The following is a 55,779-nucleotide window of genomic DNA, read 5'->3' on the forward strand; positions in this document are numbered from 1 at the left end:
CTCAGTGGGACGAAGACAACGTGCAACAAGTGCTGCGACAGCGGTGCGCGTATCTAAACAATTACTTCTCAAAATGAGTCTCGCAAGACTGGGATGCACCCTGAAGCAACTATCTGTGATGCTCTTTGCATTAATCCATCAAAATCTTCTTCACCTGTTGCTTGAAGACGTTCGAGATAGGCTTTATAGAACACCTTGGCTAGTTCTAAAAAACGCTCTTCAACTTCATTAACACAAGTGTGATAAGCTATTCTTTCAGCTAGGTCTTCAACTGAAAGAATTAACTTTCGACATCGTTGAATGAAATTTTCCATCGCTGTGGTAAATCGGTCAATAGCTCGGTCTTTGATGCGGAGCCATATTTCCTCTTCACTCAAACGACAGCCAGGAATCTGGCACTTCTCAAGAGACTGCTTTAGCAGAGCATAGAAGCCTTCGATTCCATTTTCTGTTAAGTCATTAGGATAAAACTCAAATAGCTGCCAGCTATCTTGATTATCCCAATATTGTCGTTTCTTATCTGACATTTCATCATAGTTAGGGTCACCCCTCAGCCCAAAGTATTCAATAATTACGCCTTGATTATCCCCAGTAAAAATTGTGAAGTCAGGACGATAGTTGATTCCACTCCACCAGAAACTACGTTCATACTTGTAATTAATACCGTGTTCAAATAAGAAATCTGCAATTATTTTTTCACCAAATGACTTAACATATTCTCCTCTAAGGCTCTCTTTTGGTAGAGAACGACGATATTTCAGTATTTCTTGAGGACTTTTATTGTAACCACCAGTAATGATACGCTCCCAATCCTCACGAAAATGGGCTGTCATCAAATCACGGATCTCTTCCCAATAATCTGGATCGTGCAGATAATCATCAATAACTGTCTGCAAGGCACGACTTTTACTTTGCTCTCCATCCGGTTCATTAAAAAGAATATCTTCTTCAGGATGAACAAGTGCATAAGCTAAAGCATGAAACGTCATAACATGAGGAGTAGGATCTTGCAGTTGTTTAGTTAGACGATCACGTATTTCATGTGCAGCTTTTTTATTAAAAGCTAACAACAACATTTCATTTGGAGAAACGCCACAATGTTTTTGTAAAAACAGGGCTCGACTAACTAAAGTGCGGGTTTTACCACTGCCAGCCCTCGCAACCACTTGAACGTGGTCTTCAACTGCACCAATCGCTCTTGACTGTTCATCATCTAATTCGAACGCTAAGTTTTTAGATGTCCACAATTTTACAAAATTTCTCTTTCTCTGTTCGAAATCACTAAGAGAAATATATTTAGCGCAATTAGACTCATAGAAAGATCTGGCGTTTAGAAAATCTTTCTCAAATATTTCTTCTAATCTTTTTAATAACGACTGAATTTTTTCTATTGTGCAAGGATCAAGAAGGTCATAAGCAGATATTCCTGGTCTTACCTCTTGAAATTCTTCAATAAATCTATTTTTGGGATAACTTGCAGGTCCACCAAAATTCTTCAAGAAAATGTGGTGCGTATTTATAAGTGATACTTCACCCTTTCCTCATGTGCAATGGCTCACTTCTCGCCCAGCCAGACACTGCCAAAGATGATCGTTTCCACCAACAGCTTTGGCAAATTCTTGAACATTATCAATCTGTAAGTTGTCCCTTGTGCTGATATTTTCTATTGAGGATTTACTGTGGTTTTCGTGCAATTAATTGTAAGAACCTCGGCACCCAACCCTAGCTTTCCCCTAGATCCGGAGCGGGGACACATATGCACCCACAAATCTTTACTCATTATCACGTTATAGCAGTCTTCTCACACCGTTGTCAGCGTAGCCTAGTTCAACAGTCGCAGATTCTTAGCGCAATGCATCTCACAAATTGCCTCTCGGTTCCGTCCCCACCGACAACTTGAGGCGGCATAACAACTTATTATGCTGACAGTTTCTATATAACTACCCTTGAGAAGACAGTTATACCGACGGTTTCCGTATAATTCACCCTCTATAGGCAGTTATGTGGATATTTGCCGTATGTATCTTTGCTAGGAGTAGTTACCCAGAAATTTTCCGTACAACTTCACAAAAATAGAGGGGCATGAGCATCTACTATTGACGCAATGCTGCTCTCCATACAGGCGGTTCAGCCAGTCTTGCAGAACCGTCAAAACCTTCTGGGCTGCAACGCACTCCTCATCCACAGCGAGTTACTCCACTGTCGTAGATGGTGGGTCGGTAATTTGTACAGTACAAAAACTGGGTAGGGTGGCGGTGACCCACCCTACAGGTAATGGGGGCTAGCCCAGCGGTGCCGCTTGCAACGACGGCTCTACCGCGCTGGCTAACTGCCGCAGCATAGCCGCTGTAGTGTCAAAATCCACACAGGCATCGGTAACGCTTTGGCCATAGGTGAGCTGCCGCAAATTGTCAGGGATCGACTGATTGCCCGCCTTCAAGTGGCTCTCAATCATCACACCCAAAATGTGGCGTGAGCCACCGCGCACCTGGGCGGCGATGTCATCTAGCACATTGGTCTGGCGGTTGTGGTCTTTGTTAGCGTTGGCGTGGCTGCAATCGACCATCATGCGGTGATTGAGCTTGAGCTTGACCATCTCTTCGGCGGCTTTGACCACGTGCGCGGCGCTAAAGTTAGGGCCGTCTTTGCCGCCCCGCAGCACTAGGTGCCCATCGGGGTTGCCGGTGGTGGTGACAATGCTGGCCAGACCGCTTTGATTGATGCCCAAAAAGTGGTGGGGGCGGCTGGCGGCAACCATAGCATTCATCGCCGCTTGCAGGCTGCCGTCAGTGCTGTTTTTAAAGCCAATCGGCATCGAAAGGCCCGAGGCCATTTCGCGGTGGGTCTGGCTTTCGGTGGTGCGAGCGCCGATCGCAGTCCAGGCAATTAGGTCGGCAATGTACTGCGGCGTCACCGGGTCGAGCAGCTCGGTGGCGGCGGGCAGCCCCAGGTGGGCCAGGTCGAGCAGCAGCTTGCGGGCCAGGCGCAGGCCGGTGTTGATGTCGTAGCTGCCGTCGAGGTGGGGGTCATTGATCAGACCCTTCCAGCCCACGTTGGTACGGGGTTTTTCAAAGTAGACCCGCATGATGATTTCGAGCTGGCCCGAGAGTTCATGGCGCAGGTTGACTAGCTTTTGGCCATACTCGTAGGCGGCGTCGATGTCGTGCACCGAGCAGGGGCCGACGATGACGAGCAGGCGGCGGTCTTCGTTGTAGAGAATGTGGCGAATGCGATCGCGCGCCTCGGCCACTAGCGTCGCCGCCTCCGCCGACATCGGCAACTCGTGGTGCAACAGCGCCGGGCTGACTAAAGGGCGAGTCTCAACAACGTGAAGATCCTGGGTTTGGTGCATTGAATTTTTGGCCTAATAAATATCGGCTCCACCCCGGAGCCGCCAATAAAATGGTAGCTTACCTTACCTCCAGGAGGAGTTAAGGCGTAGGGGCGAGTTTTTAACCAACCGTGATTTCGGCGGGCGCTTCAGCGGGAGAGCCCAGGGGAGGCAGCATCTCGATTTCGGCACTGTTGTAGAGCACCATCGTGGTGGAGGCGTTTTCTTCAAAGCCGATGCGCTTATAAAATCCCTGCTGGTGGGTGGTCATTAAATAGACCCGCTCGACGCAGCTCATGTGGGGGTGGGCTACCAGGGTTTCCACTAGCCTGCGGCCCAGGCCGCCGCCCTGGTAGTCAGGCGAGATCACCACGTCCCAAATGGTGGCGCGAAACACACCGTCGGAGGTGGCACGGGCAAACCCAATTAGCGTAGCGTCATCCCAGGCGGTGACAACGGGGTAGCTGTGGGCGATCGCCGTCTCCATATCCTGCCGCGTGCGATCTTTGGCCCAAAACGCCGCCATCTGAAACAGCTTCACTAACTGGTCTAAATCAGCGGTAGAAAACTGATTAGCGTACTGAAATTGAATAGCGCTGCAATCTATCAACAACCTGCTCACATCCCAATCAGGGCTAAGGTTCAGTGGGGTTAGCTTAATCGCAAAAACTACGCTGGTTCTGTCGCTTAGTTAGCGAAGCACCATTCTGCCAGAGTAGACAATTCACAGCCGAATCAAGATCTACCGGCTTGTATATTTGCGAGAGCAAAGTCGAGGGTGCGCCCAGCGCTATGCTCTTCAGACAGAATAAACAGAATTTTTGAATAACGGTATACCAAAACTCGAATTCTGTTGACATTGCTAGGAAGCCCTGACAACTGTATGCAGAAGGCGGAGAGAGTGCAGAGTTCGAGGTGTGAGGTTCAAGGTCTGGGAGTGCGCCTTAGACCCCATGCCCGAGACCCAAAACCCCAAATCATACCGTCGTGCTCTGCTGACGCAGCTTCCACACGACGCTAGAGACTAAATTTGTCACTGTGTGGGCCACGATTGGCACTAGCAGGTTGCCGGTTAGCACCGCCCCGATCGCCAACACCAAACCAATCGCCGTAGCCCACACCACGTAGGTCCACTGCTGCAAACTACTCAGGTGCAGCACTCCAAAGCTGGCCGCCGACACGACAATGCCCAGGGTATTCATGCCAATGGCGGGCAGCATGACGCCGCGAAACAGCAGTTCTTCGCTCAGCCCCGGCAGTAGCCCCAGCCAGATTAGGTCAGGCCACTGCAATGGCTGAAGCACCAGGGTCAGGTAGGTATCTGCGCTGTGGCGGTAGGCGGGCCACAGGCGATAGACCACACCGCTGGCCAGGGTGATCGCCACCCCTAGCCCTACCCCCAGCAGACCATCAGCCCAAGATAGCCGCATCGGCATCAGTTCTACTGGGTCAAAATACAGCCAGGCTTTAGAAATTAGCAGCAGCACCACCGCCGTGACGCCCATCGCCACCAGTACCTGCACTCGGGTCAGGGGCTCAAGCTGGGGATCGGGCTGCGGGTCTGGGCTGGGGGGCGGCTGGGTCACAGAGATCTCAACGCTGAGGGCATTGTTATCTTAACGAAGCGATCGGCGAAATCCGTTTTAATTCATCAGTCGCTGCCAGCCAGGCGCAATCGGGCTATGGGTTGTCGTCCATGGGGTCTGCGTTCTGCTGGGCGGGCGGAGTTTTGATAAAGGGCCAGGTGAAGTAAAACGTCGTGCCTTCGCCCACGGCAGAGGTCAGCCACACGCGGCCATTTTCGGCTTCGACGATTTTTTTGACCACCGCCAGGCCAACGCCGGTGCTTTCAAAGTCGTCGCGGGCCTTAAGGGTTTGAAAGATGGTAAAAATTTTCTCGTGGTACTGGGGGGCAATACCGGGGCCATCGTCGGCGACGGCAAATTCGAGCCACTGGCCCTGGTCTTGCCAGGTAACGCGCACGGTGCCGCGAATGTTCGAGCGGGCTTCGCCAACGCTCTCTGGGCCGCCGTCGCCAGCGCTGTGGTGGTGCTTGATGGCGTTGTTGATCAAGTTGGCAAACACTTGCCCCAGGGCCGTTTTGTGGCTGTAGAGGGTGGGCAGATCGGTGGGCACCTCTACCTTAAACTGTTCTGGCGGGTCAAGGGAATCGATCACGTTGTCGAGTAGCTGGTTGAGGTCTACGGCCACCAGGCTGCGCTGGCGACGGCCCACCCGCGAATATTCCAGCAGACCGTTGATTAGGGCTTCCATGCGCTGCACGCGGCTGCGCAACAGGTCGAGCTGGCGGCGGTTTTCAGTCGGTATTTGCCCCTCCAAGTCTTCACCAATCCAGTCGGCCAGGTTAGAGATCGCCCGCAGCGGAGCTTTCAAGTCGTGGGACGCCACGTAGGCAAACTGATCTAGCTCAGCGTTGCGCTGCTCTAGCATGGCGGTGGTGTGGGCCAGCATCAGGTTGGTGTTGGCCATTTCGTCGGCCCGGCGCAGCAGCTCTTCTCGAGCCGCCTTGCGGTCTTCGATGTCTTCAATGATGGCGATGAAGGCCAGGGGGCAGTCGGCCTCGTCGCTTTCGACCGATGCCGTAACCAGCGTCCAGACAGGGGTACCGTCCTTGCGGAGGTAGCGTTTCTCAAACTGGCAGGGGGTTTGCTCGGTGAGTAGCTGGTGGTAGTAGTGCTCATCTTGCAGGCGATCGCCCTCATGGGTAATCGACTGAAAGGAGCGATTGATCAGCTCCTCAGGTCGGTAGCCCAAAATATCGCAGAACTTCTGGTTGACCTGAATCCAATGCCCTTGCCAGTCGAGGCGAGCCATGCCCACCGCCGCCTGCTCGAACACCGCTCGAAACCGCCGTTCGCTGGCCTGCAAATCTAGCTCGGCCTGCTTGGCGACGGTGATATCTTGCACGACGCCGACCAGGCGTTGGGTGCGCCCCTCTTTAACTGCAACCACGCGACCGTAGGCGCTGATCCAGTGCCAGGTGCCGTCGGGCCACTGGAGGCGGTACTGGCCGACAAACTCACTTTGGTTGGCGATCGCCTCATCGACCAGCGCCTGAATCCCTGGCAAATCCTGCGGGTGTACCCGCTCGGCCCAGACCTCAGCCGTGGAAGCAACGGTGCCGGGTTCAAAACCCATAATCTGCTCAGTCTGCGGCGACCAAACCTGCGTATTGGTGTCGAGCTGCCAGTCCCAGGAGCCCATTTGGGCAGCGCTCAGGGCGAGGTTGAGGCGCTCCGCCGTCTCTTGCAGGTCGGTAGTGGTGCTCTGTAGGGTCATGCGGGCCTGGCGCTCTTGCTCCAGCAGCGTTTCGATCTGCTGCTTCGCCGCTTCGAGCTGGGCGGTGCGGCGCTGCACCCGGTCTTCTAGGGTCTGGTTGAGCTGGCGCACCTCTTGCTCGGCGGTGCGCAGGCTGGCTTCGGCTTGCTTGCGATCGCCAATTTCATCCTGGAGCGCCCGATTCATATCCATCAACTGGGTGGCATTGGGCAGGGCCAGGGCCAGGGGCAGCCGGGGCACCAGCTCCAGCGCCGTGGCCAGCGATACCAGCGCGGTCAGCGCCTTCATCGTCCCTGACACCCAGTAGGTAGGGAACCACAGCGTCCACACCCCAAGCAGGTGAGTAGCACCACAGGCCGCAATAAAGGCCGCAAATAGCCAAAATAAAGGCCTAAAGGGCACATCGGGCCGCTTTTGCACAAAGTAAATCAAGGCTCCCGCAATCATCCAGTACGACAGCGCAATCAGCGCGTCGGACAGCAGGTGCAGCCACACCAGGCCCGGCTGCCACAGATAGCAGTGTCCGTGGGGAATATATGGCCCCAATCGCAAAGACTGCCAGTATTCAACCATGGCCGATCCCTATCGTGAGAGGTATTGATTTCGCAGATAGATTTTGACGGCGTAACCCTTGGGTAGAGCAAAGTCTATCCGGAGATATAGACCCCACCTGGCCTAGGTCTGCCCAGCGGTACGTGCTGATGCTCTATAGTTAGTCCATAATCAGGGCACTCTGGGCGATGACGAGCCGCCCACAACCTTTTTAATGCCTCGTTAGGAGGCCATCTAATGACAGACATTCGCATTGTACTCATTGAAGACCACGACCTGACTCGACTCGGCCTCAAGGCCGCCCTACAGCGCGTACCCGGCATGACGGTTGTGGGTGAAGCCGCCAACGGGGCTCGGGGGCTGAGCCTGCTTGAAACCGAGCGACCCGACATTGCTATCGTCGATATTGGTCTGCCCGACATTGACGGCATTGAGCTAGTCGAGCGCCTGCGCCAGAGCCAGAGCGGCCTGGAGGGCAACCCGACCCGCGTGCTGATGCTCACCATGCACGACAGCGAAGCCGCCGTTATGGCCGCTTTTGCCGCCGGTGCCGACTCCTACTGCATGAAGCAAACCGAGTTAGACGACCTAATTGTGGCGGTGCGGGAGACCAACGAAGGCAACTCCTGGATTGACCCAGCTGTGGCCAGCGTGGTGCTGCGCCAAGTGCGCAAAACCCCCGCCGGGGCTATGGCTATCGGCAATCGCACGGTCTCCATTGAAGCGATCGAGCCTGAATTTGAGCAAATTCTAGAATCCTACCCGCTGACCGAGCGAGAGCTAGAAATTCTAGAACTGATTGTGGGTGGGTGCAGCAATGCTGAGATTGCTGAGCGCTCCTACATCACCGTTGGCACGGTTAAGACCCACGTGCGCAGTATTCTCAACAAGTTAGGGGTAGACGATCGCACCAAGGCTGCTGTCCGCGCCCTGCGATCGGGGCTGGTGACCTAGGGGCCTAAGGGCACGCCCGTGCCCTTAACCTGAGACCTGATCAATAGTTTTACAGCTGGCTATACCCTTGAAACAAGGCCCCTAGTCGACTGTCATTCACAGCACCCTATGGATACTACCCCCTCTACTTTGCTGCCCACAGCCGGTCAGATTCAGCGGCACTTAACTCAGCAGTTTCAGCGGCTATATCGCGAACAGCTCAACCACGCCACCGGCAAGATTACCTGCCAACTCATTGACGACAAGCTGCTGCTAGTGATCGAAGATTCGGTCACTAAGCCTGAGCAGTTGCTCGTTCAAAACGGGGATGCAGCCCTCGCCGAACAGGTGCGAGCCGATCTGGCAACGGCGCTGCGTCCCCAAATTATTCAAATTGCTGAGGAGGCTCTCGATCGCGACGTGGTCGATATTTTGACCGACGCGACCTTAGCGACAGGCCGCACCGGCATTGTGATTATTCTGTCTGCGCCGCCCGATCTAAGACCCGCCGCCAAGGCCGCTCAAGCCTAGCCGACGGGCTGCCCTAGACCAATAAAGCGACCGATTAGCTGTTCGACCGACTGCACCAAAAAAGGCTTGCTGATGTAGTCGTCGAACCCAGCCGCTAAAATTCTGTGGCGGTTGTCGCTCCCTGCCAGGGCGGTCACAGCCACCACCGGAATATTTTGGGTATTGCCGTCGGCGCGCAGCTGCCTGAGCAGGCTGTAGCCATCGACCTCAGGCAGATGAATGTCAGACAAAATTAAGCTGGGCCGCTGCTGCTGAGCGGCCACCAGAGCGGCAAAACCATCGGCGACAAAGCAGGCCTGGCAAGATAGCTGTTCTAAAATGTAGGCCATTAGCGTTAGGCTATCGTCGTCGTCATCGACAACCAGCACCAGCGGCACTTGAGACTGCACGGGGTTCGACAGGGGGGCTGTTGTTTGCGCAACCACAGGACTATCTCCTTGTTGGGGCCTAGGGGGCAGACTAGTTGGCACTAGACGCTGCGAGAGAGGCATTCCGCCCGTGGTCAAAAGAGCACGTAAAGGGATTGGCTTGGTGAAGATTTTGAGGTCTGCCGTAGCCTTTAGCCGATCAGGGCCGAAGGTAGAGCATGGCAGAGCTGCGAAGAACAAAAAGCTTTTGTTTTTCTTAATCTTTAAGCTATGTTAGCACAGCCATTTTATTGATATAGCTTTCAACAATAATTAACCGCCTAGCAATAGAGGTTAACAGTTGGCTGGTCTGGTGCTGGTTAGCCTGTCCCGGCCCGGCCTGTTCAAGGGCGGATTCTACCCGGCCTCAATGCGGCAGGTTTGTTAGACTGTGAAGGTTCCAACGGGACGATCCCTCACCCCACCAAGGATTCACTGGCATGACGGTTGCACCCTTCCCAACCCCGCTGCTTAAGACCAACGACCTGCTCCAACGGGACTACGCTGCCCCTCGCGATCGCTTCGACAGTGCCTGGGAGGCCACCCTATCGACTCTGCTGGGTTTAGGTCGTGCCGCCGGGGCCGACTTCGTTGAATTTTTTCTAGAGCGCAACAACTACATTAGCTGCCAGGCCGAAGACGACGCCATTACCAGCCTGTCACCCCGGCTAGTAACGGGGGCCGGGGTGCGCGTGTTTCGCGATAAGGCCGACTGCTACGTCAGCACCAACGACCTCACCTTTAATGGTCTCAAGGCAGCCCTCGACAAAGCCCTCGCCATTATGGGGCTGACCTTGCCCGGCCCCCACACCAACCTGGCCGAAATCAACCTGGAGCTGCTGCGCGACTACGCTACCGCCAAGGGCAAAGACGCCTGGCTGAGCCAGTGCAGCTCAATGCAGGAAATGGGCGACGTGCTGCTGGCCGCCAATGGTGCCCTGGGCCAGCAGGCCAGTCACGTGCAGTCGCGCCGCGCCGTCTATTTTCGCGATTGGCAAGAGGTGCTGGTGGCCGCCAGCGACGGCACCTTTGCCCGCGACATTCGCCTTACCCAGTCGGTGGGCTACAACCTGCTGTGCGCCGACGGCGAGCATCGTTCCTCCATTGGCCAGCGGGCTGGCGACACCAGCGACCCCGGCTTTTTGAGAACCTGGGATTATCAAACCGCCGCCGCCGATGTGGCCGAGTCGGCGGGCAAAATGCTCTACGCCGACTACGTCGAGTCGGGTAGCTACCCGGTGATTATGGCCAACAAGTTTGGCGGTGTGATCTTCCACGAAGCCTGCGGACACCTGTTGGAAACCACTCAGATCGAGCGAGGCACCACCCCCTTCATCGACAAAAAGGGCCAAAAGATTGCCCACGAAAATCTCACCGCCTGGGATGAAGGGCTGACGACGGACGCTTTTGGCACCATTGATATGGATGACGAGGGTATGCCCGCCCAGCGCACTCTGCTGATCGAGAACGGCATTCTAAAGAACTTTTTGAGCGATCGCGCTGGCTCTATGCGCACCGGCCACCCCCGTACCGGCAGCGGTCGCCGCCAGGGCTTTACCTACGCTGCCGCCAGCCGCATGCGCAACACCTACATCGCCCCCGGCGACTATTCGGTAGAGGAGCTGTTTGCCTCGGTGGAAAAAGGCATCTACTGCAAGCAGATGGGCGGCGGCAGCGTTGGCCCCACCGGCCAGTTCAACTTTGCCGTATCCGAAGCCTACCTGATCGAAAACGGCCAAATCACCAAACCCCTCAAGGGCGCGACCCTGATCGGCGAAGCCACCGAAATTATGGACAAAATTTCTATGTGCTCCAACGATTTAGACCTGGCGGCGGGCTTCTGCGGCTCGATCAGCGGCAGCATCTACGTCACCGTGGGGCAGCCGCACCTGAAGGTTGACTCAATTACCGTCGGTGGACGATAGAGGGGTAGGGAGTGAGGGGTAGGGAGTAAGACGGAGCAATTGTAGGTTGGGTGCAACGCAGTGAAACCCAACAGCCTTAACCTCTGGGTGGGTTTCGCTAGCCCTCCAACCACCTACTCTCCCTGCCCTAGATAGAAAACCTACGGCGATCGCAGTCGTTCCCAATCTTCCCCATCCCCCTTATCTTCCCTACCTCCCCTACCCCCTTACTTCCCCACTCCCTATGCCCACCATCCAAGACATCGCCGCCTACGCAGAAGCTAGCGCCAAAAAACTCGGCATCTCTAAATACGACGTGTACGGGTCTTCTGTAGACGAGACCAGCGTGCAGGTCGATAAGGGCGACCCTAAGCAGGTCAAGGCCTCGAACCGCTCCAGCGTGATTGTGCGGGTGTGGAACCCGGACGGCAAGGTGGGGGTGACCTCCACCAGCGACGTTGACCCGCTGGGGATGGATCTGGCGCTGCAAACTGCCCAAGAGGCCAGCGCCTTTGGGGTCGATGACCACATTCCCGACTTTAGCCCCGAAGCCGTGGCTCCCACTGCCGATGTGCAGGTGGAAACGGTGCCGCCCGCTCCGGTGGGAGATTTAATTTCGACCCTAGTCGATGCCGAGAAGCAGTTGTTGGCAGCGCATCCGGCGATCGCCAGCGTGCCCTACAACGGTCTGGCCCAGCGGGCGATCGATCGCTTCTACCTCAACAGCGCTGGGGCTTTGCGCCAGGAGGCTCGCTCCTACGCCTCGCTGTATCTCTACAGTAAAACCGAGCAGGAGGGGCGCAAACCCCGCTCGGCTGGGGCGATGCGGGTCAACCGGGGCCTGCCGCTGCTGGATATTGAAGGCTGTTTGAAGGAAGCTACGGAAAAAACCATCAGCCACCTCGACTACGACAAAGTGGCCTCAGGCAAGTACCGGGTGGTGTTTTCTGGGGAGGCGTTTTTGAGCCTGCTGGGGGCATTCTCGAATATGTATAACGCCCAGAGCATTTTGGATAACCGCAGTTTATCCACAGTCGATTCGCTGGGGACAGTGGTGGCCTCGCCGCTGCTGTCGGTGTACGACGATGCTTTGCACCCCGAGAATGTCAGTGCCGAAACCTTTGACGGTGAAGGCACCCCCACTCGTCGAGTGCCAATCATCGAACAGGGTGTGTTGACCCAGTTTTTGCACAGCGCCGGTACCGCCAAGCGCATGGGGGCCAGCCCTACGGGCCATGCCAGCATTGGTGCAAAGGTTTCCGTTGGCCCCAGCTATTACCAGGTGCTGCCGGGGGCCGAGGCCTCAACCGAGTTCAACTTGGAAACTGCCCAGAACGTGATTTTCATTGATGATTTGCAGGCGCTCCACGCTGGGGTGAATGCGCTTCAGGGGTCATTCTCGCTGCCCTTTGATGGGTGGCTGGTGAATGGCGGCGATCGCACCAGCATTGAGTCGGCCACCGTCGCGGGGGACTTCTGCGAGCTGCTCAAGGCGATCGTCCACATTGAGCCCGAGGCCGAAATCACCCCCGGCGGTCTGTGCCCACGCATCTGGGTCGATGCGCTATCCATCACGGGAGAAGGCTAGGAGGCCACCCAGTTCTGCACGCCTGCCTGCACCAGGCCAATGCCCACCTGCACCAGGGTAAAGCCCACCCCGGCCAGCAGGGCCGCTTTGAGCAGGCCAATGTTGAGCCCGGCGCGGACGGCGGCGATCGCCCCCAGCAGCGTCCATCCCGCCAGAGCCAGGGTAATCGGCCTCCCCAGCAGTGGAATCACTGTCAGCAGGTTCAGTATCTGCGGGCTGTAGGCAAACCCTACCGGGATCAGCAGCTCCCGGTAGGGGGGTGCCGATGGAGCTAGCCAGGTGTTGAGCTTCCAGAGGGCGTAGGTCCAAAGGTAGTACCCAGCTAGCACGGCTAGGGTGTTGATTAACACCCCAGCCGCTAGCTGCGGCAAGGAAGGCCGGTAAAGCAGTAAAATGAGCCCGCTGCCCAACCCGTGGGAGAGGGCGGCAAGCCCAACAATGCCTCGGGCAAACCGGGCCGCTTTGGGGTAGCGGTGGCTGTGCTCATAAAAATCTTGGTTGAGCGTCAGGGCATCGGCTAGCACCTGCCTCAGCCCCTTGCTCGAATGCCTCTGACCCATAAATGTGTCCGTTATCGCCTGGCCCAGTCTACCCCTGGGGCCGCTGCCAATGAAATCTCTGCTGCAAACTCTGATCGCGCGATCGCTGGGTGACACCAGCAAGCTGTTGACCGCCCTGGGGATATTCTTTTTGATCTGGGGGACAATTTCTCCGATTAGCACCCTGTCGTGGTGGCTGCGGGATGGCAATGGCTTGACTGACCAGCGCCCCGACCTGCCTGACGGGGCCACGACGACAGAGGCGGGGCCACAGTGCTATTTAGTATTTTTGGCTGGGGTGGGCAATGTCGCCGACGTTGACCTCGACCCAGGGGAAGAAGCCTTTTTGAACCAGATGGCGGCAGCGGTGCCCGACTGCACTGTAGTGCGGGGGGTGTTTCCCTACTCGGCGGTGAGCGATAACGTTGGCAGTCAGCCCCTCTTTCGCTGGCTGTGGCAGCTCAGCGATCGCCCCGGCCAAGAAGACAGCCTGGCCCGTCTGGTGCTCAAGATTCGCAACCTATGGCGGCTGGCCCTTTCCGCCGATGACCGCTACGGCCAGGCCTATAACCGAGGTGCGGCGGCCAACATCCTTGAGCGCATGGCCGAGGCCGAGGCAATTGCTCTCGAGGCCGACGAGCCGATTCAATTGGTGCTGGCGGGTACCAGCGGCGGTACGCAGGTCGCTCTAGGGGCAGCTCCCTACCTGCACCAGTGGCTACCGATGGAGATTACGGTGCTTTCGTTTGGGGGCGTCTTCGACGGTCAAGAAGGGTTCGAGGCGGTGGAGCAGGTCTACCATTTCCACGGTGACCACGACTGGATTGACAACCTGGGAACCGTGCTGTTTCCCTCGCGCTGGGGCTGGACGGTGGGCTCGCCCTACAACCGGGCGCTGCGGGCGGGTAAGTATGAGGCGATCGCCAGCGGCCCCCACGACCACGACGGCGATCGCGGTTACTTTGGCCAAGACCCCGTGGAGGGTAGCGGCCCCGAGGCCACCACCTACCTCGACCTCACCCTAGAGCAGGTTCAGGCTTTACCCCTCTGGCCCGGCCCAACAACCGATGGTGCTCCATGAATTCTGCGACCTCCTCCCCCCGATCTGGCCATACGCTGCCGGTGTTTGCCTGCGCCGGGGCGATCGCGGCTCTGAGGCACTTGATCGACGCAGGCGATCGTCCCTCGATTATCACCCTCGATCTGCTCAATCCGCCCCACCCTGCTGACATTCCCATTGCTCAGCTCGCCCCCCTGCCCGACGGCTCGGTGCTGGCCGTTACCCACAGCGACCCCGGCGACAATTTAGATCTCACCCGCCATACCCCGCTCTGGTCTGTGGTGGCTTGGGGGAATGATGCTCAGACTGACCCCATTCAGCTAGAGGGAGGCGAAGGCATCGGCAAGCAGCGCGATCAAGACGGGGCACCAGCCATCTATCGCTACGCCAAAACGTTGATTACCCACCACCTAGCTCCCCTACTGCCACCAGGAAAGACCCTTCGCGTCACAATTATCTTGCCCGAGGGTCGTGTCCTGGCAGAGCGCACCTCTAACGCCGCCTTTGGTGTCGTAGAAGGGCTTTCGCTGCTGGGCACCAGCGGTATTTCTGAACCCTTGAGCGCACCGGGGCAGCTTGAGCAGTCGAGGGAGATTCTGCGGAGCAAAGCTGCCCAGCATTCTCACCTGGTGTTTTGCCTAGGCGAAAACGGACTGGATCTAGCGGTGACGTTGGGGATCAACCCTGACTGTCGGGTGAAAACCGCCAACTGGGTGGGGCCAATGCTGGTGGAAGCGGGCCAACTAGAGGTGGCCGGAGTGCTGCTGCTTGGGTATCACGGCAAGCTGATCAAGCTAGCTGGGGGAATCTTTCACACTCACCACCACGTCGCCGACGGTCGTCAGGAGATTCTTGCCGCCTGCTGCGCTGGGCAGGATGTGCCGCTACCCGTCATTCAGGCCATTCTTAACGCCACAACGGTGGAGGCTGGACTGGAAATTTTGAGAGGGCAGGATAGCGGGCTGGCCCAGCGCGTCTATCAGCACATGGTGGAGCGCATTGATGAGCGGGCTGCTGCCTACGTCCATGCCCATAGGGGCAGCCCTTTAACAGTGGGATCGATGGTGTTTGACCGCCAGCGGCAGATCGTGGCCAGAAGCGATCGCGGCCAGACTCTGTTCAATCAAGTTTTGATAGACTAGGAGAAATATTTTTTTACAAAAATCCCATAGCAGTCTTTTATTATTTATTCCTCATGCCGTGCTAGGGCAAAGCGCGGCTGCTGTTTCTTACCCAAAAAGCATTCAGGGTTGTTTATTTTAGTTGTCTAAGAGCCAGGCCAGCCTTGGCTTAGCAATCCGTCTCACCCAGCCGCATTTATAGAATGCGTATCCTATGGCATCCTTAGGTACCCTCAACTTTTTAGGCCAGTAGACCCCCTACATCCTGATCGCACCGCACTCGAATTCACTATCACCCGCAGGATTAACCCATCGTGACCCTTCAAACCGAATCCACTGCCAACCTTGGGGAAGCCTCGCTCCCAGACCTCAACCGCCAAATGCTGGTCATTCTAGACTTTGGCTCCCAATATTCTGAGTTAATTGCTCGCCGCATTCGCGAAACCGAGGTGTACTCAGAGGTGCTCTCCTACCGCACCACCGCTGAGCAGCTCAAGCAGCTCAATCCCAAAGGGATTATTTTTTCGGGCGGGCCTAACTCGGTCTACGACAACGGTGCTCCCCACTGCGACCCCGCCATTTGGGAACTGGGCATTCCCGTGTTGGGTGTGTGCTACGGCATGCAGCTGATGGTGCAGCAGCTTGGCGGTCAGGTCGAGCGCGCCGAGCGGGGCGAGTACGGCAAGGCCGATCTCTTCATTGACGACCCCACTGACCTGCTTACCAACGTCGAAGACGCCACCACCATGTGGATGAGTCATGGCGACTCAGTAACCCGCCTCCCCGAGGGCTTTGAAGTGCTGGCCCACACCCATAACACGCCCTGCGCCGCCGTTGCCGACCACACCCGCAAGCTCTACGGGGTGCAGTTTCACCCCGAGGTGGTGCATTCCAAAGGCGGCATCGCCCTGATTCGCAACTTTGTCTACCACATTTGCGAATGTCAACCCACCTGGACCACCGAAGCCTTTGTGGAAGACGCCATTCGCGAGGTGCGGGCGCGGGTGGGCGACAAGCGGGTATTGCTGGCCCTCTCGGGTGGGGTTGATTCCTCTACCCTGGCCTTTTTGCTGCACCAGGCGATCGGCGATCAGCTCACTTGTATGTTTATCGACCAGGGCTTCATGCGCAAAGATGAGCCCGAGCGACTGGTGAAGCTGTTTGCCGAGCAGTTTCACATTCCGGTGATTCACGTTAAGGCGCGCGATCGCTTCCTGGCCCAGGTTGAGGGCGTCACCGACCCCGAAGTCAAACGCAAGCGCATCGGCCACGAGTTCATTCGCGTGTTTGAAGAAGAATCGAAACGCCTTGGCCCCTTCGACTACCTAGCCCAGGGCACCTTGTATCCCGACGTAATTGAGTCCGCCGATACTAATGTGGATCCCAAAACTGGCGAGCGGGTGGCGGTGAAGATCAAGAGCCACCACAACGTCGGCGGCCTGCCCAAAGATCTGCAATTTAAACTAATAGAACCGCTGCGCAAGCTGTTTAAAGACGAAGTGCGCAAGGTCGGTCGCTCCATCGGCCTGCCCGAGGAGATCGTGCGGCGGCAGCCCTTCCCCGGCCCTGGCTTGGCGATTCGCATTATCGGCGAAATCACCAAGGAGCGGCTGGAGATTTTGCGCAATGCCGACTTTGTGGTGCGCGATGAGATCGCCAAGCAGGGCATGTATCACGACTTCTGGCAGGCCTTTGCGGTGCTGCTGCCGGTGCGCAGCGTGGGGGTGATGGGCGACCAACGCACCTACGCCTACCCGATCGTGCTGCGCCTAGTCAGCAGCGAAGACGGCATGACCGCCGACTGGTCGCGGGTGCCCTACGACCTGCTAGAGACGATCTCGAACCGCATTGTCAACGAGGTGGAAGGGGTTAACCGGGTCGTTTACGACATTACCTCAAAGCCGCCTGGCACCATCGAGTGGGAGTAAACTCTAAATTTGCTGTGAGCCGGATTAATGAATTGTCCCGGCTCACACCGAATGTTGATCATAGGAGAGTAGCCACTCCTCGGTCGCTTTGGGCGATCGCAGATGCACGGTAGACAGATGGGCATATTCCGGTTGCTGAAACAGGGCCGGATACTGCTGGCGTTTTTTCCAGTAGGTGCGCAACAGCCAGATCAGAATTGAATCGCGGCTGAAAAACGACTGTCGAAACGTCTCTCGATTGCCGTTCCAGAGTTCTTCTTGGTAGAGCGATCGCCGCAGCGTGCGCTTTAGCAGCCGCCCCAGCACCAGCCCAAACGGGTAATCCAAAAATACGATCGTGTCGGCTCTGGCCCAAACAAGGTCGCGCACGGCGCTGTAGTTGCCGTCTACAACCCAGCGATCGCCGCTCAGAGCTGCCGTTACCCGATCGTAAAAGACTTGAGGCTCCGCAGGAGTCCAATTTGGCTCCCACTGTAGGGCATCCAGCTCGACATGGGGAATCAGGCAGCGTTGAGCAACCTGTCGCGCTAGAGTTGTCTTACCTGATCCCGTTGTGCCAACGATGGAGATGCGTGCCATGCAGTTGTCCATTCCCGAATCCATCATTCAATCCATTCGGTTGCCCGAAAGCCGTATCGAGGCAGAGCTTCTAAAAGAACTCGCCCTGGCCCTTTATGCCCAAGAGCTGCTGTCCTTTGGCAAAGCTCGTGAACTTGCCAGCCTTGATCATCGCCAATTCAGCCAGCTTCTAGGCGATCGCCACATCACCCGACATTATTCAGAATCTGAACTTGAAGAAGATCTGGACTATGCCCGTCGTCAGTAACACCTCGCCTCTCTTAAACCTGGCAATCATTGACCATCTGTTCCTGCTACCTCAACAATTTGGGCAAGTCTACATTCCCTTAGCCGTTCTCTCAGAGCTGAAGGTCAACGATAAATTACCCGGTTCTGGTGCTCTACAGACTGCCATTAGTGAGGGTTGGCTGATCGCCCAAACTTTGACAGACAGATCATTGGTTAGCCTGCTGAAGTAAGACCTGCACCAGGGTGAATTTGAAGCCATTGCCCTAGCAGTTGAACTGGCTGCCGAGATAATTTTACTCGACGAGAAAGAGGCTCGCCGAGCGGCTAGAGCATTAGGCCTAGGCGTTACGGGAACTTTAGGCGTTTTGCTCAGGGGGCAATACGAAGGAAGCATACCTTCCCTCAAAGCTGTAATAGACCGCTTGCAGCAAGAAGCTAATGTTTGGGTGGCACCAGCGCTGCGGGCTCAACTCTTACGGGAAAGCGGTGAGTCATAGGTTAGACCTAACTCAGCTTGCAGGTGAGCTTGCCGTCGGACTCACCGCCGATTTCCCCGTAGTCCACCAGGCCGACGGGGAAGGGGTTGACTTTCCAGATGTCGCTGCAATATTCGGCGATCGAGCGATCGCTCGAAAAGCTTCCCATCCGCACCGAGTTGAGAATCGCCATGCGTGTCCAGCTGTCGGCATCGCTGTAGGCGCGGCCCACCGTCTCTTGGCAGTCAATGTAGGCCTGGTAGTCAGCCAGCAGCATGAACGGATCGTGGTACAGCAGCTTGTCGAGCAGGGGCTTAAACAGATCGCCATCGCCGTGGGAGAAGTGGCCGGAGGCAATCAGGTCGATCGCATCCTTGAGCATGGGGTGGCGCTGGTAGTAGCTGTAGGGATCATAGCCGTCGGCTTTGAGCGCCACCACCTCGGGGGCGGTGAGGCCAAAGAGAAAGAAGTTCTCAGCGCCGACGGCGTCGCGAATTTCCACGTTGGCGCCGTCTAGGGTGCCGATGGTTAGCGCTCCGTTCATGGCAAATTTCATGTTGCCGGTGCCCGAGGCCTCAAAGCCTGCGGTGGAGATTTGCTCGGAGAGGTCGGACGCCGGATAAATGCGCTGGCTGTTGGTGACGTTGTAGTTGGGTAGAAAGATCACCTTGAGCTGATTGCGCAGGTCGGGGTCTCGGTTGACCATGTCGCCTACGGCAGTGACCAGCTTAATCATCAGCTTGGCCATATGATAGCCGGGGGCCGCTTTGCCGCTAAAGATAAAAGTGCGCGGCGTGATATCTAAACTGGGATTTTGCTTTAGCTGGCTGTAGAGGGTGACAATGTGTAGCACGTTGAGGTGCTGGCGCTTGTACTCGTGAATGCGCTTCACCTGCACATCAAACAGTGAGGCAGGGTCGACTAAAATGCCGTGCTGACGATGGATGCGGCCAGCCAGCTCGCGCTTGACAGACTGCTTGATCGCCCGCCACTCGGCTCGAAAACCGGCATCGTCGGCCAGGGGTTCGATCGCCTTGAGTTCGTCGAGGTGCTTGATCCAGCGATCGCCAATCCGGCTCGTGATCAAGGTACTCAAGCGCGGGTTGCTGAGCACCATCCAGCGGCGGGGGGTGACGCCGTTGGTCTTGTTGCAGAACTTTTCGGGGAAGAGTTCGTAGAAGTCGCGCAGCACGGTCTCTTTGAGCAGTTCGCTGTGCAGGGCGGCGACGCCGTTGATGGTGTGGCTGCTGACGCAGGCCAGATTGGCCATGCGCACGTAGCGATCGCCGCTTTCGTCAATCAGCGACATGCGAGCCAGGCGGGCCGCATCCTTGGGAAACTTCATCCGCACCAGGTCGAGGAAGCGGTTGTTGATTTCGTAGATGATCTGCAAATGGCGGGGCAATAGCTGGCCAAACAGGCTAACGGGCCATTTCTCCAATGCCTCGGGTAACAGGGTGTGGTTGGTGTAGGCCAGGGTCTTTTGGGTAATTTCCCAAGCCAGGCTCCAGTCGAGGCCGTGCTCGTCGAGCAGCAGGCGCATGAGTTCGGGAGCGGCGATCGCCGGGTGGGTGTCATTTAGCTGAATGGCAAACTTTTCGTGGAACTGCTCCACGGCCATGCCCTGCCCTTTCAAAATGCGAAACATGTCTTGCAGGGAGCAGGAGACAAAGAAAAACTGTTGCTCTAGGCGCAGCTGCTTACCGGCGGTCTTTTCGTCGTTGGGGTAGAGCACCTTGGAGATGTTTTCTGAGGCGACTTTTTGCTCGACGGCGCCGTAGTAGTTGCCCTGGTTAAACACCGCAAAGTCAAAGGACTCAATCGCCTCGGCCTTCCACAGGCGCAGGGTGTTGGCGGTGTTGACCTGGTAGCCCAGAATCGGCGTGTCGTAGGGCACGCCCAGCACCTCGCGATCGGGCACCCAGCGCACCCGGTAGCGGTCCTGGTCGTCGGTGTAGGTTTCGGTGTAGCCGCCCAACTTGACCTCCACCGACCACTCGGGCCGCACCACCTCCCAGGGGTTGCCGTAGCGCAGCCACTTGTCGGTGCGCTCGACCTGCCAGCCATCGCGCAGGTCTTGCTCAAAAATGCCGAACTCGTAGCGAATGCCGTAGCCTACGGAGGGTACCTCCAGCGACGCTAAAGAATCGAGATAGCAGGCCGCTAGTCGGCCCAGGCCGCCATTGCCCAAACCTGGCTCCTCTTCCTGCGCGAGGAGGGTGTCAAAGTTTAGCCCCAGTTCCTCCATCGCTTGCCTGACCGGCTCGTAGATGCCCATGTTGATCAGGTTGTTGCCCAGGTGCGGCCCCATGAGAAACTCCGCCGACAGGTAGCAGACGGTGCGGGCGCGGTGCTGGGTGTAGCTCTCGGCGGTGCCATTCCAGCGGTGCAGCATGCGATCGCGCACCAGATACGCTAGGGCCATGTAGTAGTCGTGCTGGGTAGCCAGCGACACCGGCTTGCCCTGCACATAAAACAAATTGTTGAGAAACGCCCGCTTAATGCTCTCGATATCGGTGGCGGTGCGCTCTTTGTCTAAGGCGGTGGATACAGCAACGTCTACAGGGGAAGGGGTATCCATAGGTGATCGATCCTGGGTCAGGGTGCAGTGAGTGACTCTATTGATCAAATGAAACTAGGCGATCGCGCAGTGTGGCCTAGGGCACGATTTAATCTTAGTTTAAGGATGCCGAAATGTATGGAAACAATCGCTTTAAGCACCTGTTGCCATCTTCCTGTAGATTCTGGCAGATGCTTTTACCCATGCTTATCCCACCCCGTTGGCGGATATTTCCCAATAGAAACCATCAGCTCGATGTCTGTTTCAATTAGTTCAAAATACTGATGCCCAGCTTCACTGTCAGCTAATGTGTTTAGTTTTTCAGCGATCTGAAAACGACAAAGAGGTCTGAGTCATGGAAAAGACTCCCAAAGCTGAGTGGTCATAGAACAAGGGCAGAGAATTGGGAGATGCTTTACATCAGCAGCCCACTCAGGATACTGGCTCCGTATCGGGGGGCAGGCGTAGTACGAGATACTCCTCATCAAAATAGGTGCCGTCAATACATAGAGAATCACGTTCTAGCCCAAAGGACTCAAACCCCCGCGACTGGTAAAGGGAGACCGCTGCAACATTGCCCGCCGTGACGCTGAGCACGATCTGCCGCAGGCCGCCCAGCTTTCGAGCGTGAGCGATCGCTGTATCCAGCAGACTAGAACCAACCCCCTGACCACGAAACTCCGGCGAAACATACATGCTTCTCAGAGACCCAACGTGAACCCGCTTCGGGCGATTTTCTCGCGAAAACCCGAGCATGCCTATTAGGTGGTTGCGATCGCTAAACGCCCCAAAAACGCCGCCACCGGCATCATTGTTGGTGTGCAGTCGAGCGGCAAAATCGGCCAGCGAGAGCTGCGCTTCCTGCTCATAGCTAGAGATAAAGGCCGATGGCGACTCCCGTAAGGCAAGGAGCCGCAGATCGCGATAGGCCGCGACATCCTCAGCGGTTAAAAACCGAATTTCCATGGCTGTGGGTTAGACATAGACGATCCCGGCGTTGCTAATCAGCAGTATGATTTGCCCCCCTAGCCCCCCAATTCTGGGGGGAACCAGACGACTTCAAAGTCCCCCAAAATTGGGGGGTTGGGGGGCCGATGCAGCAACTGTTGCTTTTGCAAATTCATTCCTCAATTCAGCAACGCCCGATCCCTCACCTACTTTTCGAGCCCCCTACTGCCCCCTCGCCCCATAAACTGCCCGTGAATGCTCACCGCGTAGGGCACCAGGTAGGTTAACCCCGCAGAAACCCAGCGGGAGCGGGTCATGGTATTGCTGCGCACTGCCGCACCGTGGTTAATGGCAAACAACAGCGTGCCAATCACCAGGGCAACCCGCAACCCGCGCACCGCCAGGTAGGGGGTGACTAGCGCTGCCAGGTAACCTTTCGTTGCCTCCATGGTGTTGATGCCTGTAGAGATGCTGACTAAGTAGAACCCCTCTCCGCTGGGAAAGGGGTAGGAAGAAGGCTAACCCTGAGAACGAGCCGGACTTAGGACACCAGTTCCTTCGTGCGACGCTCTTCCCACTTGCGCGGGGGGCTGGTGCGGCGAATGTTGCGCCAGATTTGAGTAGCGGCCAGGGTGCCATCGGCAACGGCCACCGTTACCTGGTTGACGCCCTGCTTGAGATCGCCGATCGCAAAGATGCGATCGTGGGTGGTTTGGCACATCGTGTTCGTGACCAGATTTTCCCCATCCCACTCCAGGCTAGGGATGCCCTTGAGGTATTGGTTGTGGTAGATCGAGCCCATGTTGATCAAGCCAGTGGTGGCTTCGACTACGGTGCCGTCGGTCAGCTCTACGCCGCTCATCTTATGGTTTTGGCCGAGGAACTTGGCGATCGGTGCTTCGTAGAGGGGGTAACCGTAGTCGGCCAGCTTGGCCCGCATTTCGTCGCCGACGGTGCAGAGGCCGTGGGTGAGCACCGAAATGTAGGGGGTAAACCAGTCGAGCACAAAGGCCGCGTTGATCTGCGACTCTTTGCCCGCGATTAGCACCGCTTTTTGATCCCACATGTCAAAGCCATCGCAGATCATGCAGACGTGTAGGGTATAGCCTGCGTAGTCATAGACATTCTGCATGTCGTCGAGCTGGGGCAGCACATCGATCACACCGGAGGCCGCAATTAAATATTTGGCGCGAAACACGGGGTAAATGCTGTCAACTTTACCCACTTTGACCTGCACCGCCAGATGGTCGCCTTCGTCAACCACGTCTTCAACGAAACCGCGCAGGTAGTCGGCCCCCCATTCCACCGCCTGCTTGGCTCCGTGGACGAGCATGTTGCGACCGGGGGTATCGGGGTCTACACCGACCACGTTGCGCACCTCCTGCATCCACAGCGATCGCCCCTTGCCCTTTTCGACCACCAAACATTTAAGACCGTAGCGGGCCAGATAAATAGCCGCTGACAACCCTCCCATGCCACCGCCAACCACGATGGCATCGTAAACCTGGTCTGTCCGTTCATGGAGATTTTGACGGGAGAGTTTCATAGCGGTGACTGATGGAGAGGACTGCGCTCGGCCTAAGCGGTAAGAACAGATCAGGCCATGGTTCTAGGCTAAAGGATTTGAAAAAATCGCAATGAGAATTGTTGAACACCTACACAGGTCAATCGGATAGGGCTTGTAGCTTTTGCCCGCTTTGACCCCCGATCTAAAAAGGCAAAGGGGATTTTGACAACCCCCTTTGCCTAAATACTCACCCAGGGTGAGCCAGAGGGCAATTAGCCAACGAAGGCTAAACGAGGCTCAGAGACCCCAGCCGACTCGGTGCCTTTGATGTAGGCCATCATGGTGTCAGCATCAGACACTTCAAAGGGGTCAATGGGGCAGTTGTCGCCAAAGTCAGACTCAACAAAGATTTTTTCAATGTTGCCGTCGTTGACGAGCATGGAGTAGCGCCAAGAGCGCATGCCAAAGCCCAGGTTAGATTTGTCAACCAGCATGCCCATCTTGCGGGTAAACTCGCCGTTGCCGTCGGGCAGCAGGAAGACGTTTTTAGCGCCCACCTTTTGGCCCCACTGGAACATCACAAAGGCGTCGTTGACGGAGACGCAGACGATAGCGTCAACGCCGTGGGCCTTGAACTCTTCGTACAGCTCTTCGTAGCGGGGCAGGTGGTTAGAGGAGCAGGTGGGGGTAAAGGCACCGGGTAGCGAGAACACCACGACCTTCTTACCAGCGAAGATATCGCTGGTGGTCAAATCTTGCCAGCGGTAGGGGTTAGGCCCGCCCACAGACTCGTCCCGCACGCGGGTCTTAAACGTAACGTCGGGCACCTGTCCAGTAGCAATAAGCGCAACCATAAATTACCTCTTCGTAGTTCTACAACAGTTAACTGCGTTTCCAGCCTTCGCTGCTCAACTCAGAATAATTCCGAGTTAAGAAATCTTCAATAAGCATATTAACTCAAAAATCAGACTTTTTGTAAAGCAAGACTAATTCTTAGATGAGAATGCTAATCTGGTAAGGGTAGGTTATTGTGGTATGTCAAGCCTTTGCCTGTGCTGGGTGCGGCTGTCGCAGTGCTGGAGTTCTGGAGCCAGGGAAAATGTTGTCCCAAGCGGATCAAATCGTCACTATGCTGAAGTCTCGGGGGCTGCGCGTCACCCCCCAGCGCTTTGCCGTGTATGCCAACCTGCTGGGCCGCTGCGACCACCCCACCGCCGACGATATTCTCCACGATCTCAACCAAGACGCCCCGACTTCGTCCCAGGCGACGGTCTATAGCTCGCTGCAAGCGCTGCGCGGTGCCAACCTCGTGCGCGAGGTGCTGCTCGAAGAGGGGGTGTGCCGCTACGACGCCAATGTGGGGCCGCATCACCACTTTCGCTGTCAGATCTGTGGGGCGATCGCCGACATTCCTTGGGAAACCCTAGCTAGCGTCAACCTGCAAACCCTCAGCCCTCGCTGGCAAGTCGAGGGCTATGAGGTGACGGTGCGGGGTGTGTGCGATCGCTGTCAGCCTGAGTAGGGCAATTTTAGGTTTGCGATTTTGGATTTTGGTCTGGGCGACCGGCACAGGCGATAAACTGCTGCTAAGCAAGCCATAGAATGTCGGGGCTAACCCGCTCCAAAATCGCAAATCCAAAACCTAAAATTGGCACAAAACTATGACTACCCCCACCCCGATCACCAGCCCCTGGCAGATGAAACCCTGGTGGTGTCAGCCCTGGTCAATTGTGCTGACGGGGGTTGCGATCGTGGGCGGTAGCTGGCTGCTGCTCCACCGTCTCTGGCTGACGGCCCTGGTTGCAGCTCCCATTGGCGTATGGATGGGTTTTTTCTTGCTACTCTGGCCGCGCCTCATGCGCGAAGCGGGCTATCTAGATGCTCCGCCGGTTGATCAGTAACCTCACTAATCTTTTTGACAGATCGATCCCGATTGGTAGGCACCTGACATTGCTGCCCATACAGCAACAACATCAGGTCATGCATAAAGCAATACCTAAAAGGGCAGCTTTTTCTTGCTGGCTTTTTCGCTGTCGTAGTCGAGTTCCTTCAGCTTTTTCATAATGCGGCTGAAGTACTCTTGCATATAGTCTTCGAGGGTGGTGATTTCTTCCTTAGGAATGCCAAACACCTGGTAGACCTCGTCCATGGGGGCATCAAGGGGCTGACTACCGGCAACGACTTCTACAAAGGCGAGGCGATCGGCAAAGTTCCAGCCCCACTGAAAGAACTGAGCCACCTTGCGAATCGCCCGCAGCAGCTCCAGGGAAATGCGCGAGACCCTAGCCTCTTGACCACACTTGCGCTCGCACAGGCGCATGATTTCGTATGCACCCCAGGCGCGGGTGCCCGCCAGGGGAAAGCTGCGGTTCTCCGTTTCGGGCACCGAGAGCGCCTTGACTGCAAACCGGGCAATATCTTGGGTATCCATATAGGCAATGGGGGCCGCTTCGCCCATCACCCAGATCGGCTGCTTTTCGAGGATGGGTATGGCGTACTGGCCAATGAGCCCCTGGAGGAAGCCGCAGGGCTGCAAGATGGTGTAGTTGAGCCCTGACTCGGCCAAAAATTTTTCAGTGCAGCGCTTGACGTTCATCAGCGGCACGTGGGGAAACTTGTCGGAGTTTAGAATGGAGAGAAAGATGAACCGCTTGATGCCCGCGTCGCGGGTGGCTTTAATCAAATTGACCTTGCCCTGCCAATCAACCTGCATGACCGACTCAGAGGGCCGGGCTGTAGACGCGTCGATGACTGCATCAACACCCTCTAGGGCAGGGGGCAGCGTCTCAGGCTTGGAGAGGTTGCCCCGCACTAGCTCTACCCCCCACTCTCGCAGAAAGGCGGCTCGCTGGGCGCTCCTCACCAGGCAACGAACTTCGTGCCCCTCATCCAGGGCACGGCGGGCAATTTGCCTGCCAAGGGTGCCAGTAGCGCCAACGACCAATACTTTCATGAGGGAATTGATACAAAAGTTTAACTTCCTCTAAGAATATCAGATGGCTCCACTGGTTACACCCCTAGAGCCAAATCTACTCTTCGCCGCCCTGCACCCGCAGCAGCAAAAACCCAATTCCCAGGCCCAATAGGGTCAGGGTAAAGATAATGATCGCCGTATTAAAAATTTCGCCGCCCATACGCTCTCCTTCCACAGCACTATAGTAATTGAGCCAGTTGCCCAGCCCGCCGGGGAATGGCTTATCCCCTGGCCGCCCTCATTTTAGACCAGATTGGTATCACCCCCTGCGCTATGACTATCCGCCAAACCTCGCTGTCGAGCCTGTCTGCGTCGCGCCCTCGCTTAGCGATTCCCCTGGGCGATCCGGCGGGCATTGGCCCTGAAGTGATTCTCAAGGCGCTGAGGGCGAGGGATTGGTCGGCGATCGCAGCCATTACCGTGCTGGGCACGCGATCGCTCCTGCACCAAGCCCTGGGTGCTCTCCAGCAATCTCTCTATGCCGGGCCGCTACCGAACTTGGACTCTCTAGATTTTGTGGATATTGCGCCGCCGCTGTCTTTAGAAACGGTGACCTTTGGCCAGGCCAGCGCCGCTACCGGGGCCGCCAGTTTTGCCTATCTGCAAGCCGCCATTGAGGGCGCTGTAGCGGGGCAGTACGATGCGATCGTCACCGGGCCGATCGCTAAATCGGCGTGGAAAGCGGCTGGGCACCACTATCCTGGCCAGACAGAACTTTTGGCTGAGGGAGCAGGGTGCGATCGCTTTGGCATGGCCTTTGTGGCCCAGTCGCCCCACACCGGCTGGTGGCTGCGCGCATTGCTGGCTACTACCCACATCCCCCTGCGCCAGGTGCCGGAGGTGCTGACACCAGCGCTGCTCACCCAAAAGCTCGATCTGCTAGTTCACAGCCTAAAACAAGACTTTGGCCTGACGCAGCCCCGCATTGCCGTGGCGGGCCTCAACCCGCACAGTGGTGAAGGCGGGCAACTAGGCCGCGAAGAGGTGGACTGGCTCATCCCCTGGCTGGAGGTTCAGCGCCAGCGCTATCCCCAGGTGCAGCTCGATGGCCCGATTCCTCCCGATACGATGTGGGTGCGCCCTGGGCAGGCCTGGTTTGGCACCGAGGGAAGGGCGCTAGAAACGGCCCACGACGCCTACCTGGCTCTCTATCACGATCAGGGGCTAATTCCAGTGAAGCTGATGGCCTTTGATCGGGCGGTGAATACGACGGTGGGCCTGCCCTTTGTTCGAACTTCGCCCGACCACGGGACGGCATTTGACATTGCGGGGCAGGGGATTGCCGATGCTAATAGTATGGTGGCGGCGATGGAGGTAGCGGTGGCGGTGATGAACAGTCGGAGGTGAGGGAGAGTGGGGGAGGTAGGGGAGTTTTGGGTGATTAATTTTGAGGGTTGAGTTTTTGATGCGGGGTATGAATTCAAAATTCAAAGTTCAAAACTTAGACCTGGAACTTAGAACAGGTTTGTCTGGCACATCTTCCACGGTGCGTGCGGTAACGTACTAGGGTTGATGGCATCTGCGGTGGGTATGACGACTTCCAACGACCTCCATGACCAACTCCATCGCTTGGATGGTCAGGGCTATGGAGCGTATAAGGCGATCAAGGGGGAGTATGACTTTGGTCATTTTGTGATGCACATTGACCATGTGCAGGGAGACCCCTTTGCGGCTCCGAGTCGGGTGCGGGTGGTGGTACCGCAGGCGGTGGCGGGGTTTCCCAAGAGTTTGTGGGAGTTGCCCTGTCGGGCGATCGCCCTAGCTGACTACCTTACCCGTGAATTTTACCGGGCAACTCAGGTTCGCCAGCACCAGTCAGGTTCGGGCAAAAGTGGATTGATTGGCATTGTGCGGCCCAGCCAGGCCATGCTCAATCGCAGTGCGGCCAGGGTAACGGAGGAGGCCGTGGAGCTAAGGTTTACTGTGGGGTTGCCTGCCTTTGGGCGGCGGATTGCGGGGCGGCAGGCGGCGGAGTTGTTGTGTCAGGCTGTGCCCGATTTGGTTGAGAAAACCTTGTTTTACAGCGCGTTGGATGGGGCACAGATTCAGCACCACGCCGATACGGCGGAGGATGCGGAGGCGCTGCGATCGCAGCTCTCGGCCCACAACCTAGTTGCCTTTGTCGCCGATGGTGCCATTTTGCCCCGGCGCAGCGGCGTGGATGAGCGCCCCCTGGTGGCTCAGGCCGTTCCCTTCACAGCCCCCGAATCGCTGCGGGTGACGTTGCGCTGTCCCCATGCAGGGGCGGTGACAGGAATGGGCATTCCTGCGGGTATTACCCTAATTGTGGGGGGCGGCTATCACGGCAAATCGACCCTGCTGCGGGCGATCGAGATGGGAGTATACAACCATATTCCCGGTGATGGGCGGCACCAGGTGGTGACGGATTCAGCAGCAGTTAAAGTGCGGGCCGAGGATGGCCGCAGCATTGCGGGGGTGAATATTTCACCGTTCATTGGCAGTTTGCCCCAAGGCAAATCGACGCAAAATTTTTCCACGCCCAACGCTAGCGGCAGCACCTCCCAAGCTGCCAACATGATTGAGGCGATCGAGGCGGGAGCGACGGCGCTGCTGGTGGATGAAGACACCTCAGCGACGAACTTCATGATTCGCGATCGCCGCATGCAGGCGCTAATTGCTAAGGATCGCGAGCCGATCACCCCCTTCATCGATAAGGTGCGGCAGCTCTACACCGACTACGGCATCTCTACCGTGCTGGTGATGGGGGGCAGCGGCGACTACTTTGATGTGTCCGATACCGTCATCGCCATGGATGAGTTTTGCCCGCAAGATGTGACTGAGCGGGCCAAGGCGATCGCGGTAGAGTTTAAGACAGAGCGCGATCGCGAAGGCGGTCAGGGTTTCGGCAGCCTCACGCCCCGCATCATTCAGCCCGATAGCATTGACCCTAGCCAGGGCAAGCGCAGCGTCAAGCTCAGGGTGCGGGATGTGGATCAACTCCAGATTGGCACCGAGGCGATTGATCTATCGGCGATAGATCAACTGGTGGAGCCAGGGCAGGTGCGGGCGATCGCAGCGGCGATCGTCTACGCCCAGCGCTACCGCATGACCTCAACCACACCACTGCTTGAGGTCATCACCGCCGTCATGGCCGACCTCGATCAGTATGGGCTCGACTGTCTGACCGATTGGCCCATGGGCGACCTGGTTGGGTTTCGCGGTCTAGAGCTAGCTGCGAGCCTCAACCGGCTGCGCACCCTCAAAACCACCAGATCGCCCAATCCAATCCCAACTTCTAAGCCAGCTTAGGATTGGCAGGTTCAAGGCTGTCTACAGGTATTCCCGCTGCAACCCGACGTAGCAGCTGAGTTAGCTGTTCTACCTGCGCTTCGCTAGTGTGGTTGGCTAAGAAATATTGATAGGCCCGTTTAGCTTTGGCCTCTGCCTCTTCAGGATGGGCCAAAACATACTCAATACAAGTTCGCAAACCCTGGACATCGCCTGGTTCAACACCCCAGACGAGATCCAGGTCTGCCAGTTCTGTGGCCAAACCCACCGTTTTGGTAATAATTACGGGGCGGCAACAAGCCATCGCTTCCATCAGCGTGGTTAACCCCGCCGCAATCACATTCTCGACCAAGCAAACAACTGTAATATCGGCACTGCGGTACAAATCGCGCAGTTCGACCCAGTCAAAATGCCGCATCTCCATATTTTGGGGCACAGATTTTGGAATGCGGCGCTGCTGTTTAGACGAGGCATTTGGCGAGACGGCGCAAACTCTGACATCGAGGTCGAGGTCTTGGGTTGCCGCCGCCAGAGTAATATAATCTCGCTGTTCTAGACCTGCACTGCCAATCAGCGGGCGGGGCTTAGCCATGGTGCCCGCCTCAGGGAAGAAAAATTGTTTATCGGTCTGCTCCCGCAGAATGACAACCTGATTATTGGCCAGATTGAACATTTTCTTCAGCGTTTTTGCCTTCAATCCGGTGTTGACAGCGAAGGTGTGAATCAAGCGATAGAGCTTAAGCGTATGAAAAATTAGCCTAAACGATCGCCTTTCTGGAAACATAACGCTAGTGACTAGGCGGGGCCGATTTACCCTAAATAATAAAAGCAGAGCAAGCGGCATTGCCACATCTTCGCCACAGCAGTAGATAGTATCTTCCGGCTTGACCTGATCCAAAATTTCTTTAGCTAGAAACAAGGACGGCAGTTTGCGACCCACTCGTCGAAACAATCGCTTTGAATATAGTTTTTGAGGAATTTTGGCCTGAATAGACTTGACTACGCTAAGTTCATTAAAATCAGGCTGATGAATTTGGGCCTCTAAAGCATCCTGGAGTTGTAAAACGGTGTGTCGAGGCCCTTTGCCCTGGGCCGCCCGATCGATAAACTGATCAAAATCAAACTTGGTGCTGGTTACAATATGGAACTTTCCTGAAGAATCGGATTCTGAGTAAACCATAGCATTTAGTAAAATAAGGTGTTATTGCAAACGAATGTTTTTCTCAATATCACCTGGCCATCAACAAGACGTTGGCTACCCTAAATTAGCTGTGAATCAAATCACAGCTAATTTATAATCTAGCTTGCTCAACTCTAAAGGTGTTTGGCCAGGGCGGAGATGCAGTGGAGATGCAATTGAAAACCTTACCTATGCGCCGTGGGGGCTTAGGCATGCTTGGGCAGAATCTAGAAAATAGCGATTAGCTAGTCTGATTTCTGATAACTGACTCTATATGGGGGCAATTTCAGATTGGCGATGTCAGTCTTCAGACCTAATTAAGCCTACTTTGCCCACTGGAGTTTGGGGTTGCTAGGGATCTTTCTCGCTTCAGCGACTTGATTGAGAATGCGTTCTAAATGTCGCCCTGCACAAGGGTCAGAAAAATGCTCTTGGGCGTAGGCGCGGGCGTTCTCACCGAGTTTTTGGCGCAGTGCGTCGTCGTGCCACAAAAGATCGATGGCCTCAGTCATGCTCTCTAAAGAGTTGGGCTCGACGAGCCACCCAGTTTCGCCATGGATGATGTAGTCTTCGGCACCGTAGAAGTTGGTCACAATGAGCGGACGCCCCATAATCATGGCTTCCACAAGGGTGACTTGTCCGGCAGCCGTCACACCCTCTTTGGGCTGTAGCGGCACAACATTCAGCCGGGCCTGCTGGCCCAAGCGCAAGCACTCAGCTTTACTAATGCCAAAGGGTAGCTCGACCTGCTCAGGGATGCTCATGCCCTCAACGGCACCTTTGCCCGTGGCGACCACGGTTTTAATATTGAGCTTTTTAACCGCTTCAAACAGGGTTGGAAAGTCGCGGTGGGCCGACCCGAGGGAAGCAATGAAGGGCGTATCTCGGTCTTCTTCGTACTCGATAGGAATATCGGGCACCTGATAGGGCAGAAACTCAAATCGGTCGGCGGGCAGTCCGAGCCACTCGCTGTAGATGTCAATCTCGCGGCGGGTGTGCACGACAAAATAGTCAATGTTGCCAAGGCTCATCTGAGCTAGCTTGCGCCGAAGACCCGTGCTACAGGTGCCCACGTTAAACAGCCAGGCCACCACCGGCTTGTTAGAAAACCGCACCATTTGCTGAAGGCCAACGGCCGATGCCACCTGCGGAAAGACCGTAATAATGCCGTCGGTATCAGAGTTGAGGGCGTCAGCCGCCTGCCGCATGTAGATGAACCAGTCGCCGATGGGGGTGAATTTTGATTTGCGATCGTGCCACTTGGGCAGCGGCTTTTGCCGCGGAATGAGCTGAAACTTGTGGTCGTTGCCTGGCACAAAAGGCTCTAGCCAGTTAGCCGTTTTTATATTCTCAAGGTCAAAAAAAGGTGCAGCGATCGCCCACTTCATAAATACAACCCCATTAGCTGGCAGTAGGTAATTTAACTATGTACAACATATAACCGTTAAGTCTGCGGTCTCAGCCTACTAGAGTTAATACCTAGTGTACTTTTCACCTAACTGGATTCATTTTAAGGGTTTAGTAAACCTCGAAGGGCGATCTATGGAATGTTAGAGCTGAAACTGCTCTGAATCCAAGCCTCTAGGCGCGATCGCGCAATTGTTTCGATTTCTAACAGGGCCGTCGCGATTTCCTCGTCCGTAGAATTGCGTAATCGCTGGCTAAAGTTTGCCAAAATAGAGGTTTTTGTATGGCCTGCTACCGCCAAAATAAACGGAAAACCAAACTTGTTTTTATAGCCTAAATTGAGGCGCTGAAAGAGTTCGTACTCCTCGGCGCTCAAGGTGTTGAGACCGGCTTTGCTCTGTTCTGCCACGGAGGCCTCTGCCATGGTCACCCGCGCGCCCAGGTCGGGGTGAGCCTTAATCAAGGCTAGTTTGTCTGCTGTCGAGAGGGCTTGGGCGACCTTTACCATGCGCTGGTGCAGGTCAGCCACCGAGGTAAAGGGGCGCTGGGCCCAGACTTGGGCGGCGATCGCCGGGGTGTCTTCAAAGGCGGGGCCGATGGCGGCGACAAAGTCGGCCTCGGCCATGGCATTGAGCTGGTCTAGGGTGTAGGGCATAGGTGAACGGGTGCTGTCCTAAACGCGTTGGCCGGTAGGTGAGTAGGGAGTGAGGGGTTAGGCACCGTACCAGACGGCCTCGATCGCGGCGGCAGCATCCCTGGGCTCTGCATTGGCATCGAGCCGCAGGGTAATGTGCCCCAGCTTGCGTCCGGGGCGAATGGCTTTGTTGTACCAGTAAAGGGTAGCTTCAGGCCATTGTTTCAGGGTCTCAAGCTTCTGGTGGTGGCTGGCTTCAGATTCGTCTAGGCCCAGCAGATTGACCATGACGGCCTGGGGGCAGTTGAGCGCGGTGGGGCCGAGGGGGCGATCGCTCACCGCCCGCAGCTGTTGCTCAAACTGGGAGGTCGCGCAGGCATCGAGACTGTAGTGGCCCGAGTTGTGGGTGCGGGGGGCAATTTCATTGATGAGCAGCCGGTCGTCCGTGGTGAGAAAGCACTCGATGCCGACGATGCCCACTAGCTCAAGCGCTTCGACCAGGGTACGGGCAATGCCCTCTAGGCGGCTGGCGACCCCGTCTCTCACCCTGGCCGGGGCAAAGACGCGGCGGCAGATTTGATCAACCTGCTGGGTCTCTACGGTGGGGTAAACGGCAATATCGCCCTGGGCAGAACGGGCCACCATGACGGCTAGCTCCTGCTGAAAGGGCACAAATTCTTCAAGCAGCACGGGGGTGTGGTCGAGCTTGTCCCAGGTGGCGCTGAGCTGGGCCGCGTCTTTAATCACTGAGGTGCCGTAGCCGTCGTAACCCAGGCGGCGGGTTTTCATCACCAGCGGAAAGCCGATCGCCTCGGCCCTGGCGGTGAGTTCGGCGTCGCTTTCGTCGCCCTCTAGAAAGTCGTAGCGGGGGTTGGGCAGGCCAATGCGCTCAAAAAATTCTCTCTGGTGGCGCTTGTCGAGCACCAGGGCCAGCACGTCTAGGCCAGGGCGAAAGACAGCGCCCTCTTGCGCCAGAGCTTGAAGCCCCTCGCAGTCGATAAACTCGTTCTCAAAGGTAATCACATCGCACTGGGCCGCGAGGGCGGCGGTGGCGGCGACATCGGCCACGGGGGCCAAGAGGGTGGATTGGGCGATCGCCACGGCAGGATCGGTATCCTGGGGCGTCTGCACCACCAGCTCTAGACCGAGCTGCTGCGCCGCTGGCCCCATCATCCAGGCGAGCTGGCCGCCGCCAATGACACCGACTCGCTGAATTGGGTTGGGGGTTGCCTGCTCCATGGTGCGCCTACCGTTGTGCAAACCCACATTATCCTACGGCGCTTCAACAGAATATTCTGTTGATCAATAACCTTAGGCGACCTGACTCATGCGGCGAATTTTGAGCACGTCGGTCATCTTGCGAATTTGCCCAAAGGTTTGCTCCAGGTGGGCATGGTCTTTGACGTCGAGCCCCAGATCGATCTCGGCGGTTTGGCCGGGGAAGGTTTTGACCTGGGCCTTGTGGACGTTGATTTGCAGGTCTGACAGGTGGGAGAGAATGTCTTTGAGCACACCCACGCGATCGATCACCTCAATGCGCACCTCCACCGGGTAGGTGTGGCGAGATCCGCTCTGGTCAACCGGGTTCCAGCTGACGGGAATGATGCGATCGCCCGGAATATCGGCCAGATTAGGGCAACCCTGGCGGTGGATGGCGATACCCCGGCTACCCAACGATACGCTGCCCATAATCGGTTCGCCGGGCAGCGGGTTACAGCAGCCCGCAATGTGGTGCACCAGCCCCTCAATTCCCAAAATTGGATCTTTAGAGGGGACGGGGCGGGGGCGATGGGGGTTGGCAACAGCCCCGGCCAAAAACCGATCAGAGTCTTGCAGTGACGACTCAGACGACAGCGTCTCTAGGGGCTGCTTGGCTTTGACGGCCTCCCGCAGGCGGTTGACAAACGAATTAAGCGTCACCTCGCCGTAGCCTAGCCCGGCCAGAAAGTCGTCGACGCTCTGGTAATTGCAGCGCTCGGCGGCCAACTGGGCGGGTTCAGACTTGAGCAGGGCGTCGAAGCCGGTGCGGCCCAGCTCTTTTTCGAGCATGTCGCGGCCTCGGGCAATATTTTCGTCGCGGTGCGATCGCTTATACCACTGGCGAATGCGGTTGCGGGCACTGGGGGTGACGACAAAATTGAGCCAGTCGAGACTGGGGTGGCTATTCTTTTGGGTAATGATTTCAACGATGTCGCCATTCTCTAGCGGCGTGTCGAGGGTGACGATGCGACCATTCACCCTGGCCCCGGCGCAGTGGTTGCCCACCTCGGTGTGAATGCGGTAGGCAAAATCTACGGACGTTGCCCCCCGGCTCAACGGCACCACATCGCCGTCGGGGGTGAAGACGTAGACGTCTTCGTCAAATAGATTGCCCTTAACGTTTTCGAGAAATTCCTTGGCATCCTTAAGATCGTTTTGCCACTCCAAGAGCTGCCGCAGCCAGGTAAATTTTTCGTCGTCGGCGTTGATGCGGGTGTTGGTGGAAGCGCCGGTTTCTTTGTACTTCCAGTGGGCGGCGATGCCGTACTCGGCGATGTGGTGCATCTCAAGGGTGCGAATCTGCACCTCAATCGGCTTACCCTTGGGGCCAATTACCACCGTGTGTAGCGACTGGTAGCGGTTGGGCTTGGGCAGGCCAATGTAGTCTTTAAACCGACCGGGGATGGGCCGAAAGGCGTCGTGGACAATAGCCAGGGCGCGATAGCAGTCTTCGTTGGTGCCCACAATCAAGCGAATGGCAGCAATGTCGTAGATTTCGCTAAAGTCTTTTTGCTGCCGCTCCATTTTGCGGTAGATGCCGTAAAGATGCTTGGGGCGACTGTTGACATCGACTACCTGAATTTCAGACTGGTGCATGCGTTGGCGCAGGGTTTCGGCTACCTGCACCAGCCGCGCCTCGCGATCGGCTCGCTTTTCGGTGACGTGGCGCTGCATTTGGCGGTAGGCGTCGGGCTCTAAATATTTAAATGACAGATCTTCCAGTTCCCACTTGAAACGGCCAATCCCCAGGCGGTTGGCCAGGGGCGCAAAGATCTCCATGGTTTCGCGGGCAATGCGGCGGCGTTTTTCGTCGCTGAGATGCTCCAGGGTGCGCATGTTGTGGAGGCGATCGGCCAGCTTCACCACAATCACCCGAATATCCTGGGCCATGGCCAAGAACATACGGCGAAAATTTTCGGCCTGGCGCTCGGTTTTGCTCTCAAAATTAAACTTCGAAAGCTTGGTGACCCCTTCTACCAGCTGTCGCACCTCATCGCCAAAATGGCCTTCCAGTTCTTCGGGAGTAATGTCGGTGTCTTCGACAATGTCGTGAAGAAAGCCAGAGGCAATCATGGCGCTATCGCCGCCTAGGTCGCGCAGCAGCCCGGCTACGGCGATGGGGTGACAAATGTAGGGCTCGCCCGAGGCGCGGTACTGCCCCTTGTGCAGGGTGTAAGCAAACTCAAAGGCCTGGCACACCAACAGGTTGTTGGATTTATCCTCCGGGTCTCGGGCCGGGTCATCTTGACTGTCATCGTGGTGGGTTAGCACGCAAGTTTCGAGCCAACCGGGCAGGGTGCAGTCATCGGGTAGGGGTGGATGAACTGTTGCAGTCATAAGAGTGCCAGTGACCTATCAGGGATTGCGGATGGACTAGAAAATTGCCAAAAACAGGAATTTGTATTTGAACACTGTATTCAAGTCTAGACAAGACTCAAAAAGATAGATTTTTAATAAAGTAGAAGCGCCTCAAGACAGCTAAGGACGCCTACCGACCCGTTTGAATTGGATTAAAAAAACAAACAGAAATCGTACAAGCGTTCTGTCAAGAGGCCATGTAATGGGGCCACAACAAAGTAGCTCGCCGAGATAGAAATAACCTACACCATAACTTTGAGAAAAATCCCATCGACAGCCCAGGCCGCAATAAATACTTAAAGCTGACTGGGGGTTGATGGATAGTTATGTATTAACCTTAACATTTGTCCCCGATAAGGGGAATCGGCAATTTATCTCTAGCTATCGTAAAACTATTGTCAAGCTGCTACCGATATAGCCCTGAAGGGGTGATCTATCCATGAAGAATGCCCTAGAAACCCTGCGATCGCACCTCCAAACCTTAGTTAACCTAGTGCAGTCTGCCAATCCTGACGGGTACTCACTCCAGGCGCAGTTTTTGCTGGCTCAGCAGCAGTTTCAGCAGCAGATACTGCCCCTGGGCGAAGATCTGCCCAGCGCCCAGCCCGTGCTGACTGAGATCAATCGCACCCTGCGGCTGCTGGCGATGGATGTGGCGTTTTTGCAGACGGCTCGTCAGTCGACTACAACCCAGCAGCGGCAGCAGCAGATGCTGGAAAAACTGGGTCAGTTGCTGACCTTTTGCCAGGCTTTGGAGCAGGCGATCGCCAAACCGACTTAACGCCCCAGCCTAGGTGGTTTAATATTAGGGGTTCGTTGGGTTGATGGTTGGGAGTAGGTGCTTTGTATCAGTGCCCAAAGGAAGGGGATATTGACCTTCAAGACAGTCAGCTAGCACCGGGGCTAGCGGTCCATGGCTGCCCTAGCTGTGGCGGCAGCTGGATTCCTCCGGAGAACTACGCGGACTGGCAAAGGCAACAGAATGATCCCGAGGAACCGGTTCAAGTGGCGGTGCTACCTCTGTCGCTGAGCACCTCGTTTCAGCCCGCCGCGCTCGACAACCGGGCGGCCCTGTGCCTCGACTGCCGCAGCTATTTGGTGCGAGGGCGCATTACCCTGCCCCAAGGGTCGTTTTACGTCGAGCGCTGCCCCAATTGCAACGGCATCTGGTGCGATGGCGGTGAGTGGGAGGTCTTGCAGCAGCTCGATTTGCAGGCCCACATCAACTATATTTTTTCTGCCGATTGGCAAGCCCAGGTGCGTGAGCTAGAGCACACCGAACGAGAAAAACTGGCCACCATTGACAAGCTAGGCCCCGATGTTGCCCAGCGCGTGTTTGAGCTGGCTGACCTGTTAGAGCAGCACCCCAACGGGGATTTCGGGGTGGCGTATTTGATGCGGCGGGTGGATCAGTGAGTGGATGGGTGGATGGGTAGACGGGTGATGGGTTAGATCACTGACACAGGCATTTGCCCTCTCCGGTCTGCATTTTTCGCACCACCCCAATTCGCTACTACCGCCTCCCTTACCCATCCACCCCCTACCCCTCCATGCCAGACTCCCTGCTTGCTCTCGAAAGCTTCTCGGTCACCTACCCAGGCCAGGAAGCGCGTGCGGTGGATCGGGTGTCTTTAGACCTGTCGCCAGGGGAAAAGCTAGGTCTGGTGGGCGAGTCGGGCTGCGGCAAGAGCACCCTGGGGCGAGCGGCGCTGCGGCTGTTGCCCAAGGCCACGGAGTTGGGGGGGCGGGTGTGGTTTAACGGCGAGTCGGTGATTGACTTTGGCCCTCAGCGGCTGCGGCAGTTTCGAGGTGAGGCGATCGCCCTAGTCTTTCAAGATCCGATGACGCGGCTCAATCCGTTGATGACCATCGGCGACCACTGCGTAGAGACGCTGCGTGCCCATCGCCCTGAGGTGTCCTACGGTGAAGCCAAGGCGCGGGCGATCGCCGTTCTAGAAAAAGTCAATATTCCCCCTAACCGCTTTGGCCAGTACCCCCACGAGTTTAGCGGTGGCATGCGTCAGCGGGTGGCGATCGCCCTGGCGATGATTCTAGAGCCCAAGCTGATCATCGCCGACGAGCCCACCACCAGCCTAGATGTAACGGTGTCGGCCCAGATTCTCGATGAGCTGACGCGGCTGTGCGACGAGCTGGGCACGGCCCTGGTGCTGATCTCCCATGACCTGTCGCTGGTGGCGGAATACTGCGATCGCGTCGCCGTCATGTACGAAGGCCGGGTGGTGGAAGAGGGCACGGCGGCTACGGTATTTCAAAACCCTAAGCATAGCTATACGCGATCGCTAGTGGAGTCGGCCCTGCAAATGCAGCAGGCCGAGGGACTGTTCTACACCGCCACCGCTGTAAAACCCATTTTGCGGCTGACGGATGTAAAGCAGCACTACACCCTAGAGGCCAACCCGATCGCCCGGCTGCTCGGTGGTCAGGAGTCCAAGGTGATCAAGGCGGTGGACGGGGTGACGCTAGAGATTTACCCTGGCGAGGTGGTGGGGCTGGTGGGCGAATCGGGCTGCGGCAAGAGCACCCTGTCGCGCACCATTCTGCAACTGGTCAAGCCCACCGCCGGGCAGGTAGAGTTTTGTGGCACCGACCTCACTACCCTCTCCCGCGAGGCCATGCGGCAGCAGCGGCGACAGCTGCAAATGGTGTTTCAAGACCCCCATGCCTGCCTCAACCCAATGATGACCGTGGGCAAGAGCATCGCCGACCCACTGCTGATCCACGGTCTGGCCACGGTCGCTGAGGCCGAAAAGCAGGCCCACGACATGCTCGCCCGCGTCAGCCTCAACCCCACCGCCGACTATTTCAACCGCTTTCCCGGCGATCTGTCGGGGGGGCAGCAGCAGCGGGTGGCGATCGCCCGTGCCCTGATCACCCATCCCAAGCTGGTGATCTGCGATGAGCCGGTGAGCATGCTCGACGCCACGGTGCAAACCCAGGTGCTCGATCTGATGATTGCCCTCAAGCATGAGTTTGATCTTACCTATCTATTTATTACCCACGACCTATGGGTGGCGCGGTTTATGTGCGATCGCATTGCCGTCATGCAGCAGGGCAAAATTGTGGAAATTGCTCCCACTAAAACGCTGTTTGAATCGCCCCAGCACCCCTACACGCAAACCCTATTGCAAGCCGCCCCAGTGCTGGCTAAGGGAGCCTAGACAACCTGGTTGCCGTGTCAAACTTAACTAAAATTTTGGCAAAGACTATAGCCAAGATTGTGTTGGTCAGGCTATCAAGAAACCCTCAAAATTCTCAGTATTTGAGGAGAGGCATCTCTATTAGATTCTATTAGATTAGCTACAACCATGGCTCGGTTTCTGTCTTTATAGCTATATTTCTCAACTGTAAAGCATAGGGAATTTATACGCAATCCGAATGGGTAAGCCCCGATTTATAATCAGGAACCCCATAGGGGCGTAGCCTGCTACGCTCCTAACAAGCCGGGGATATTCATGCAGGATTTGGTATTAGAGACTTTGGCGGTTCTTTGGCAAACAAGTTTAGCCCTGCCGTAGCCTACTTTTCGTGAACCGCCAGACTCCAAAGCCCAGACTTTCGGTTACTCTCTTGGAATTCCTCCGTTATAGTTTTTCAGGGCATCCATGCAACAGCTTCCCTTTATTATTCAAAAATTTGTCTTTCAGCAAGAGAGCCTGGCCGCTATTGTGGATATGGATGATGCCAGCGGTGTTGAGGGCAAAATTCCGGGCTACTTTGTGATGAGTAGTGCTCCACCCAACATTGAAGAAGCTGAAGAAGCCAGCGAGACCATTCAGCAGCAGGCGGCCCAAGGCATCAACGACATTGCTGACCACCTGCACCGGATGATGGCCAGCTCCGCCGATGGAGCGGCTGAACTGGTGATTACCGTCCATGGTTATAACACCAGTCGAGACGGGGTAGAAGCTTGGTACAAAAATATTTTCAAATACATCAATCGGCACGACCCGGCGATCGCAGTCCAGACCAACCGAGTGTTTGTGGGCTACCGCTGGCCCTCCGAGAATGTCGCTCTGCGCAACCCTAAGAAAATTTTGCAGGCTCTGCAAGCCCTGCCGCCGCTGCCCCGCGATGTGTTTATAACTGGCGGATTCTGTGCCCTGGCCCTGCTGCTGATTGAGCTGACAGCCTTTGGGGAGACGATTGGAGGCTTTGTGCTCAGTCTATTTCTCGTGCTGCTTTTTGTGCTGGGCATGCTGATGCTGGCTCTGGTGGTGCTGCGGCTGGTGGTGTACTTTCGCGACAGCTACCGAGCCAATAACTTTGGGGTGTTAGATCTAGTAGAACTGCTACGCCAGATTGATCAAGCGATTGTCAAGCGCACCGCCGCCGAGATGTTTCCCAATACGGTGGGTGAGGCTGATGATCTAAATGCGATCGCCCAGGCCCGGGGCTATTGGCAGCGGCGATCGCAAAACAAGGTGAGGCTGAGCTTTATTGGCCACAGCATGGGTGCGTTTGTAGTCACCAACGTAGTGCGCATTCTGTCAGATGTATTTGACACCGCATCGATCGAAAAATGCCCCGATGACCACGTTGGCGATGTATTTAGCCTAGGGCGTTTGATCCTCGCCTCGCCCGATATTCCAGTGCTCACCATTGTCTCTAGCCGAGCCAATTTTTTGGCCTCTTCTCTGCGGCGGTTTTCGGAATCGTATCTGTTTAGTAGCGAGGGCGATATTGCTCTGCGCACGGCTTCTACCACCGCAAATTACATCGCGTTTCCTAGCCGAACTGAGGCACGGGGCTATCGACTCGGCAATGTGGCGCTACAAAATACCCATGGAGGAGTGGATGATTACGGGCTGATTAATCTGGCTTCATTAGACCAAGACTTTTCTCCAACTTTGCCCATTGACGAGGCGATCGCTCGGTCTAATAACAACGTTATGGAGCAACTATTTTTAACCTATGAACGCTTTCAAAAGCGGGGTGTGGTGACCATGGCTTCTTTGTTTAAAGCACAGGCTTCTGGGGACAGTAATCGTGCTAGCGTAGCTGACTTTTTTACCTACTTTGACTGCACCGACTATGTCGACTTTAAATACGACCCCAACACCAATACCTGCTCGGCTAAACCCACCGGCATTTTGACCCGCGCCCTGGGTCATGCAATTCTCAAACCCTGGGACTATTTTTTGCTGACCCTCGACTACGCGCTGGGCAAACGCGATGTGCACGGCGGCTATTTTCAAGGTCAGTTTAGCCAGCAGCTCCTCTATGGGCTAGCGTTTTTGGGCTTTGATGGCTATCTGCAAACCTTTGATGCTGACGCTCAGGTGGCGTTGAGCCAGCTGCATCTGGCCTGCCAGAGTCGCAGCATTCAGGGGCATCTGTCGCCGGTTTGCTATCGGGTCAGCATTCAGGGAGGCAATTTGGAAGGCACCAAGGCTGAGATGCTGGAGACTATTGATGCTGATGTGTAGTGCTGAGATCTCTAGCCCGGATCATGGGTTGAGGCCCAAACCACCTGTTTCCCCTGGCCCCAAAAGCCGTCGTATTTGGTGACGGTGATATCGCCCAACACCTGAGTTTGGCAGGCGAGGCGTAGGTTGCGCTGCGGGTCGTGGGGAGGCAGCGATCGCCGCGCTTTGTCTTTCCAGTTAGCTGCTGAAACGTCGCCCTCGATCGCCACTGCGCAGGTGCCGCAGGTGCCAAGACTGCGGCAGTTGATCACCTTTGCCTGACCGTTGTAGAGATCGACGCCATGGGCCAGCAAAACCTGACGCAGATTGGCCCCGGCCTCGCACTGCATGGTCTTTCCTTGGGCGGTGACGGTGGGCATGGCATTTCCTGGCAGACAAAGAATATCTACGTTTTATAACGCGATCGCCTCGGTGTTCTCAAGCATTCCTGGCCCAGGGCTTACTCTAGATAACTGTGATACTACAGATATTCCCTAGGGCACCACTGGCTATGGTTGAACAGCGCGATAGGCACCCGACCCCTGAGGGGCAACGCCCGCCCATTCATATTTACGACACCACCCTCAGGGATGGTGCCCAGCGAGAGGGGCTGGCCCTGTCGATCGAAGACAAACTGCGGATTGCGCGACGGCTCGATGCGCTGGGGGTGCCCTTTATCGAAGGCGGTTGGCCGGGGGCCAATCCCAAGGATGTACAGTTTTTCTGGCAGCTCAAAGAAACTCCCCTCACCCAGGCCAGCATCACCGCCTTTTGCTCGACTCGCCGCCCCGGCAAAGTCGCCGCCGAAGAGCCAATGCTCCAGCCGGTGCTGGCCGCCGGCACCGAGTGGATCACCCTCTTTGGCAAATCCTGGGATTTGCATGTCACCACCGGCCTGCAAACCACCCTGGCCGAAAACCTGGCCATGATTGACGACACCATTCGCTACTTTCGCAGCCAGGGCCGCCGGATCATCTACGACGCCGAACACTGGTTTGATGGCTATAAGGCCAACCCTGACTACGCCCTAGAAACCCTCGAAGCGGCGGTCAACGCCGGGGCCGAGTGGCTAGCGCTGTGCGACACCAACGGCGGCACCCTGCCCCACGAAGTCGGCGCAATTGTGACTGCTGTCCATACCTGGCTCCAGCAGTTTCCAGAACCCCGGCCCCAGTTGGGCATTCACACCCACAACGACAGCGGCACGGCGGTGGCCAATGCGATGGCGGCAGTGGAGGCTGGGGCTACCATGGTGCAGGGCACGATCAACGGCTACGGTGAGCGCTGCGGCAACGCCAACCTCTGCACGCTGATTCCAAATTTGCAAATTAAGCTGGGCTACCCCTGCATCGCCCCGGCCCGGCTAGAGACCCTGGCCGAAACCAGCCGCTTTATCAGCGAGGTAGTGAATCTGGCCCCCGACGACCACGCGCCCTACGTGGGGCGATCGGCCTTTGCCCACAAAGGCGGCATTCACGTCAGCGCCGTGGAGCGCGAGCCCAAAACCTATGAGCACATCGACCCGGCCACCGTGGGCAACAGCCGCCGCATTGTGGTGTCGGATCAGGCGGGGCTGAGCAATGTGCTGGTCAAGGCCCGCAGTTTTGGCCTAGAACTCGATCGCCACAACCCGGCCTCGCGTCAGTTGCTCACCCGGCTTAAAGCCTTAGAGCACGAGGGCTACCAGTTTGAGGCCGCCGAGGCCAGCTTTGAGCTGCTAATGCGGGAGGCGTTGGGCGATCGCCCCCGCTTCTTTGACCTCAAAGGCTTCTACATTAACTGCCAGCACCAGGGCAACGGTGACGACCACAGCAGCCAATCGCTGGCCACGATCAAAGTCATGGTGGGCGAGGAAGAAATTCTGGCGGCGGCGGAGGGCAACGGGCCAGTGGCGGCGCTAGACACGGCTCTGCGGAAGGCGCTGCTGACCTTTTACCCGGCGATCGCGAACTTTCACCTCTCCGACTACAAGGTGCGGATCATCGACAGCGGCGCGGGCACGGCAGCAAAGACGCGGGTGCTGGTAGAGTCGAGCAACGGTGCTCAGCGCTGGACGACCCTGGGGGTTTCGACCAACATCATCGAAGCCTCATACCAAGCCGTCACCGAGGGGCTGGAATACGGTCTGATGATGGAAACTGCGCGCCCTCACTGTGCGATCGGCGGTGAAATCGATCGCTTTGATGCCGACATGGCTTTGCAAAAGACCCGTGAAACGGCTCTGGCTAAGCTCAAGCAAGAGCTGGGCTTTGAGTAGGTCCGATTGTCCTGTCCAGTATAGTGAAGAAGACAAAGCTGAGTTTTCGCCAGCGGTCAATCAGACAGCAAAACGATGCCAACTCCCCCAGAATCGACAGATTACTATGCGGTCTTGAAGGTAAATCGACAGGCGAGCCTGCTGACCATCAAACAGGCCTATCGAAAACTAGCCCGTCAGCTTCACCCCGACCTTAACCCTAGCGATGCGGCAGCGGTAGAGCAATTTAAAGCCCTAAACGAAGCTTACGAAGTGCTCTCAGACCCGGCGAAACGCATCCAGTACGATCGCTATGGTGCCTACTGGAAAAAGGCCGAAAAAGGGTATACGACCACAAACCACTCCGACAGCAGGCAAAACGATGACTTTGACGAAATGGAGTTTGGTCGCTTTGGCCGCTTCGAAGACTTGCTCGGAGATCTCCTAAACCGCTATAGCTAGAGTTTTGGCCACTCTCTAGCAGAATGTAGGTTGCTTAGGGCTGCCAACAAACACCTGCCTAAACCCTAGTGGTTCACAGTCCAACATTCTGAAACCCGATCGCAAAAAACGCAGACCAGACAAATCTGATCTGCGTTTGAGTTGAGGCGCTTTCTACTCTGCTTAAGCAGTGGCTAAGCCGCCTGGGGCGACTGCAACAGCGCTTGAATCGAGGTCTTTTCTAGCAGACCCGCCAGAGAGCCATCGTTACCAATCACCGCCAGCGCTTGAATTTTCCGGGTCTCCAAGGTCTTAATGACCTCCATCAGCGGTTGCTCAGCACCCACGGTCACAATGTCACCAGCCGATTCCATGATGGCCGCCACGGTGGTCTCGGCCCACTGCTCGCGAGGCACCTGCTTGAGGGCATCAACCAGCACCGTACCCACCAGCAGGCCGGTTTCGTCGGCCACCAAAAACTTGCGCCAGGCCGAAGGAGCTGCTAATAGAGCGTTGTCGGCAAACTCCCGCAGAGACATAGTGGTCTCCACAACCGGGCTGTCTTGCGCCAGGGCATCTTGCGCCGTCAGGCCAGCCAATCGACCCTGCACCGTACCAAACTGCGCACTGCGGTTGGCATTTTGCAGCAGAAACACACCGATCAGCAGCGTCCAAACGCTACCCACCGAGCTGAGACCCAGAACGGAGCCAATGCCCAGGGCGATCGCCGTCCAGCCCAGCAGTTGACCCGTGCGGCTGGCAAATACCAGACCCTTGTGGGGCTGACCTGTAATCTTCCATACAATTGACTTCAGCACGTTGCCACCATCCAGCGGCAGGCCGGGGATCAGGTTAAAGGCACCCAAAGCCAGGTTAATGTAGGCTAGCAGCGACACAATGCCTGCGATTGGGCCAGAGAGGGGCAATACTAACCCAGCAATCGAGAAGAGGCCAAACAGGGCAAAGCTGACCAGGGGGCCTGCGATCGCTACCCAAAATGCCCCCTTTGGCGTCTCAGATTCTTTCTCTAGTGCCGCCAAACCGCCGAACAAAAACAGCGTAATCGAGTTGACACCAATTCCCTGCTTCATCGCCGCAAAGCTGTGCCCCAGCTCGTGGGCCAGTACCGAGGCAAACAGCGTGAGCGCCGCCCCCAGCCCCAGCACCCAGGGCAACGATCCACTCAGATAGGGAAATGCCGTCGCTAAACCACTACCGTACTGCCATGTCACCAAGGCCAGCACCAAAAACCAAGACACATTTACATAAAAGGGAATGCCAAATAGATTCCCCACCCGTAAGTTGCCATTCATAGGGCACCTCGTAATTAAAACTTGAGGACAGAGGCGTAATCTTGAGACGCATTCCCTATCCGATGACTTTATTGTAACGAACTGTTAACGACTCTCTAATCTGTCAAAGGTGGTGAGAACCGAAGAGATTGGGGCGGGTTGGCGTAGAGAGGGTGAGGGAGGTGAGGAAGCCAAGCTAAGACATAAAAGCAAGACCCTAAAGACTTCCCCCTCTCCTCACCCCCCTCTCCTCACCTCTCACCCCCGACCCTCATCCCATAGGCCAGGATCTCTTTCCCAACGGCAACATAATCCTGCCAGCCCACCTCAGCCTTCGGGTCTTTCACGTCGTAGACCACCGTACCGGCCAGGGCCGCTTTTTGAAAGGCGCTATAGCGGCGAATACCGCCCGCAAACAGCGGTAGGCCGGTGCTCATCAACAGGGTTCGCACCTCGGCTCCAGCTCGGCTTGGGTAAGGGGGAATCATGGTCAGCAAAATGCGGAAGGGGGCTACCGGTAGCCCTGCCAGATGTTCCACCATGAGGGCCAGGGCGTCGAGGGCCAAAATGTCGGGAGTACTGGGCAGCACCAGCAGATCACAGGCGTCCGCCAGCAGGGCCAGGTCGTCGGCAATGGGACGGGCCTGGGTATCGATCACCACATGGCCGTGGGGAGTGGGAAGATCCCTCGCCTGCCATTGATCAACTACTAAGAAAGGCAGCTCACCTCGGCTGGCCCAGGCTAGGGCTGACCGGTTGGGGTCGGCGTCGATCAACAGGGTTTCGGTATAGCCCTGCAAAAAGGCAGCCAGGTGAATGGCAGTAGTTGTCTTGCCCACGCCTCCTTTAAAGCTGGCTACGGTCACAATCATGGCAGGGATTCAGCGCGTTGCAAAAGTCAAACCCAGCAGCAAATGCCAGGGCTGATCGTATTGTCGGTGTTGGCCCGTCCGCTATCAAAGGCCACCGCTGGGGGGCCGAACTCCCACCCTGAGCTTTTGCCAATGGCTCCGTCTTAACCTAGCTCAGCTATGGGGAGACAACTAGAACTACACCGCCCATAATTAACCCTACCCCCACCAGCCCACCCAGGGAGAGATCTTCTTTAAACACCACTACCCCAATCAACACCGAGGCTAAATAAATCATCGATGAGGCTGGGGCAGCTACGCTGAGGTTGACTCGGGTGAGAACCAAAATATAGAGAACCGCTCCCACACCGTAGGCCATCAGCCCGGCCATCAGCGCTGGGGTAGTGGCAATGCTCAAAATGTGTTTGAAGGCGTTGGCACCAGTGACCTCGCCCAGCTGCAATGCCCCAACTTTAAGAAATAGCTGCCCTAGGGCACTGGCCATTACCGCTACCAACAGCAGAGCAAATTCTTGAATAATCATGGAGGCTTCCTTAGGGCAAATCGGGGTGACACTCGCGCCCTAGGGGCGTATCTTAACTGACTTTAGGCCCAGCGAAAACCAGCGGTTCCTATTTTGGCGGCGGCATGCTTCGCAGTCCTATTTGTCATACCCATCTTGCGGTCAGACAAATTCAGCGACTAACGGAATCACCTGAGTCTGCCCCGGGCAGGCGATGACGGGCGTGACCACACTATTGGCATAACTGCTCTTGAACTCAAACACTTAGCAAGGCTCTAAATTACCTTGTTGATGGGCAATACAACCCTTGACCTGTATGGGTTTGAGAGAATGGAGAATAGGAGATTCGAACTCCTGACCTCTGCGGTGCGATCGCAGTGTCCCTAGTCCTTAAAGCCTTTGATATAAGGGCTTTGCAGCTTCTACGTCAAAATCTGAGTGCCCAAACGAGTGCCCAAGCCACTTTTTGAGTGCCCAGGTAGAAGCCTGCGATACCTGGAAACAAGGGTAGGTAAGCCTTTCACTCGCCGAGTAAAGTTATGTAAAAGTACCCAGTGCGGTACCCAAAATCCTTGTCGTTAGGTGCTTTTGGTCATTATTGGACATGCCTTTCGGTGAGCAAAATAACGGTGTAGAAGGGGTGCTGAAGCAAAAATAATGCCTGATTCCGCACTGAATCCGCTCGGCTAGTGAGTGCCTGAGCAAGTCTAATGAAGAAGCAGCATCATCTCAGCTTTGAGGCGCTACAATTCACTCAGAAAGGTGCTCTAGTTAAAACAAGACCTGCACTATCTGTAAAAGAACACCATGCCTAGAAGGCCTTCTGCATCCTCCTCCGACGGCTCTTCCAAAAATAAACCAAGAGTGCGCTTCATCTTTGAGCCCGATCGCACCTCTCCCAATGGCATCACCTACTCTTGGCTGATCCACGATACTTACAACGGTAAAGATAAAGCCGCTACGGCGACCCGTGCTTTCTAGCTGCCTTTCGCCTACCGGCACTCCGGCAATTACTCGGAGGCCGAGTTGCGCGACCTGGCGCAGCAATCGATCTGGCAGATGGAAGCTCAGATTCAACACCTACGCGAGGAATTTGAACTGGGCCTAGCTCGGCCCGACACCACTGAATTGGTAGGAGCCACCGAGGTGGAGAATCTACAGACCGAGACGATCAGTGGATCCTCTTTGGTACAGCCTGTGACTGTTGCACCTCCGGCTGATTTACTCAATGAGTTCACGGACGCCTTATGAGCGAGCCACAGTTGCCGAAGGAGCCAGAGACCGAGAAAGGGCGATTGATGCGCCAGCAATACCTGGCGCTGGCCAAGGCTTCGCTCAAGGATGCTAAGGACTACGAGAGCCTCTACACCCGCTATAGCGATAATTCGGTAGCAGCGAAGGGATTAGATCAGGAAGTAGCTAGAGCCGCACTACAAACAGGTAAGTCACCGCGACAGGTCATCCAGCTCTTGGCCCAGGGGCCGTTTACCCAGCAACAGATTCTGGGATTGTCTGACGAGGAGAAGCAAGCAGCGTTGCCCAAACTGCTCCAGTACGCCCAGAAGACCGTGGACAGCCTTCATCAGCAGCGCTACCTGGAGTATGCCTGCTCGGTAACAGGGAAAACTCAGAGCTATTCAGACCTCTATCGAGACAATGTGAGCAGTGATCTGTCGGCGATTCAACTCGACCAGAAGGTGACGGCGGCGGCATTAGGTGTAGGAGAATCGGGAGATGGCGTTGCGGCGCTCCTGCTTCAGGGGCCATACTCTCGTTTTCAGCAGGATGTTCAGGGCACGTCACTTCAGACTGTAGAGCAGTATGCCCGAGGAACGGTGGCCCAGGTGCAGGCGATTCAGGCACTCCAGATGGGGCAATCGCAGCGGATGCCGCCTCGCGCCAGGAACTTGGAGCGCTAGGGTTGAGCCGCTGGTGGCCTGTTATTCGTCTAATTCGCTGCTGATGTATTGATTGACAAAAGTCTCTGCAGCTTCTGAGCTCATTGTTTTGAGGACGCGGACGATGTCCAGAATGGTGTCGCCTGTGGGGTCAATCTTGCCGCTGCACCAGCGGTAAACGCTATTGCGGCCAACGCCCATGGTTGCCGCGAATCGATATTGAGTGATGCCGTATTGCTCCAGCACCTGCTTGAGAACGTAGCCTGCCTTTCCCATATCCTCATCATTTCAGAGGAGGGCTAGGCAAGCGAATCCATATATGTTGACGCACACATATATGGACACTATGATGGCGGTAGGATATTTTGAGGTTCACATCATGTTGGTTCCCCAAGGGTTTGTTGGTTCAGAGGTTGGCGGTATAGAGCACGACCTTTTGGTCAGCGTTGAGATCAGGCAAAAGTTGAGCAACTACCCCAGGCACGACCGAGAGCCAGTGAAGCTTTTGGCGATTGGATCTCGGGAGGCGATTCAGGCGATGCTTCAGCAGATGCATATGTGCGGCTTTGCCGAAATCTTTGAGTGGACTGACTTTTTACCTGCACCAATGCCCGATCGCCCGCTGATGTGCAAGCCTGGGGAGTTGATGAGGATGTTGGTTAAGTATTTCCCAAAGCCTTCGAGAATAACTGAATAGGCCTTTGCTCGCCCTCAGGCCAGAAAACGCTAAAAAACATTGCCTTGCTGATCCAGTTTGCTGCCCAATTCCTAGAAAACAAAACTGGCGTGAACTTACCCGGACAACTTTTGCTTGTTGGAGGTCGGCCCCATTTTAGAGCGAGATAGGCGACGGCTCTCTAAAAGTTCGGCCACTATCGCCTGTCGAGCAAGATCACCTTCTGCCTCCCACTCGTGCAAGAAGCGCTTTAACGCTACGTTAGCAACGTCTTGGATAGTGGGCGCTGAGCTTTGATACTCTCCTGCGAGAGAAATACTGATCTCCCTTAACTTCTCGTAAAGCTCAGACGGAACGCGGATATTTGACGGCAAAGTAAAAGATACCTGGCAACGCCAAGATTTTAGGAGTTGCCAAAGCTTCTTGCTACCATGAAATCATGTATACATGTTTACTGAACTGCGAATTGTCCTAATTCTTCCTAGGGAGGCATGGTGATGGAATTGTTGCTTCAGGCGGTGCCGGTTAAACGAGGGCTTAAGCGTAATCAGAAAAGTTATGTGGCCACGTTGTCATTTGGCGACGTGGTGCGGTTGATGGAGGATGAACGGTTGTATGTGCCCAATGAACCGGATCTGGCTGACTTTGCCCAGCGCAAGTTAAACCCAGTGCGGGTCAACAACATTGCTAAGTACATTCTGGATACCTACCAGGATGGCAGTACCTTCTTCCCAGCCATCTGTCTCAATATTCAACCGGATCCTATCTACCGGAATGGAACGATTGTATTGCCTTATGATTCGACATCACTACGATTAACAGATGGGCAGCATCGCTGTTGCGGTATTCATAAAGCCATTAAGTTGTTGCAGGAGGAGGGAGCGCCAGAACTTGCGGAGGTGTCCAGGTTGGAACTGGGGGCGTTAGTATATGCAGCGCTGCCTCTAGAATTGGAGCGTCAGGCTTTTCGCGATCAGAATTTGTTAGCGCAACGTCCTGGGAAGTCGTTGGCTCATTTGTTCGACATGCGATCGCCTGAAGTTACCATCGCCAAAGAACTCTGCAAGCGTGTACCCCAATTCCGCTCAAATATTGAAACCGTTGAGAATGGCCTAGGTAAGCACAATCCTAAGCTAATGACGCTTTCGACGTTGGTCACAGCAACTCAGCACATGTATCTCCGTCTTAGTGCCGAAGATCCGCTGGAATCTAGAATAGATTGGGCAATGACGTTTTGGGCCGCTGCTGCGAGCGCGTTGCCAGATAATCCTTGGCGAGTATTATCTAAAGCCGAAAGAAAACAGCAGCGGGAAGACTCTATCGTGAGAGCCGCAATTGGATAAAATTTGATTGTTGATTCTGGTGGTATGTGGCTATGAATGCTGACTATTCATTTGATTCCTTCCCAGATCACACTACTCTACCTGATTCAGACAACTGCCATGCGAACAATTTTCAAGAGCACTTCCAAAGCATTTTACTAACCGATTCTATCCACTCTACATTACAGAAAAAACATCCCGATGGTCAATATATCATTGGTCAAGACTGCGGGATTTATTGGCGAAAAATCAGTTTATTAGAGCAAGGCGCTGAATCACCTGACTGGTTCTATATCCTAATGTTCCAGTCAAGCTAGATGACCAAATGCGGCGATTCTATGTGCTTTGTAAAGAGCTTAAACCGCCCCTAATTATCTCGGAATTTGCTAGTGGTGATGGCTCAGAAGAACATGGCAGAACGCCTCTCTCTCAAGCCTCAGGCAGCATAAAGCCAGGCAAGTTTTGGGTTTATGAGAAAATTATAAAAGCACCTTATTATGGCATATACAATTTCCTAGAGCCTGACTTGATAGTTTATAAACTAGAAAGTAGCTCTTATCAAAAAATCACCGTCAATAATCGAGGACACTTTCCAATTCCAGAACTCGGTATAGAGTTAGGCCTGTGGGAAGGCGCGTATCAAAATCAGAGCAGAATTTGGTTAAGATGGTGGGACAGTCAAGGCACTCTGCTGCTAACTGGAACAGAAAAGGCCCAAATAGCTGAGCAAGCCTGTAAAGCCTCGATTACTCGCCTCCAAAAGATGGGGCTAACCATAGAGGAAATTGCCGAGGCCTTTACCTTACCTATGGGAGTCATCCAGAACTATGACGAATCTTAAAATCACTTTTAGCAGGCTTGCGCTAGCCTAAAGACAACATAGGCCTCAAAGGTTTAAATGGGAAATCTTGCTTCCTTCCTCCAATCTGAGTTTCCTCAGCATGTCCCTGCTGGATGGAGTTGTTCACCCGAATTTCATATTTTGCCTCCGGATCTTAGTGAACTTCTGGGTTACTCCTCTAAGGTAGATGTTTTGTTGGAACGAGAATGTGGTCACAAGCGTCTATGGATCGAATTTGAAGTAAGTAGAGCCGATCCGGTTGCTAATCACGCTAAGTTTGCTACATCTCATCTTTTCCAACCTCAGAGAGAGGGTGATGTTTTTGTAAGCATGATTAGTTCTCATGTCACACGGGGTCGCCGCAATTTGGCTTCTAATACTATTTGTCTGATGAGAGAAGTAGGAATGAATGCTTTTCAAACCGTCCTTCTACCTTATCTGCCACCATGTGAGATTAAAAGAATAAATCACCTTGAAAAACAATTAATTGCTCTGGAGAATTTAGATATTTCCGCCGAAATTTCTAGAGCTATGACTGTATCTGAGGCTATCATTGATGAGCCAAATAAAAAGCTCTATTTCGCCAGTGATTTATTAGATGTATTTCTTAATCTGAGGCGATGGAATGCTGAGATTTCATCTGATGGATTAGCGTTAGAGAAATGGGGGAAGCGGACAATAAAGTATTTTGTTTTCGATCCTTTTTCTCATGAATTTGCTCCATCAAAGTTTTGTGCTTACCTGGGGAAAGAAAAGAATCTAGAAGAATCTACTAGAAGTTATTTTAGTCATCGCTTCGCTATGTCAATCGATTTTTATGTGACTTTGGACGGTGTTTATAGCCGTTTTGATGGATATAGAGCACAAAGTCATTTAACACAAGGGTTAGGAATGAAATCTGTTAATGGTTCAGAATCAGGTTCTATATCAACCTTTTTTGAGCGATGGCTCAAAAGTCGTAGTCACGCGATTCGGGTTCACCCCAAAGGGCCAATCTTTCTCGTTTCCCCAGAATGGTTTAGATAGCGCGTGTAGATAGATTACTGGGGAGATTGAGCTAAAATCACAACCTCCCCAGCGATGGATTAGTTACGACAAAGGATTCTCACTAACGAGCTTCACCAAATACCGCATAACTTCACCTTGTCTAGGAGTAATAGTCAAACCATTTTCAGGCACGTAGATTTCCTGACTCCACCGGGCTTGTTCTATGTAATTGAGCACATGCAGCAGAAAAACCGTTTGCTCAACTGCATTAGGAGAACCCAGTAAAATATGGCGCACCCATTCTCGACCAGGCTGATTATCAGGATTGGCTAGCAGTATCGGGCTTGTCATCTGGCTCTGGCGGGCAGACGACCACAGGTAAGGCAAAAACAACATAAGGGATTCCTCAGAAACAGTGGGGAAGGAATCCCAAAAATTTGGCCGCCCCAGACATGTGCAATTCGGGACGGCCTAAGCAATAATAGCGTCACCCTCCGAGACAGCTCGCTCTGTCAACGGGGTTAGCCGCTGGTTGGTGCTGGTAACACCTCCCAGTGGCGCTTAACCAAATTTTTGGGAAGCAAAGCTGCACTCACACAGCTATAAGATAGAAATTTAGCCTATTCATAGCTCAGCCGCAAGTCAAAATTGATACCTATCCTACTTCAGCCTCAAACCTTAACATGCTGACTGATAGCCTATGCTCTCAATGCAGTTTGCTGATCAATCAAGGTCTGGAACGTTTGCGGTGTCTCGTAGACCTCCTTCAGCAAGGTCGGTTGATATGCAACTATCTCGGCAAACTGTTTGAACAGAAAGCCCTTCAGCCCAACTAGCCCATAGCGGTACCGTTTCGCCTCCGGGTTTGATAACGGCATGACATAGGTCTTAGCTGCCATACCCTGAATACTATCCGCTTGCCCTCGTGAAGCCAGGAAAACAAAAGTCTGATCAGTACGAGAGACTAGTGGTAAGGTTGTTGCCCTGAGGTAGTTATCGCCCAGCAGAAAAAAGATGAGATCGTAGGCGGAGATGAGGGATGCGATCGCATCATGAACACCCAAATGAATGGCCCAAGCATCGACCTCGTGGGATTTCATGCCGTTAAAAGTGACTTCGTAGGGCACAATCATTTGCCTCTCAGAAATCACCCCATAGCCTGCTGACAAAATGCTGACATCCAGAGCTTTATGTCCGAGGGCATCACGGAGTTTCTGGACACCTTCCATTAACCGCAGGTGCTGCATTCCGGTGTACATTTCACCGGCAGGGCAAGCGTAATCTCCCAGTTCAACTTCCCGATCTATGAGCCGAGCCTCATCCTTGAAATCTTCGATCGTGAGTTGCTTCTCAGGCTTAAACCGCTTTTCCCCAGTGCAGGATGTAATGACTAGAACACGGGGGTAAGGCATTCAATCTCCTGGGCATGTAGTCGTCGGCCTATCAACGTTGCCAGATCAGGGCGTCCGGCGTCAATTAAGGCTTTATCCCGAATCCGGCACGAATCGCAGCGTCCACAGGGTTCCTTGCCCCCTTCGTAGCACGACCACGTTTCTTGGATGGGAACACCCAAGCTTAGGGCACGATGGACGATCGCGACCTTAGAATCCATCACCAACGGAGCGATCAGCCTAGGGGCCTTACCTTCTAGGCCAGCCTTGGATGACAGATGAGCCAACTGCTGGAATATCTCTAAATATTCAGGCCGACAGTCGGGGTACCCCGAATAATCGACGGCGTTAATGCCCAGGTAGATCGCCTCAGCTTGTTTGGCCTCTGCTAAAGAGAGCGCGATCGCAACAAATACCGTATTCCGCCCAGGCACATAGGTCGAGGGAATCACCTCAGACTGAACACCGTCCTGGGGCAGGGTCTCATTCATATCTGTCAAGGAGGAACCACCCCACTGGGCCAGATTCACCTCCATCACGTAATGGCCTTGAATGCCCAGGTGGGCCGCAATTTTGCGCGCAGATTCCAACTCTCGGTCATGGCGCTGGCCGTAGCGGAAGGAAAGGGCTATCGGAGTGTAGCCGTCTGCGATCGCCTGGGCCGCTGCCGTGGCAGAGTCTAGACCACCCGAAAGTAGGACAATGGCTTTGGGTTGGGGCATAGCTATTGGACTCCCAAGAATTTATGAGTTTGAAGGCTAACGCGCCACTCTGGATGTTTCAAGACGTAGGCGAACACTTTGTCGCGACTGCCAGGCGTTTCCCACTCGGGTTGCAGCAGCTTAACAACGGTGGATGAGACCTGAGTGGCCTGCTGTTCGGCCCATTCCAAATCAACCTCATTCTGGATGACAACCTTGAGTTCGCTAACGTGGGCATAAATGCTTGAATGGGGAGGCTTAAATCGCTTGGGCGAAAACGTCACCCAGTCAAAGTTGCCGCTAAAGGGATGAGCACCCGATGTCTCAAGGTGTGTCTGGAGACCCGACTCTTTGAGTTGCCCAGTTAGAGCAGAAAGATCGTGCATCAAGGGTTCTCCCCCTGTGATCACAACGATTTGAGGATTGGCTGATTGGGCCTCAGCAACCAATTCCTCAAGGGTTCTCAGAGGGTGGCGCTTGGGGTTCCACGATTGCTTGGTGTCGCACCATGGACAACCCACGTCGCACCCGGCTAACCGAATGAAGAAGGCATTTGTGCCCGCCCACATCCCTTCCCCTTGAATAGAGTGGAACGTTTCAACAACAGGCAGAGCCAAAGTTAGTAGTGGAGATTCAGCCG

The 55,779-nt window shown here is 55.4% G+C and carries 56 protein-coding genes, 1 tRNA gene and 1 pseudogene (2 of these 58 cut by a window edge); 27 read left to right on the forward strand and 31 right to left on the reverse strand.

Going from position 1 to position 55,779, the window contains the following annotated elements; translation table 11 throughout:
• Positions 1–68: 68 nt before the first annotated feature.
• The 5 genes from H6G07_RS23935 to H6G07_RS23955 all read right to left on the reverse strand — a co-directional run bounded on the left by H6G07_RS23935 (position 69) and on the right by H6G07_RS23955 (position 7,204).
• Entirely contained in the window at positions 69–1,499 is a 1,431-nt protein-coding gene (locus H6G07_RS23935; RefSeq protein WP_199312402.1) for a UvrD-helicase domain-containing protein, read from the reverse strand.
• A gap of 782 nt (positions 1,500–2,281) precedes the next feature.
• Positions 2,282–3,352: a 3-deoxy-7-phosphoheptulonate synthase gene (locus tag H6G07_RS23940; protein ID WP_073610844.1), complete on the reverse strand. Its 1,071-nt coding sequence runs from the start codon at positions 3,350–3,352 to the stop codon at positions 2,282–2,284.
• A gap of 100 nt (positions 3,353–3,452) precedes the next feature.
• The gene (locus H6G07_RS23945; protein WP_338420729.1) at positions 3,453–3,872 is read right to left on the reverse strand and encodes a GNAT family N-acetyltransferase; all 420 of its coding nucleotides are present in this window, start codon (positions 3,870–3,872) and stop codon (positions 3,453–3,455) included.
• 436 nt (positions 3,873–4,308) lie between these two features.
• Positions 4,309–4,917 carry a CPBP family intramembrane glutamic endopeptidase gene (locus H6G07_RS23950; protein ID WP_073610845.1) on the reverse strand — a complete coding sequence of 203 codons (609 nt, stop codon included), beginning with the start codon at positions 4,915–4,917 and terminating at the stop codon, positions 4,309–4,311.
• Positions 4,918–5,011: 94 nt separating this feature from the next.
• Positions 5,012–7,204, reverse strand: coding sequence for a PAS domain-containing sensor histidine kinase (locus tag H6G07_RS23955; protein WP_073610846.1), 2,193 nt, complete (start codon positions 7,202–7,204; stop codon positions 5,012–5,014).
• A 216-nt stretch (positions 7,205–7,420) separates the two neighbouring features.
• On the opposite strand from H6G07_RS23955, the gene H6G07_RS23960 reads away from it, so the two are divergent.
• Entirely contained in the window at positions 7,421–8,137 is a 717-nt protein-coding gene (locus tag H6G07_RS23960; protein ID WP_073610847.1) for a response regulator, read from the forward strand.
• A 108-nt stretch (positions 8,138–8,245) separates the two neighbouring features.
• The gene (locus tag H6G07_RS23965) at positions 8,246–8,647 is read left to right on the forward strand and encodes a Na-translocating system protein MpsC family protein (RefSeq protein WP_073610848.1); all 402 of its coding nucleotides are present in this window, start codon (positions 8,246–8,248) and stop codon (positions 8,645–8,647) included.
• Here the strand turns inward: H6G07_RS23965 and H6G07_RS23970 are convergent.
• Positions 8,644–9,072, reverse strand: coding sequence for a response regulator (locus H6G07_RS23970; protein ID WP_199312404.1), 429 nt, complete (start codon positions 9,070–9,072; stop codon positions 8,644–8,646). The genes H6G07_RS23965 and H6G07_RS23970 overlap by 4 nt on opposite strands.
• A gap of 422 nt (positions 9,073–9,494) precedes the next feature.
• Between H6G07_RS23970 and H6G07_RS23975 the strand changes: the two genes are divergently transcribed.
• Positions 9,495–10,979 carry a TldD/PmbA family protein gene (locus tag H6G07_RS23975; protein ID WP_073610849.1) on the forward strand — a complete coding sequence of 495 codons (1,485 nt, stop codon included), beginning with the start codon at positions 9,495–9,497 and terminating at the stop codon, positions 10,977–10,979.
• A gap of 223 nt (positions 10,980–11,202) precedes the next feature.
• Positions 11,203–12,546, forward strand: coding sequence for a TldD/PmbA family protein (locus H6G07_RS23980; RefSeq protein WP_073610850.1), 1,344 nt, complete (start codon positions 11,203–11,205; stop codon positions 12,544–12,546).
• On the opposite strand, the gene H6G07_RS23985 is transcribed toward H6G07_RS23980, so the two are convergent.
• Positions 12,543–13,106: a hypothetical protein gene (locus H6G07_RS23985; RefSeq protein ID WP_073610851.1), complete on the reverse strand. Its 564-nt coding sequence runs from the start codon at positions 13,104–13,106 to the stop codon at positions 12,543–12,545. The two genes, H6G07_RS23980 and H6G07_RS23985, sit on opposite strands and share 4 nt — an antisense overlap.
• Before the next feature lie 4 nt (positions 13,107–13,110).
• On the opposite strand from H6G07_RS23985, the gene H6G07_RS23990 reads away from it, so the two are divergent.
• From H6G07_RS23990 to guaA, 3 genes are all read left to right on the forward strand, one after another.
• A complete protein-coding gene (locus H6G07_RS23990) occupies positions 13,111–14,166 on the forward strand; it encodes a hypothetical protein (protein WP_139297192.1) in 1,056 nt (351 codons plus the stop codon).
• A complete protein-coding gene (cbiD, locus tag H6G07_RS23995) occupies positions 14,163–15,287 on the forward strand; it encodes a cobalt-precorrin-5B (C(1))-methyltransferase CbiD (protein WP_073610853.1) in 1,125 nt (374 codons plus the stop codon). Before H6G07_RS23990 ends, cbiD begins: the two co-directional genes overlap by 4 nt.
• A gap of 293 nt (positions 15,288–15,580) precedes the next feature.
• Complete coding sequence (gene guaA / locus H6G07_RS24000; RefSeq protein WP_073610854.1) at positions 15,581–17,194, forward strand: glutamine-hydrolyzing GMP synthase; 1,614 nt, start codon at positions 15,581–15,583, stop codon at positions 17,192–17,194.
• 42 nt (positions 17,195–17,236) lie between these two features.
• Here guaA and H6G07_RS24005 read toward each other — a convergent pair whose 3' ends face one another.
• Positions 17,237–17,773, reverse strand: a complete 537-nt coding sequence (locus tag H6G07_RS24005; protein WP_073610855.1) for an AAA family ATPase — start codon at positions 17,771–17,773, stop codon at positions 17,237–17,239.
• Here H6G07_RS24005 and H6G07_RS24010 point away from each other — a divergent pair.
• Positions 17,772–18,020 carry a UPF0175 family protein gene (locus H6G07_RS24010; protein ID WP_073610904.1) on the forward strand — a complete coding sequence of 83 codons (249 nt, stop codon included), beginning with the start codon at positions 17,772–17,774 and terminating at the stop codon, positions 18,018–18,020. The genes H6G07_RS24005 and H6G07_RS24010 overlap by 2 nt on opposite strands.
• Positions 18,004–18,498: pseudogene (locus H6G07_RS27265) on the forward strand (PIN domain-containing protein). The gene H6G07_RS24010 and the pseudogene H6G07_RS27265 overlap by 17 nt, the downstream one beginning before the upstream one ends.
• Before the next feature lie 7 nt (positions 18,499–18,505).
• On the opposite strand, the gene H6G07_RS24020 reads toward H6G07_RS27265, so the two are convergent.
• The 5 genes from H6G07_RS24020 to H6G07_RS24040 form a co-directional block, all read right to left on the reverse strand.
• Positions 18,506–21,058: a glycogen/starch/alpha-glucan phosphorylase gene (locus H6G07_RS24020; protein WP_073610856.1), complete on the reverse strand. Its 2,553-nt coding sequence runs from the start codon at positions 21,056–21,058 to the stop codon at positions 18,506–18,508.
• 411 nt (positions 21,059–21,469) lie between these two features.
• Positions 21,470–22,003: a GNAT family N-acetyltransferase gene (locus H6G07_RS24025; RefSeq protein ID WP_073610857.1), complete on the reverse strand. Its 534-nt coding sequence runs from the start codon at positions 22,001–22,003 to the stop codon at positions 21,470–21,472.
• Between the two features lie 188 nt (positions 22,004–22,191).
• Positions 22,192–22,434 carry a nitrate/nitrite transporter NrtS gene (gene nrtS, locus H6G07_RS24030; RefSeq protein WP_073610858.1) on the reverse strand — a complete coding sequence of 81 codons (243 nt, stop codon included), beginning with the start codon at positions 22,432–22,434 and terminating at the stop codon, positions 22,192–22,194.
• Positions 22,435–22,526: 92 nt separating this feature from the next.
• Positions 22,527–23,531: an NAD(P)/FAD-dependent oxidoreductase gene (locus H6G07_RS24035; RefSeq protein WP_073610859.1), complete on the reverse strand. Its 1,005-nt coding sequence runs from the start codon at positions 23,529–23,531 to the stop codon at positions 22,527–22,529.
• 233 nt (positions 23,532–23,764) lie between these two features.
• Positions 23,765–24,346, reverse strand: a complete 582-nt coding sequence (locus H6G07_RS24040) for a peroxiredoxin (RefSeq protein ID WP_073610860.1) — start codon at positions 24,344–24,346, stop codon at positions 23,765–23,767.
• Between the two features lie 275 nt (positions 24,347–24,621).
• Here H6G07_RS24040 and H6G07_RS24045 point away from each other — a divergent pair, with 275 nt between their 5' ends.
• Both H6G07_RS24045 and H6G07_RS24050 read left to right on the forward strand, forming a co-directional pair.
• Complete coding sequence (locus H6G07_RS24045) at positions 24,622–25,014, forward strand: Fur family transcriptional regulator (protein WP_242026971.1); 393 nt, start codon at positions 24,622–24,624, stop codon at positions 25,012–25,014.
• Positions 25,015–25,153: 139 nt separating this feature from the next.
• Positions 25,154–25,393: a DUF6737 family protein gene (locus tag H6G07_RS24050; protein WP_073610862.1), complete on the forward strand. Its 240-nt coding sequence runs from the start codon at positions 25,154–25,156 to the stop codon at positions 25,391–25,393.
• Positions 25,394–25,488: 95 nt separating this feature from the next.
• Here H6G07_RS24050 and H6G07_RS24055 read toward each other — a convergent pair whose 3' ends face one another.
• A complete protein-coding gene (locus H6G07_RS24055) occupies positions 25,489–26,445 on the reverse strand; it encodes an SDR family oxidoreductase (RefSeq protein ID WP_073610863.1) in 957 nt (318 codons plus the stop codon).
• 76 nt (positions 26,446–26,521) lie between these two features.
• Positions 26,522–26,626, reverse strand: a complete 105-nt coding sequence (gene petM / locus H6G07_RS24060; protein ID WP_073610864.1) for a cytochrome b6-f complex subunit PetM — start codon at positions 26,624–26,626, stop codon at positions 26,522–26,524.
• Between the two features lie 113 nt (positions 26,627–26,739).
• Between petM and pdxA the strand changes: the two genes are divergently transcribed.
• Together pdxA and H6G07_RS24070 are read left to right on the forward strand one after the other, a co-directional pair.
• Positions 26,740–27,813, forward strand: a complete 1,074-nt coding sequence (pdxA, locus tag H6G07_RS24065) for a 4-hydroxythreonine-4-phosphate dehydrogenase PdxA (protein WP_073610905.1) — start codon at positions 26,740–26,742, stop codon at positions 27,811–27,813.
• Positions 27,814–27,996: 183 nt separating this feature from the next.
• Positions 27,997–29,736 (forward strand): ABC-ATPase domain-containing protein, encoded by a 1,740-nt coding sequence (locus H6G07_RS24070; protein WP_073610865.1) that lies wholly within the window; start codon positions 27,997–27,999, stop codon positions 29,734–29,736.
• Here the strand turns inward: H6G07_RS24070 and H6G07_RS24075 are convergent.
• From H6G07_RS24075 to H6G07_RS24095, 5 genes are all read right to left on the reverse strand, one after another.
• Positions 29,723–30,895 carry a glycosyltransferase gene (locus H6G07_RS24075; protein ID WP_073610866.1) on the reverse strand — a complete coding sequence of 391 codons (1,173 nt, stop codon included), beginning with the start codon at positions 30,893–30,895 and terminating at the stop codon, positions 29,723–29,725. The genes H6G07_RS24070 and H6G07_RS24075 overlap by 14 nt on opposite strands.
• A 323-nt stretch (positions 30,896–31,218) precedes the next feature.
• A complete protein-coding gene (locus tag H6G07_RS24080; protein WP_073610867.1) occupies positions 31,219–32,283 on the reverse strand; it encodes a glycosyltransferase family 4 protein in 1,065 nt (354 codons plus the stop codon).
• A gap of 152 nt (positions 32,284–32,435) precedes the next feature.
• Positions 32,436–32,957 (reverse strand): 2-oxo-4-hydroxy-4-carboxy-5-ureidoimidazoline decarboxylase, encoded by a 522-nt coding sequence (gene uraD, locus H6G07_RS24085; RefSeq protein WP_073610868.1) that lies wholly within the window; start codon positions 32,955–32,957, stop codon positions 32,436–32,438.
• A 57-nt stretch (positions 32,958–33,014) separates the two neighbouring features.
• Entirely contained in the window at positions 33,015–34,175 is a 1,161-nt protein-coding gene (locus H6G07_RS24090; protein WP_073610869.1) for a 5-(carboxyamino)imidazole ribonucleotide synthase, read from the reverse strand.
• A gap of 72 nt (positions 34,176–34,247) precedes the next feature.
• Positions 34,248–36,533 carry a RelA/SpoT family protein gene (locus tag H6G07_RS24095; RefSeq protein WP_073610870.1) on the reverse strand — a complete coding sequence of 762 codons (2,286 nt, stop codon included), beginning with the start codon at positions 36,531–36,533 and terminating at the stop codon, positions 34,248–34,250.
• Positions 36,534–36,993: 460 nt separating this feature from the next.
• On the opposite strand from H6G07_RS24095, the gene patD reads away from it, so the two are divergent.
• From patD to H6G07_RS24115, 4 genes are all read left to right on the forward strand, one after another.
• The gene (gene patD / locus H6G07_RS24100; protein WP_073610871.1) at positions 36,994–37,335 is read left to right on the forward strand and encodes a heterocyst frequency control protein PatD; all 342 of its coding nucleotides are present in this window, start codon (positions 36,994–36,996) and stop codon (positions 37,333–37,335) included.
• Between the two features lie 62 nt (positions 37,336–37,397).
• The gene (locus tag H6G07_RS24105; protein ID WP_073610872.1) at positions 37,398–37,970 is read left to right on the forward strand and encodes a TFIIB-type zinc ribbon-containing protein; all 573 of its coding nucleotides are present in this window, start codon (positions 37,398–37,400) and stop codon (positions 37,968–37,970) included.
• 134 nt (positions 37,971–38,104) lie between these two features.
• Entirely contained in the window at positions 38,105–39,733 is a 1,629-nt protein-coding gene (locus tag H6G07_RS24110; RefSeq protein ID WP_073610906.1) for a dipeptide ABC transporter ATP-binding protein, read from the forward strand.
• Between the two features lie 444 nt (positions 39,734–40,177).
• On the forward strand, positions 40,178–42,001 hold the full coding sequence (locus tag H6G07_RS24115; protein WP_073610873.1) for an alpha/beta hydrolase: 1,824 nt from the start codon (positions 40,178–40,180) through the stop codon (positions 41,999–42,001).
• A gap of 11 nt (positions 42,002–42,012) precedes the next feature.
• Here the strand turns inward: H6G07_RS24115 and H6G07_RS24120 are convergent, their stop codons facing one another.
• A complete protein-coding gene (locus tag H6G07_RS24120; RefSeq protein WP_073610874.1) occupies positions 42,013–42,360 on the reverse strand; it encodes a 2Fe-2S iron-sulfur cluster-binding protein in 348 nt (115 codons plus the stop codon).
• Between the two features lie 131 nt (positions 42,361–42,491).
• Here H6G07_RS24120 and cimA point away from each other — a divergent pair, with 131 nt between their 5' ends.
• Both cimA and H6G07_RS26780 read left to right on the forward strand, forming a co-directional pair.
• Positions 42,492–44,237 (forward strand): citramalate synthase, encoded by a 1,746-nt coding sequence (cimA, locus tag H6G07_RS24125; protein ID WP_073610875.1) that lies wholly within the window; start codon positions 42,492–42,494, stop codon positions 44,235–44,237.
• 75 nt (positions 44,238–44,312) lie between these two features.
• Positions 44,313–44,678 carry a DnaJ domain-containing protein gene (locus H6G07_RS26780; protein ID WP_073610876.1) on the forward strand — a complete coding sequence of 122 codons (366 nt, stop codon included), beginning with the start codon at positions 44,313–44,315 and terminating at the stop codon, positions 44,676–44,678.
• Between the two features lie 173 nt (positions 44,679–44,851).
• Here H6G07_RS26780 and H6G07_RS24135 read toward each other — a convergent pair whose 3' ends face one another.
• The 4 genes from H6G07_RS24135 to H6G07_RS24150 all read right to left on the reverse strand — a co-directional run bounded on the left by H6G07_RS24135 (position 44,852) and on the right by H6G07_RS24150 (position 47,722).
• On the reverse strand, positions 44,852–45,970 hold the full coding sequence (locus H6G07_RS24135) for a site-2 protease family protein (RefSeq protein ID WP_073610877.1): 1,119 nt from the start codon (positions 45,968–45,970) through the stop codon (positions 44,852–44,854).
• Between the two features lie 230 nt (positions 45,971–46,200).
• The gene (locus tag H6G07_RS24140) at positions 46,201–46,821 is read right to left on the reverse strand and encodes a nucleotide-binding protein (protein ID WP_073610878.1); all 621 of its coding nucleotides are present in this window, start codon (positions 46,819–46,821) and stop codon (positions 46,201–46,203) included.
• A gap of 157 nt (positions 46,822–46,978) precedes the next feature.
• A complete protein-coding gene (locus H6G07_RS24145; RefSeq protein WP_073610879.1) occupies positions 46,979–47,344 on the reverse strand; it encodes an EamA family transporter in 366 nt (121 codons plus the stop codon).
• A 310-nt stretch (positions 47,345–47,654) separates the two neighbouring features.
• Positions 47,655–47,722, reverse strand: a tRNA-Ala gene (locus tag H6G07_RS24150).
• 408 nt (positions 47,723–48,130) lie between these two features.
• Between H6G07_RS24150 and H6G07_RS26130 the strand changes: the two genes are divergently transcribed.
• From H6G07_RS26130 to H6G07_RS24160, 3 genes are read left to right on the forward strand one after another with little or no spacing between them, the layout of a single operon-like run.
• On the forward strand, positions 48,131–48,304 hold the full coding sequence (locus H6G07_RS26130) for a hypothetical protein (RefSeq protein WP_199312408.1): 174 nt from the start codon (positions 48,131–48,133) through the stop codon (positions 48,302–48,304).
• 45 nt (positions 48,305–48,349) lie between these two features.
• Entirely contained in the window at positions 48,350–48,574 is a 225-nt protein-coding gene (locus H6G07_RS26135; protein WP_073610880.1) for a hypothetical protein, read from the forward strand.
• Positions 48,571–49,242, forward strand: coding sequence for a hypothetical protein (locus H6G07_RS24160; RefSeq protein WP_073610881.1), 672 nt, complete (start codon positions 48,571–48,573; stop codon positions 49,240–49,242). Before H6G07_RS26135 ends, H6G07_RS24160 begins: the two co-directional genes overlap by 4 nt.
• Before the next feature lie 21 nt (positions 49,243–49,263).
• On the opposite strand, the gene H6G07_RS24165 is transcribed toward H6G07_RS24160, so the two are convergent.
• Positions 49,264–49,497, reverse strand: a complete 234-nt coding sequence (locus H6G07_RS24165) for a helix-turn-helix domain-containing protein (protein WP_073610882.1) — start codon at positions 49,495–49,497, stop codon at positions 49,264–49,266.
• A gap of 61 nt (positions 49,498–49,558) precedes the next feature.
• Here H6G07_RS24165 and H6G07_RS24170 point away from each other — a divergent pair, with 61 nt between their 5' ends.
• From H6G07_RS24170 to H6G07_RS24185, 5 genes are all read left to right on the forward strand, one after another.
• Positions 49,559–49,918, forward strand: coding sequence for a hypothetical protein (locus H6G07_RS24170; RefSeq protein WP_199312410.1), 360 nt, complete (start codon positions 49,559–49,561; stop codon positions 49,916–49,918).
• 476 nt (positions 49,919–50,394) lie between these two features.
• On the forward strand, positions 50,395–51,240 hold the full coding sequence (locus H6G07_RS24175) for a DNA sulfur modification protein DndB (RefSeq protein ID WP_084173627.1): 846 nt from the start codon (positions 50,395–50,397) through the stop codon (positions 51,238–51,240).
• 32 nt (positions 51,241–51,272) lie between these two features.
• Positions 51,273–51,536, forward strand: coding sequence for a hypothetical protein (locus H6G07_RS26965; RefSeq protein WP_338420730.1), 264 nt, complete (start codon positions 51,273–51,275; stop codon positions 51,534–51,536).
• A gap of 8 nt (positions 51,537–51,544) precedes the next feature.
• Positions 51,545–52,060 carry a PDDEXK family nuclease gene (locus tag H6G07_RS24180; protein WP_338420731.1) on the forward strand — a complete coding sequence of 172 codons (516 nt, stop codon included), beginning with the start codon at positions 51,545–51,547 and terminating at the stop codon, positions 52,058–52,060.
• A 57-nt stretch (positions 52,061–52,117) separates the two neighbouring features.
• Positions 52,118–53,086 (forward strand): hypothetical protein, encoded by a 969-nt coding sequence (locus tag H6G07_RS24185; protein WP_139297193.1) that lies wholly within the window; start codon positions 52,118–52,120, stop codon positions 53,084–53,086.
• A gap of 63 nt (positions 53,087–53,149) precedes the next feature.
• Here the strand turns inward: H6G07_RS24185 and H6G07_RS24190 are convergent, their stop codons facing one another.
• A complete protein-coding gene (locus H6G07_RS24190) occupies positions 53,150–53,443 on the reverse strand; it encodes a hypothetical protein (protein ID WP_084173621.1) in 294 nt (97 codons plus the stop codon).
• 302 nt (positions 53,444–53,745) lie between these two features.
• Positions 53,746–54,459 carry a DUF6884 domain-containing protein gene (locus tag H6G07_RS24195; protein ID WP_073610885.1) on the reverse strand — a complete coding sequence of 238 codons (714 nt, stop codon included), beginning with the start codon at positions 54,457–54,459 and terminating at the stop codon, positions 53,746–53,748.
• The gene (queC, locus tag H6G07_RS24200; RefSeq protein ID WP_073610886.1) at positions 54,438–55,160 is read right to left on the reverse strand and encodes a 7-cyano-7-deazaguanine synthase QueC; all 723 of its coding nucleotides are present in this window, start codon (positions 55,158–55,160) and stop codon (positions 54,438–54,440) included. The genes H6G07_RS24195 and queC overlap by 22 nt, the downstream gene beginning before the upstream one ends.
• A gap of 2 nt (positions 55,161–55,162) precedes the next feature.
• On the reverse strand, positions 55,163–55,779 hold the 3' portion of the coding sequence (locus H6G07_RS24205) for a 7-carboxy-7-deazaguanine synthase QueE (protein WP_338420732.1). It continues 34 nt past the right edge of the window; 617 of the gene's 651 nt are visible here — the last part of the coding sequence; the start codon falls outside the window, past its right edge — the gene reads right to left on this strand; the stop codon is at positions 55,163–55,165.
• Positions 55,773–55,779: the 3' portion of a hypothetical protein gene (locus H6G07_RS24210; RefSeq protein ID WP_073610887.1), read on the reverse strand. Its footprint extends 404 nt past the window's final position; only the last 7 of its 411 coding nucleotides appear in the window; its start codon lies off the right edge, out of view; it ends in the stop codon at positions 55,773–55,775. The genes H6G07_RS24205 and H6G07_RS24210 overlap by 41 nt, the downstream gene beginning before the upstream one ends.

This window comes from Phormidium tenue FACHB-1052, from assembly GCF_014696675.1.
GTDB lineage: Bacteria > Cyanobacteriota > Cyanobacteriia > Phormidesmidales > Phormidesmidaceae > Nodosilinea > Nodosilinea tenuis_A.

What these genes read in the sequence shown, in the direction of transcription:
- H6G07_RS23940 (WP_073610844.1), bottom strand. Translation starts at nt 3,352, where the DNA reads ATGCACCAAACCCAGGATCTTCACGTTGTTGAGACTCGCCCTTTAGTC.
- H6G07_RS23955 (WP_073610846.1), bottom strand. Translation starts at nt 7,204, where the DNA reads ATGGTTGAATACTGGCAGTCTTTGCGATTGGGGCCATATATTCCCCAC.
- H6G07_RS23960 (WP_073610847.1), top strand. Translation starts at nt 7,421, where the DNA reads ATGACAGACATTCGCATTGTACTCATTGAAGACCACGACCTGACTCGA.
- H6G07_RS23965 (WP_073610848.1), top strand. Translation starts at nt 8,246, where the DNA reads ATGGATACTACCCCCTCTACTTTGCTGCCCACAGCCGGTCAGATTCAG.
- H6G07_RS23975 (WP_073610849.1), top strand. Translation starts at nt 9,495, where the DNA reads ATGACGGTTGCACCCTTCCCAACCCCGCTGCTTAAGACCAACGACCTG.
- H6G07_RS23980 (WP_073610850.1), top strand. Translation starts at nt 11,203, where the DNA reads ATGCCCACCATCCAAGACATCGCCGCCTACGCAGAAGCTAGCGCCAAA.
- H6G07_RS23985 (WP_073610851.1), bottom strand. Translation starts at nt 13,106, where the DNA reads ATGGGTCAGAGGCATTCGAGCAAGGGGCTGAGGCAGGTGCTAGCCGAT.
- cbiD (WP_073610853.1), top strand. Translation starts at nt 14,163, where the DNA reads ATGAATTCTGCGACCTCCTCCCCCCGATCTGGCCATACGCTGCCGGTG.
- H6G07_RS24010 (WP_073610904.1), top strand. Translation starts at nt 17,772, where the DNA reads ATGCAGTTGTCCATTCCCGAATCCATCATTCAATCCATTCGGTTGCCC.
- H6G07_RS24005 (WP_073610855.1), bottom strand. Translation starts at nt 17,773, where the DNA reads ATGGCACGCATCTCCATCGTTGGCACAACGGGATCAGGTAAGACAACT.
- H6G07_RS24020 (WP_073610856.1), bottom strand. Translation starts at nt 21,058, where the DNA reads ATGGATACCCCTTCCCCTGTAGACGTTGCTGTATCCACCGCCTTAGAC.
- H6G07_RS24025 (WP_073610857.1), bottom strand. Translation starts at nt 22,003, where the DNA reads ATGGAAATTCGGTTTTTAACCGCTGAGGATGTCGCGGCCTATCGCGAT.
- nrtS (WP_073610858.1), bottom strand. Translation starts at nt 22,434, where the DNA reads ATGGAGGCAACGAAAGGTTACCTGGCAGCGCTAGTCACCCCCTACCTG.
- H6G07_RS24035 (WP_073610859.1), bottom strand. Translation starts at nt 23,531, where the DNA reads ATGAAACTCTCCCGTCAAAATCTCCATGAACGGACAGACCAGGTTTAC.
- H6G07_RS24040 (WP_073610860.1), bottom strand. Translation starts at nt 24,346, where the DNA reads ATGGTTGCGCTTATTGCTACTGGACAGGTGCCCGACGTTACGTTTAAG.
- H6G07_RS24045 (WP_242026971.1), top strand. Translation starts at nt 24,622, where the DNA reads ATGCTGAAGTCTCGGGGGCTGCGCGTCACCCCCCAGCGCTTTGCCGTG.
- H6G07_RS24050 (WP_073610862.1), top strand. Translation starts at nt 25,154, where the DNA reads ATGACTACCCCCACCCCGATCACCAGCCCCTGGCAGATGAAACCCTGG.
- H6G07_RS24055 (WP_073610863.1), bottom strand. Translation starts at nt 26,445, where the DNA reads ATGAAAGTATTGGTCGTTGGCGCTACTGGCACCCTTGGCAGGCAAATT.
- petM (WP_073610864.1), bottom strand. Translation starts at nt 26,626, where the DNA reads ATGGGCGGCGAAATTTTTAATACGGCGATCATTATCTTTACCCTGACC.
- pdxA (WP_073610905.1), top strand. Translation starts at nt 26,740, where the DNA reads ATGACTATCCGCCAAACCTCGCTGTCGAGCCTGTCTGCGTCGCGCCCT.
- H6G07_RS24070 (WP_073610865.1), top strand. Translation starts at nt 27,997, where the DNA reads ATGACGACTTCCAACGACCTCCATGACCAACTCCATCGCTTGGATGGT.
- H6G07_RS24075 (WP_073610866.1), bottom strand. Translation starts at nt 30,895, where the DNA reads ATGGTTTACTCAGAATCCGATTCTTCAGGAAAGTTCCATATTGTAACC.
- H6G07_RS24080 (WP_073610867.1), bottom strand. Translation starts at nt 32,283, where the DNA reads ATGAAGTGGGCGATCGCTGCACCTTTTTTTGACCTTGAGAATATAAAA.
- uraD (WP_073610868.1), bottom strand. Translation starts at nt 32,957, where the DNA reads ATGCCCTACACCCTAGACCAGCTCAATGCCATGGCCGAGGCCGACTTT.
- H6G07_RS24090 (WP_073610869.1), bottom strand. Translation starts at nt 34,175, where the DNA reads ATGGAGCAGGCAACCCCCAACCCAATTCAGCGAGTCGGTGTCATTGGC.
- H6G07_RS24095 (WP_073610870.1), bottom strand. Translation starts at nt 36,533, where the DNA reads ATGACTGCAACAGTTCATCCACCCCTACCCGATGACTGCACCCTGCCC.
- patD (WP_073610871.1), top strand. Translation starts at nt 36,994, where the DNA reads ATGAAGAATGCCCTAGAAACCCTGCGATCGCACCTCCAAACCTTAGTT.
- H6G07_RS24110 (WP_073610906.1), top strand. Translation starts at nt 38,105, where the DNA reads ATGCCAGACTCCCTGCTTGCTCTCGAAAGCTTCTCGGTCACCTACCCA.
- H6G07_RS24115 (WP_073610873.1), top strand. Translation starts at nt 40,178, where the DNA reads ATGCAACAGCTTCCCTTTATTATTCAAAAATTTGTCTTTCAGCAAGAG.
- H6G07_RS24120 (WP_073610874.1), bottom strand. Translation starts at nt 42,360, where the DNA reads ATGCCCACCGTCACCGCCCAAGGAAAGACCATGCAGTGCGAGGCCGGG.
- cimA (WP_073610875.1), top strand. Translation starts at nt 42,492, where the DNA reads ATGGTTGAACAGCGCGATAGGCACCCGACCCCTGAGGGGCAACGCCCG.
- H6G07_RS26780 (WP_073610876.1), top strand. Translation starts at nt 44,313, where the DNA reads ATGCCAACTCCCCCAGAATCGACAGATTACTATGCGGTCTTGAAGGTA.
- H6G07_RS24135 (WP_073610877.1), bottom strand. Translation starts at nt 45,970, where the DNA reads ATGAATGGCAACTTACGGGTGGGGAATCTATTTGGCATTCCCTTTTAT.
- H6G07_RS24140 (WP_073610878.1), bottom strand. Translation starts at nt 46,821, where the DNA reads ATGATTGTGACCGTAGCCAGCTTTAAAGGAGGCGTGGGCAAGACAACT.
- H6G07_RS24145 (WP_073610879.1), bottom strand. Translation starts at nt 47,344, where the DNA reads ATGATTATTCAAGAATTTGCTCTGCTGTTGGTAGCGGTAATGGCCAGT.
- H6G07_RS26130 (WP_199312408.1), top strand. Translation starts at nt 48,131, where the DNA reads ATGCCTAGAAGGCCTTCTGCATCCTCCTCCGACGGCTCTTCCAAAAAT.
- H6G07_RS24160 (WP_073610881.1), top strand. Translation starts at nt 48,571, where the DNA reads ATGAGCGAGCCACAGTTGCCGAAGGAGCCAGAGACCGAGAAAGGGCGA.
- H6G07_RS24165 (WP_073610882.1), bottom strand. Translation starts at nt 49,497, where the DNA reads ATGGGAAAGGCAGGCTACGTTCTCAAGCAGGTGCTGGAGCAATACGGC.
- H6G07_RS24170 (WP_199312410.1), top strand. Translation starts at nt 49,559, where the DNA reads ATGGACACTATGATGGCGGTAGGATATTTTGAGGTTCACATCATGTTG.
- H6G07_RS24175 (WP_084173627.1), top strand. Translation starts at nt 50,395, where the DNA reads ATGGAATTGTTGCTTCAGGCGGTGCCGGTTAAACGAGGGCTTAAGCGT.
- H6G07_RS26965 (WP_338420730.1), top strand. Translation starts at nt 51,273, where the DNA reads ATGAATGCTGACTATTCATTTGATTCCTTCCCAGATCACACTACTCTA.
- H6G07_RS24180 (WP_338420731.1), top strand. Translation starts at nt 51,545, where the DNA reads ATGCGGCGATTCTATGTGCTTTGTAAAGAGCTTAAACCGCCCCTAATT.
- H6G07_RS24185 (WP_139297193.1), top strand. Translation starts at nt 52,118, where the DNA reads ATGGGAAATCTTGCTTCCTTCCTCCAATCTGAGTTTCCTCAGCATGTC.
- H6G07_RS24190 (WP_084173621.1), bottom strand. Translation starts at nt 53,443, where the DNA reads ATGTTGTTTTTGCCTTACCTGTGGTCGTCTGCCCGCCAGAGCCAGATG.
- H6G07_RS24195 (WP_073610885.1), bottom strand. Translation starts at nt 54,459, where the DNA reads ATGCCTTACCCCCGTGTTCTAGTCATTACATCCTGCACTGGGGAAAAG.
- queC (WP_073610886.1), bottom strand. Translation starts at nt 55,160, where the DNA reads ATGCCCCAACCCAAAGCCATTGTCCTACTTTCGGGTGGTCTAGACTCT.